Origin of the sequence: Amycolatopsis sp. CA-126428, assembly GCF_002904335.1 — a bacterium.
Classification (GTDB): Bacteria; Actinomycetota; Actinomycetes; order Mycobacteriales; family Pseudonocardiaceae; genus Amycolatopsis.
On record NZ_PPHF01000074.1, the window covers coordinates 1 to 56,831 of the forward strand.

The following is a 56,831-nucleotide window of genomic DNA, read 5'->3' on the forward strand; positions in this document are numbered from 1 at the left end:
GCTCAACAGCGACTCAATCAGCAGGTCGCGGCCTGATTCTGCTCTCGAGGTTGACACAAGGGGTGTCATGACGCGTCCTTTCGCGGCCGGGCTTCTTCGCCGGCCATGCGGCCCAGCAGGACGTCGAGGCGCCGGTAGCGCTCCTCGGCCTGCCGCCGGTACCGCTCGATCCACTTGGTCATCAGGTCGAACACCTCGGCATCCAGGTGGACGGGACGGCGCTGGGCGTCCTTGCTGCGCGTGACCAGCCCGGCTTCCTCCAGCACCTTCACGTGCTTGGAGACCGCCTGGAGACTCATGTCGTACGGCTCGGCCAGCTCGCCCACGGTCGCGTCCGCGCCGGCCAGCCGCGCCACCAGATCGCGCCGCGTCGGGTCGGCCAGTGCCGCGAACACCCGGTTGAGCCGTTCGCTGTCTTCGTCCACCGGTTCGTCCTCAACTCTTCGGTTGAGCAAGACGGTAGGTGCTCTCCGGGAGGTTGTCAACCTGATGGTTGAGAAAGGGTGGGGGCTCCGCGTGCGGAGCCCCCACCCGGTGGATCAGAAGTGGTCGGGCGTGTCGATGCGGCTCCGGACCAGGGCGCCGGACGCGGTCAACCGGCCGGTGCCGTAGTCGCTGCCCGCGCAGGTGCCCGGTTGCAGCGCGGCACTGCTTTCGTCCGCGTCGGAGTAGGTCCAGTTCGCGTAGCTGATCTGCAGCTGGTCGAGCAGATCCAGCCAGGCCGTGGTGCTTTGCTGGTCCAGGGAGCCGCCGCCGGTCGCGGTCACCGTGCCGAACTCGGTGACGAACAGCGGCAGCTTCGCCGCCGCCCGGCTCACCGTGGCGCGGTAGTTGTCCTTGTGGCTGGCGGCGTAGAAGTGGAACGTGTACATGATGTTCGCGGCGTTGACCGGGTTGTTGACGATCTCGGTTTCGCTGGAGCCGTCGGAGACGCCGAGCGACGACCACCCGCGGGTGCCGACGATCACGACGGCGTCCGGGTCGGTGGCGCGGATCACCGGGATGACCTGTTCGGCGTAGCTCTTGATGGCGCCCCAGCTGACGCCGTTGGGTTCGTTGGCGATCTCGTAGATCACGTTCTTCTTGGCCGCGTTGCGCGCGGCCACCGCCGCGAAGAACGTCTTGGCGCGGTCGAGGTTGTAGTTCGGATCGCCCGGGGTGAGGGTGTGGAAGTCGACGATCGCGTACATCCCGCGTTCCTCGGCTTCGCCGACGAGGCTGTTGACCCGGTCGGTGAACCAGGCCGGGTTGGTCTCGTAGCCCTTTTCCTGCACGTACATGGCGATGCGGAGCAGGTCGGCGTGCCAGTCGTTCGCGAGCGCGTTCAGGGACGCGTCGTTGTAGCAGGAATCGAACCACTGGAGGCCGTGCGTGCTCATGCCGCGCAGCTGGATCGCGCGGTTCGCCTCGTTGCACAGGTGGACGCCGCAGACGTGCAGCTGCCCGTTGGCGGCGAGCGGCGTGCCACCGGGGGAGGGCGTGGTGGTGGTCGTCGGAGTGGTGGTCGTGGGCGTGGCGGGCGTGGTGGTGGTCGTGGTCGACCCGGTGCAGGTGACGCCGTTCAGGGTGAAGGACGTCGGAACCGGGTTGGCGCCGGTCGTGGTGCCGGTGAAGCCGAGATCGGTGGTGGCCCCCGTGGCGAGGGTCCGGTTCCAGTCGGGGTTGGCCGCGGTGGCGATCGCGCCGGACTGCGCCCAGGTGGCGTTCCAGCCCTGGGCGACCTTCTGGCCGCCGTCGGGGAAGGTGAACCGGAGCAGCCAGCCGGTGATCGCGTCACCCAGGTTGGTGACCTTGACGCCGGCCTGGAAGCCGCCTTGCCACTGGTTGGTGATGGTGTAGTCGACGCGGCAGCCTTGCGCGGCGGCCGAGGCCTGGGGCATGGCCAGGACGGCCGTGCCGCCGAGAACCGTCGCGCCGGCGGCCGCCAGTGCGGTGATGGAGCGCTTCATTGAACTCCCTTGGGTCCGGTGTTCGAAGATTTCACCAGGCTGGGAGCGCTCCCAGGAATGAGAACATTCGGCGCCGGTCCGCGTCAAGACTTCGCGCTTCGATGTCCTGCGGGTATCACCGGCGGGTCCGGCTACATCGGCCGGGCCACGATCGCGGAACCGGTGCGGACGGGGCACGCCGTCGAGGCACTCGCCCGCAGCGACCACGCCGAGGCGGGGGCGATCCTTACATCGGCGAAGGGGACGACCACTGGGCACTGGTCCACGTCGGCGACCTCGCCCGGTTGTACGTGGCGGCGTTGCCGGCCGGACCGGGGTCGGTCCACGTCGGGGTGGGCGGGGTGAACCGGGTGCGAAGGAGGTCGCCGAGGCGTGTGCGCACGCGGCCGGCCTGGCCGGGAAGACCACGTCGATCACGCTGGAGCAGGCGCGGGCCGAGATGGGCCCGGCCGCCGACGCCTTCGCCCTCGACCAGGAGTTCACCCCGGCCAAGGGCGCGGCGGGGGGTGGGCTGGGAGCCGCGGTACCCGGATCCCGTGCGGGTGCTCGCCGGCGGCTGAGCGACCGCCGGGACTAGCACCGGCGGGCCGCCGCGGCGTGGCCGGCCCCGGATGTCTGACCCGGTCACCAGGGATTTCGGCCGCGAGTCGCGGACCGGCCGTCCGCTCCGTATGGTGTGCCCAGCCGTGTGGCGGGTCGACGTTCGTGGGAAAGCCGGGGAGCATGCAGCCGGAGGAGTGGCGGGATCTCGTCGACGGCCTGCCCGTCGTCGTGTGGGAAGCCGACGCCCGCAGCGGCGCCTTCTCCTTCGTCTCCGACGCCTCGCGCACCCTCCTGGGCCACCCGCCCGAGTCGTGGGCGGCCGATCCCGGGTTCGCCCTCTCGGTGGTGCACCCGCAGGACCGCGACCACTGCGCGCGGGCCCGGGAGGCGGGCCGGGCCCAGGGCGGCTACGAAGTCACCTACCGCGCCCTGACCGCCGACGGCCGGGTGGTGTGGCTGCACGAAATCGGGCGGGTGCGGCCCGGCGGCGAGACGATCGGCGGCGTGCTGCTGGACGCCTCCGGACGGCGGTCCGAAGCGGAGCGGCAGCGGTTCCTCGCCGAGTTCGAACGGGGCCTGCAGGAACTGGACGACGCCGAGGACGTCATGGCCTACGCGGCCCGCAGCCTCGGTGAACACCTCGGCGCGGACCGCTGCGCCTACGCCGAAGCGGAAGACGACGAAGACCACTTCCTGATGAGCGGGGACCACGCCACCGGCCTGCCGCCGCTGCCCGGCCGCTTCGCCATGTCGGCGTTCGGGGACGGCTGCATGCGCGCGATGCGGGCCGGGCGGTCGTGGGTGGTCGCCGACAGCCGCCACGACGACCGCCTCGAGCCCGCGGACCTGGACGCCTACCGCGTGACCGGCATCCGCGCCGTCATCTGCGTACCGCTGCTGCGCGGCGGCCGGTTCGTCGCGGCGATGGCCGTGCACCAGGCCACGGTCCGGGAGTGGACGGACGCGGAGGTCGAGCTGGTCGAGCTCATCGTGAGCCGGTGCTGGGAGTCCATCCAGCGCACGCACGCCGGCCGCGCCCTGCGGGACAGCGAACAACGGCACCGGCTGCTGGTGGAACGCGCCACCGACGCGATCTGGGTGCTCGACCGCGACCTGCGGTTCGCCGAGATCAACCCCGCGGCTTGCGAACTGCTCGGGTACGCGCGCGAGGACCTGATCGGCACGCCGATCACCGCCCTGCTCGACGAGGCCGGGAGCGAACGGTGGCGGCAGCTGATCGCCCGGCCGGGTGATGTCCGGGAGACCAGCGAAGTCGACCACGTGCGCCGGGCCGACGGCACGGAAATGGCGCTGGAGCTGAGCATCCAGGCCACCCCCTCGGGCGTGCAGGCGATCGGCCGCGACGTCACCGAGCGCCGGCGGCGCGAAGCCGAGCGCGAGCTCCTGCTGCAGCGTGAGCACGAGATCGCCGAGACGCTGCAGCGCAGCCTCCTGCCGCGTGAACTGCCCGCCCTGCCCCGGATCGCCGCCGCGGCCCGCTACCAGCCGGCCGCCGTGCACGCCCAGACCGGCGGGGACTGGTACGAGCTGGTGGCGGTGGGGCCGACCCGCGTCGCGCTGTCCGTCGGCGACGTCGTGGGCAAGGGACCGCAGGCGGCGGCGGTGATGGGCCAGCTGCGCAGCGCGCTGGCCGGCAGCCTGCTCGACGGCCACGGCCCGGCCGCCGCCCTCGACCGCCTCGACGCCTTCGCGGCGCGCACGGCGGGGGCGGCCGGCACGACCTGCGCGTGCCTCACGCTCGACTGGGAGACCGGCGAACTGCGCTGGGCCGTGGCCGGGCACCCGCCGCCGGTGCTCGTCGAGGAGGGCGGCGCCCGGCTGCTGTCCGGCGGCGGCGCCGTGCTCGGCGGCCCGGACCGGGCGCACCACCGCGAGCACGCCGTGACGCTGGCGCCCGGCGCCTCGGTGCTCCTGTACACCGACGGCCTCGTCGAGCGGCGCGACGAGCCGATCGACGAAGGACTCCGGCGGCTGTGCGAAGCCGCCACCCGCGCCCACGCGGCCGCGCCGGAGCGGCTGGTCACCGCGATCGGTGCGGCCCTGCTCGACAGCGGCCAGGAGGACGACGTCGCCCTGCTGGCGATCCGCTTGGTGCCCCCGCCCCTGCGGCGCTCCGCGGCCGCCCGGCCCGACGTGCTGCGGCGCCTGCGCGAGGACCTCGCGCGCTGGTCGGCGCTCGCCGGGCTGCCCGCGGAGCTCCACCAGGACCTGAGCCTCGCGCTGGGGGAGGCCGTGGCGAACTCCGTCGAGCACGCCTTCCCGGAGACGCCGGGCGAGGTGGCGTACTCGGTGACCCGCACGGCGGACGGCCGCCTCGAGGCCCTCGTCCGCGACGACGGCCGCTGGCGCCGCGAACCGGCGGACAACAGCCACCGCGGCCGCGGCATCGCAATCATCAAGGCCCTGTCCGAGGAATTCGGCATCGACCACGGCGGTGAGGGCACCGCCGTCCGGTTCCGCATCGCGCCGGAGCCGGGCGCCGCACCGGAAAGCCCGCCGGTGGCACCGGAAATCGTGGTCCCGGCCACGGTGTCGGTCGACGAAGGCGGGCCGGGCCCCCTGGCGTTGAAGCTGACCGGCGACCTCGACTTGGCGACCATCGACGAGGTCCGGGCGGCCGTCCTGGCCAGCGTCGAAGCCACGGCCGTCGAGTCGGTGGTCGTCGACCTGACCGGACTGCGTTACTTGAGCAGCTGCGGCATCGCCCTGCTGCTCGACGTCGCGGCCGTGGCCCGGCGCCGTGGCCTGGCTGTCACCACCCGGGCAAGCGCTGCTTCCGCGCCGCTGCGCATCCTCGAGCTCGCGGGCCTTGTGGGGGTGCCGTCCGGAGCGTTCGTGGTGGAAAGTGTTGCGCCGTAAGGGTGGTGTACCTGATCAGCGGCCCCGGTTGACCGCGCTGATGTCGTCCTGAAGCCGTTCCCGCACGTTCGAACTGGCGTCCCGCGGTGCGGGTGCCGCCTGGCGGGAGGGCTCGCCCGCCGGGCCCGGGACCGGGAACACCTGGTGCTCTCCGGGCAGCGGGACACCCGGGCAGATGGTCGCCGCGGGGCGGCCGGTGCCGAGGTAGAAGCCGTTCACCAGGTCGTCCACACAGGAATTGCCGCTGACCGCGTACTGGCCGTGGAAGGGTGACTCCGCCACCGAGATCATCGGGATCCCGGCCGCGCGCGCCGCCGCCTCCGCCTGCTCGTAGCCGGTTTGCGGGTCGAACTCGCCCTGGACGACCAGGATGTTCTTCGCGGCCCGCGGCGAGAGGGTCGGCAGCTGGTGCTGGGGCGCGTCGGACCAGAAGCCGCACGCCTCGCTGAGGCCGTACGCCCAGCCGAACAGCGGGTAGGCCGGCCCCTGCAGGTCGCTGAGCAGCTTGTACCAGCTCGCGGTCCGCGTCGGCTGGTCGCCGCACGCCACGGCCAGCCGGGTACCCGGGACGTCGGCGTAGTCGGGCTCCGGCGGGTCCGCCGCCACGTCGGCCGCGGTCAGCCGGTCGGCCGGCCGGCCGAAGACGGCCCGGGAGGCCCGGTCCAGGTCGCTGCGCAGCGCGGCGGGCGCGGGGGCGGCGGCCGCGCCGTCGAGCGCGGCCGCGCCCTTGGTGAGGACCAGGGCGCCGGTCAGCCACTGCCGGGGGCTGCCGTTGCCGACGAAGACCGAGTCGAAGACGTCGGGTGGCACGCCCTTTTCCTTGAAGAAGGTCCGCAGCCGTTCCCACTTGACGCGGACTTCCGCGGCGGTCTTGCCGAGCTGCTCCGGGAACCGCCGGGCCAGCCACGGCGCGTAGACGCGGTCGAACTGGCGCTGGTCGATCTTCGGGAACGCCTCGAACGCGGCTTGGAGACGGCCTTCGAAGTTCACGCTGGAGTCGAGGACCATCTTGCCGGCCTGCTCCGGGAACAGCGACGCGTACTTCGCGCCGAGCCAGGTGCCGTAGGAGAAGCCGAGGTAGTTCAGCTTCTCGTCGTCCAGCAGCGCGCGGATCAGGTCCATGTCGTGCGTGGTCTGCCAGGTGGTGATGTACGGCGCGAGCGCGTCGCTCTGGCACGCTTCGGCCAGCACGCGCGGCGTCCGCTGGTGCAGCGCGATGCTGCTCGCCGAGCGGTCGCGGGCGTCGAGGTCGTCATCCTGCGGCAGCCGCCCCAGCGGCACCCGGCACACGTACCCCTCGTCCGTGCCGCCTTCCTGGCCGGTGCCCCGGGGGTCCATCCCGACGATGTCGTAGTGCTCGTTCAGCTTCGGTTCCAGGCCGGCCAGCGCACCCGCGAGCGAAGTGCCCCGGCCGCCGGGGCCGCCCGGGTTCACCAGGATCGCGCCCTGCCGGCTGCCGGTCGCGGGCACGCGGCTGATCGCCACCTGCAGGTCGGTGCCGGCCGACGGGGCCGCCCAGTCCCGCGGGACGGTGATCCGCGCGCACTGTGCGGCCGGGCCTGTCCGCTGCTTGAACGGGCACGCGCCCCAGGAGACCTCCTGCCCCCGGTACGGCGCGAGCGGGTCGGGCGTGGTCGCGGCGGCGGGCGCCGTGGCCGCCACCAGGACCGAGACGGCCACCGCCAGCCCTGCTCGGGACGTTCGCACCGCAGTTTCCTTCCTCACTCACCAGCCGTGAAGATCCAAGCACGCCCGGTGGGGGAGAAGCAGCACGAAGACCGCGGGGCGCGCCAGGGAACGCCCGATCCGGTGAATGCGGCCGGTCGGTCAGGTGCGGTAAGGGCCGTGGTTCCCGAGATCGGGGCTGATCCGCGGGTGCGGGCCGTCCTGGCCGGGCACCGGGGTGACGGCGGGGCGCCACGCGGGGTCCGTCGAGGCCGGCTCGACGACCACCTCGGTGGCCGGCCGGACGTAGGTTTCGGTGCCGCGCGGCTCGCCGTCGCGGTCCTGGAAGTGGTTCTCGACGATCCGGTCCTGCCGGCGCTGGGCGAGCACGGCCAGCGTGAGCACGTGGGCCACGGCCATCAGCAGCAGGAAGATGCCGAGCCGGCCGACCAGGGCGGCCGTCGAACCCGACCACTGCGGGCCGACGACGGAGAGCAGGGCGAGCACGCCGAAGGAGACGAGGTGGAAGACGGTCACCACCATCCACGCCAGCGAGCCGGTCCCCTCACCGCCGTCCGGCCCGCTCAAGTAGCGCCGGCCACCGCGGTAGAGCACCTGGCCGTCGGCCACCACGAAGACCAGGCCGATGATCAGGAATCCGGTGAGGTCGTTGTCGGGCATGCGTCTCCTCCTCGTTTCCGTCGGAGTACCCGGCCGGGCCGCCCGCGGGCGGCGATTCACCGGAACGAGCGACCGGTCGGCCGCCTCACACCGGGAATCAAACCCGCTCGCCGAACGCTTGAGGGGACGTGAAGAAGATTGGCTTCCTCTCGTTCGGCCACTGGTCGGCGAGCGCGCACTCCGAGACCCGGTCGGCCGCCGACTTCCTGCACCAGTCGATCGACCTGGCGGTGGCCGCCGAGGAGCTGGGTGTGGACGGCGCGTACTTCCGCGTGCACCACTTCGCGCAGCAGGCGGCGAGCCCGTTCCCCCTGCTCGCGGCGATCGGCGCGCGGACGTCGAGGATCGAAATCGGCACCGGTGTGATCGACATGCGCTACGAGAACCCGCTGTACATGATCGAGGACGCGGGCGCGGCCGACCTCATCTCCGGCGGCCGGCTCCAGCTCGGCCTCAGCCGGGGATCCCCCGAGCAGGTGATCGACGGCTGGCGCTACTTCGGCTACGCCCCGGGTGAGGGCGAAACGGACGCCGACATGGCCCGGCAGCACAGCGAGGTGTTCCTCAAGCTGCTCGAGGGCGAGGGGTTCGCCCAGCCGAACCCGCGCCCGATGTTCGCCAACCCGCCGGGCCTGCTGCGGCTCGAACCGCACTCCGAGGGCCTGCGGGACCGCATCTGGTGGGGCTCCGGCTCGAACGCGACGAGCGTCTGGGCCGCGAAGCTGGGGATGAACCTGCAGAGCTCGACGCTCAAGGACGACGAGACGGGCGAGCCGCTGCACGTCCAGCAGCGCAAGCAGATCGAGGCCTACCGCGAGGCGTGGGCCGAAGCCGGGCACGAGCGCGAGCCGCGGGTCTCGGTCAGCCGCAGCATCTTCGCCCTGACCAACGACCAGGACCGCGCCTACTTCGGCCGCGACCGCCATTCGCGCGACCAGGTCGGCATGATCGACGAGAACACCCGGGCGATCTTCGGCCGGTCCTACGCGGGGGAGCCCGACGAGCTCGTGGGGCAGCTCAAGGAGGACGAAGCGATCCAGGCCGCGGACACCTTGCTGCTCACCGTCCCGAGCCAGCTCGGCGTCGACTACAACGCGCACGTGCTGGAGAGCATTCTCACCCACGTGGCCCCGGAGCTGGGCTGGCGCTGAGGGGGACGGCCCGGTGGCGGCCGGGCCGGTCTCCGATCAGCCGTGGGAGACGTTGAGGCCGTAGAACGCGACCCGCGCGCCCTTCGTCGTGCTGCTCGAAGAGGACTGGTTGTACGAGCCGGCCTTGAAGTACTGCCTGTAAGCCTTGAACGACGACGGGATGCCGTAGTGCGTGGTGCTCCCGTTGACCGTCAGGTCGATCGTGTTGCCGCCGGAAATCCCGATCGTGTAGGTCCACGTCTTGCCGGCCGGGACGTGGCCGACGGTGTGGGACGTCTGCCCGCCGTCGGGGGAGTTCTCGGTGCCCAGCACGATGTCCCCGCTCGCCCGGTAGTACAGCTCCAGCAGCGGTTTCGTCGACGAGCCGCCGGTGCCGAGGTGCACCTGGCCGACGCACACGTTCGACGTCACCGAAACCACCCGCAGCGTCGCGCTCAGCTTGTGCGACCCGCTCAGCGACCAGTTCGCGGCGGAGCCGTCGCGGTTCATCTCGCGCAGCTCCGAGCGCGCGTAGTTCGAATTCGGCGTCGTGACGCCCTTTTCCGGGGCCCAGAAGGTCATCGCGCCGTCGCGGGTGTCGGTGTAGAAGTAGCTGTCCTGGAAGCCGTTCGGGCCCTGCAGCCGGGACGACGAGATGGTCGTCGGGCTGCCCGGCGAGCCGACCGGCTCCTGCAGCTGCCAGACCGACAGGTCGAAGTTGCCGCCCGGGGCCACGGACGGATCCGCCGCCAGCGCGGGGGACGCGGTGGCCACGGCCAGCGCCGGGATCGCCAGGAGGGCGAGGAAAGCACGCACACGCATCGTTGGGTGTCCTTTCGCGGTGGAACGCACCATTCGTTCACGGACGTGAAATAAATGGTCTGGACAACCCGGCGGCGTGGACTCACGGTAGGTCGGCGATCGCCCCGGTGTCAAGATCGCCGCGCACACGGACGGGCCCGGCCGATCGCGGGGATCGGCCGGGCCCGTGCGGGGGTGGATCAGGCGAGGTCGAAGCGGTCGAGCTCCATGACCTTCGTCCACGCGGCGATGAAGTCGGCCACGAACTTTTCGCGAGCGTCGTCGCTGGCGTAGACCTCGGCCAGCGCCCGCAGCTGCGAGTTCGAACCGAAGACGAGGTCGACCGCGGTGGCGGTCCACTTCACCTGGTCGGTCGTCACGTCGCGGATCTCGTAGACGTTCTCCGTCGACTCCGACGCCTTCCACCGGGTGCCCGGCGCGAGCAGGTTGGCGAAGAAATCGTTGGTGAGCACGCCCGGCTGGTCGGTGAGGACACCGTGCGCGGCACCGCCGTGGTTCGTCCCGAGGGAGCGCAGGCCGCCGACGAGGGCGGTCATCTCGGGCGCGGACAGGCCGAGCATGTAGGCGCGCTCGACGAGCAGCACCTCCGGCTGCAGCTTCTCGCCGGCCCGCAGGTAGTTGCGGAACCCGTCGGCGCGCGGCTCCATCACCTTGAAGGAGTCGACGTCGGTCTGCTCCTGCGAGGCGTCGGTGCGGCCCGGGTGGAACGGCACGGTCGTCTCGACGCCGGCGTCGAGCGCCGCCTTCTCGACGGCCGCCGAGCCGGCCAGCACGATGAGGTCGGCGAGCGAGATCTTCGCGCCGCCCGCCTCGTTGAACTCGCGCTGGATGCCCTCGAGGGTCGCCAGGACCTTGCCGAGCTGCTCGGGCTGGTTGACCTCCCAGTTGCGCTGCGGCTCCAGGCGGATCCGGGCGCCGTTCGCACCACCGCGCTTGTCGGTGGAGCGGAAGCTCGCGGCCGACGCCCACGCGGTCGAAACCAGCTCGGAAACCGAAAGGCCGGAGTCCAGCACCTTCGCCTTGAGCGCGGTGATGTCGGCGTCGCCCACGAGGTCGCCCTCGGCGGCGGGCACCGGGTCCTGCCACAGCTGCGGCTCGGCGACCCACGGGCCCAGGAAGCGGCTGACCGGGCCCATGTCGCGGTGCAGCAGCTTGTACCAGGCCTTGGCGAAGGCCAGCGCGAACTCGTCCGGGTTCTCCAGGAAGCGGCGCGAGATCGGGCCGTAGACCGGGTCGAAGCGCAGCGACAGGTCCGTCGTGAGCATCGTCGGCTTGTGCTTCTTGTTCGGGTCGTACGGGTCCGGGATGATCTCCGGGGCGTCCTTGGCGACGTACTGCTTGCCGCCGCCGGGGCTCGTGGTGAGCTCCCACTCGAAGCCGAAGAGGATCTCGAAGAAGCGGTTGCTCCACTCGGTCGGCTTGTCGGTCCAGGTCACCTCGAGCCCGCTGGTGATCGCGTCCGGGCCCTTGCCGCTGCCGTGCGTGCTCAGCCAGCCGAGGCCCTGCGTCTCCAGCGGGGCACCCTCGGGCTCCGGGCCGACGTGGTCGTCGGCGATCGCGGCACCGTGGGTCTTGCCGAAGGTGTGGCCGCCGGCGATGAGGGCGACGGTCTCCTCGTCGTTCATCGCCATCCGGGCGAAGGTCTCGCGGATGAAGTGCGCCGCCGCCTCGAAGTCCGCGCTGCCGCGGGGACCCTCGGGGTTGACGTAGATGAGCCCCATCTCGGTCGCGCCGACCTCGGGCGCCATTTCCGAGTCGCTGACGTAGCGCTCGTCGCCCAGCCAGTCGTCCTCCGGGCCCCAGATGATCTCCTCGGGCTCCCAGACGTCCACCCGGCCGAAGCCGAAGCCGAAGGTCTTGAAGCCCATCGACTCCAGGGCGACGTTGCCGGCGAGCACGAGCAGGTCGGCCCACGAGATCTTCTGGCCGTACTTCTGCTTGACCGGCCACAGCAGGCGGCGCGCCTTGTCGAGGTTGGCGTTGTCGGGCCAGCTGTTGAGCGGGGCGAAGCGCTGGTTGCCGTCACCGGCGCCGCCGCGGCCGTCGTGGATGCGGTAGGTGCCCGCGGCGTGCCAGCTCAGGCGGATCATCAGGCCGCCGTAGTGCCCGAAGTCGGCCGGCCACCAGTCCTGGGAGGTGGTGAGCACCTCGGTGATGTCACGCTTGAGGGCGTCGACGTCGAGCTTCGCGAACTCCTTGGCGTAGCTGAAGTTCTCGCCGAGCGGGTTGCCCTTCGCGGAGTGGGCGTGCAGCACCGACAGGTCGAGCTGGTTGGGCCACCAGTCCTTGTTCGTGCGCGGACGGCCGCCCGTCTTCGGCGTCGGGGAGTCGATCGCCGGGTTTTCGCTCTCGCTGCCGTGCGCGGTCACCGAGTCGTGCGCGACCGGGCAACCGGCCGCCGCCTTCTTGTCCACGCCCTGCGCGCTGGACGGGTTGTCCTGGGTGGAGCTCATTTACTTCCTTCCGGGAGCGGCGAATCATTTCGGGGGCGTCCGGCCGCGCACTCGGGGCAGGTGCCCCAGTAGACGACCTCCGCCTGGTCGATCACGTAACCGTGGTCGTCCGAAGCGGTGAGACAGGGGGTGTGGCCGACGGCGCACTCGACGTCGGCTATCGCCCCGCACGAACGGCACACGACGTGGTGGTGGTTGTCACCCACCCGGGTCTCGTAGCGGGCGTTCGCCCCGGCCGGCTGGATGCGCCGGATGAGCCCGGTGTCGGTGAGCGCCCGCAGCACGTCGTAGATCGTCTGGTGCGACACCGCCGGGTACCCGGCCCGCACCAGATCGATCACCGTTTCGGTGTCGACGTGGGGATGGTCGCGCAACGCGGCCAGCACGGCCAGGCGGGGCCGGGTGACCCGCAGCGAGACCGCCCGCAGCTGCGCTTCGAAGTCTGACATCGCCGCCGACCCTAGGGCGCTTTCTGGAATGAGTCAAGTTATGGCGGTGGCGGATTGAGCCATCCGGGGTTCACGCTGAGTCAGCGGCATGGCTAGGCTCCGGGCATGCCGGACACGCAGTACGAAGACCTCCTCCGCCACGTCCTCGACACGGGCACCCGCAAGGGCGACCGTACCGGCACGGGCACGCGGTCGATCTTCGGGCATCAGCTGCGCTACCGCCTGTCCGAGGGCTTTCCGCTGATCACCACGAAGAAGGTCCACTTCCGCTCGATCGCCTACGAGCTGCTGTGGTTCCTGCGCGGCGACGCGAACGTCTCGTGGCTGCGCGAGCACGGCGTCACGATCTGGGACGAGTGGGCGGCCGAAGACGGGGACCTGGGCCCGGTCTACGGCGTGCAGTGGCGCTCGTGGCCGACCCCGGACGGCGGACACATCGACCAGATCGCCGAGGTCCTGCGCACGCTGCGTGAGAACCCGGACTCGCGGCGGATCATCGTCTCCGCGTGGAACGTCGCCGACATCCCGCGCATGGCGCTGCCGCCGTGCCACGCGTTCTTCCAGTTCCACGTCGCCGACGGCAGGCTGTCCTGCCAGCTGTACCAGCGCAGCGCGGACCTGTTCCTCGGCGTGCCGTTCAACATCGCGAGCTACGCGCTGCTGACGCACATGATCGCCGCGCAGGTCGGCCTCGGCGTCGGCGACTTCATCTGGACCGGCGGCGACTGCCACGTCTACGACAACCACGTCGAGCAGGTGCGCACCCAGCTGGCGCGGGACGCGCGGCCCTTCCCGGCACTGGAGCTGAAGCCGGCGGACAGCCTGTTCGAGTACACCTACGAGCACTTCTCGATCGAGGGCTACGACCCGCACCCGGGCATCAAGGCGCCGGTGGCGGTGTGATCGGGCTGGTCTGGGCGCAGGCGGCGAACGGGGTCATCGGGCGGGACGGCGAGCTGCCGTGGCACCTGCCGGAGGACCTGCGGCACTTCAAGGAGCTGACCGCGGGGGCGGCCGTGCTGATGGGCCGCCGCACCTGGGCGTCGCTGCCGCCGCGGTTCCGGCCGCTGCCGGGGCGGCGCAACCTGGTGCTGTCCGCGACCCCGCAGGAGGGCGTCGAGACGTTCCCGGATCTGCCGTCCGCGCTCGCCGCGGTTTCCGGTGACCTCTGGGTGATCGGCGGCGCGGCGGTCTACCGGGCAACGTTGCCGATCGCGGACCGGGTCGTGGTCACGGAGCTCCGGGAGTCCTTCGAGGGGGACACGTACGCGCCGGAGGTGGGGCGGCCGGCGGACTCCGCGGGGGACTGGCTGGCGTCCTCGACCGGGCTGCACTACCGCTTCCTGACCTGGGGCTGAGGCCCGCTCCGCCGCCCGGGCCGTTGCGCTCCCCGGGGTCGGCGCTATACGGTTGCCTGAACTAGAACACGTTACAGTTCTAGGGGCCGGTCGTAGCGAGGAGCGGACATGGCGAAAAGGGCGGCGCGCGGCGACGAGGCCGACTACGTCGTCGTCGGGTCGGGGAGCTCGGGCGCGACGATCGCGGGACGGCTCGCTCGGGCCGGGGCCAGCGTGATCGTCCTCGAAGCCGGGAAGAGCGACGAGCAGCTGCTCATCAAGAAACCCGGGCTCGTCGGGCCGATGCACGCCGTGCCGCAGCTCAAGAAGCCGCTCGACTGGGGCTACTACGGCGTTCCGCAGAAACACGTTCTCGATCGCCGGATGCCGGTGCCGCGCGGCCGGGTCGTCGGCGGCTCCAGCTCCATCAACGGCATGGTCTACGTCCGCGGCAACCGCGCCAACTTCGACTCCTGGGCCGCCGAGGGCAACACCGGCTGGGACGCCGACAGCGTCAACGCCGCCTACAAGCGCATGGAGGACTTCGAAGACGGCGAGAACGCCTTCCGCGGCGCGGGCGGGCCGATCCGGGTCACCCGCGCGAAGAACCCCCAGGAGGGCTCGCTGCAGTTCGTCGACGCCACCGCCGACGCGCTCGGCTGCAAGATCCTCGACGACTACAACGCCGAGTCCCAAGAAGGCGTCAGCCGGATGCAGCAGAACGCCGCCGACGGCCTGCGCTACAGCGCCTCGCGCGGCTACCTCCACAACGCGCCCTCGACGTTGCAGCTGCAGTCCCGGGTGCTGGTCGAGAAGGTGCTCATCGAGAACGGCCGCGCCGTCGGCGTCGAGGTCCTCGACCGCGGCCGGCGGCGCACCATCCGGGCCGCCAAGGAGGTCATCCTCTCCGCCGGCGTCATCGGCTCCGCGCAGCTGCTCATGCTGTCCGGCATCGGCCACGCCGAGCACCTGAAGGAACACGGCATCGGCGTCGTCGCCGACCTGCCCGTCGGCGACAACATGCACGACCACATGTTCCACGCCCTGACGTTCCACGTGACCACCAGCAAGAACAAGGGCACGGCGCCGTACTTCGCCCGCGGCCTGGCCCGCGAGCTGCTGCGCCCCGGCACGACGTTCCTGGCGAACTCGGTCTTCGAGGCGGTCGCGTTCCTGCGGACCTCGCAGGCCGGGGCGATCCCCGACCTGCAGCTGCACCTCCTGCCGTGGGCGTACGTCTCGCCCAACCAGGACGCGCCGATCCGGCACGACGTCGACAAGCGCCCCGCGCTCACCGTGCTCACGACGCTCATCTACCCGAAGAGCCGCGGCACGCTGCGCCTCACCTCGGCCGATCCTGCCGCGGCCCCGGACATCGACTTCCAGTACCTGTCCGACCCGGCCGACCTCGAACTGCTCGGCGAAGGCTCGGAGATGGTGCGCGAGATCTTCGCGTCCCAGGCGTTCAAGGGCGCGGTCAAGGAAGAGATCCACCCGGGCAAGGACCTCAGGGGCCAAGCCCTGCGCGACGCGATCCTCAACCGCGCGACCTCGGTCTACCACGGCGTCGGCACCTGCCGGATGGGCGTCGACGAACTCGCCGTCGTCGGGCCCGACCTGCGCGTGCGCGGGGTCGAGGGGCTGCGGGTCTGCGACGCTTCGATCATGCCGTCGATCACCGGCGGCAACACCAACGCGCCCTGCATCATGATCGGGGAAATGGGCGCCCAGCTCGTCCTCGGGAGCAAGTCATGACCGTCACGCCGCTCGAACTCGCCCGTCCGGCGTCGGTCACCGACGCTTTCCTGCGGCAGCTCGTGGCCCGGGTGCCCGGCTCGTCCGGCGCGACCTGGAAGCTCACCGAGGTCTACACCGGCGACGTGCTCGTCGAGCTGCCGCAATCCACACCGGAGGACATCGAGCGGGCGTTCGCCGTCGCGCGCGAGGCCCAGCGGAAGTGGGCCGCCACGCCGGTGAAGGAGCGGCTGGCGGTGTTCCGGCGGGCGCACGCGCTGTTCGTCGAGCACGCGCGGACCGTCGCCGACCTCATCCAGGTCGAGAGCGGCAAGAACCGGCGGATGGCGATCGAGGAGACCTGCGACCCGCCGATGGTGATGAGCCACTACCTGAAGCGGGCCGCGAAGCTGCTGGCGCCGACGAAGCGCGGCGGCCCGGTCCCGATGCTCACGACGTCGACCGAAGTCCGGCTGCCCAAGGGGGTCGTCGGGATCATCGCGCCCTGGAACTTCCCGTTCGCCACCGGGGTTTCCGACGCGATCCCGGCGCTCATGGCCGGCAACGCGGTGGTGCTGAAGCCCGACAACAAGACCGCGCTGTCGCCGCTCTACGGCGTCCGGCTGCTCGAGGAAGCCGGCTTGCCCGAGGGGCTGTTCCAGGTGGTGTGCGGCGAGGGCCCGGACGTCGGCCCCACGCTGATCGACCGCGCCGACTACGTGATGTTCACCGGTTCGACGGCGACCGGCCGGGTGATCGGCGAGCGGGCGGGCCGCAACCTCATCGGCTGCTGCCTCGAGCTCGGCGGCAAGAACCCGATGATCGTCCTGGCGGACGCCGATCTTTCCGAGGCCGTTCCGGGCGCGATCTTCGGCGCGTTCGGCAACACGGGCCAGATCTGCATGCACATCGAGCGGATCTACCTGCCGGAATCCCGGTACGAGGAGTTCAAGACGGCGTTCGTGGCGGCGGCCTCGGCCCTCGACGTCCGCGCGGCGTACGACTTCGGTCCCGACATGGGCTCGCTGGTCTCGGTCGACCACATGAGCCGCGTCAAGTCCCATGTGGACGACGCGGTCGCCAAGGGCGCCACCGTGTTGTGCGGCGGCAAGCCCCGCCCGGACCTCGGCCCGGCGTTCTTCGAGCCGACGATCCTCGAGGGCGTCACGTCCGAGATGCTCTGTGGTGTCACGGAAACGTTCGGCCCGGTGGTGGCGCTGCACAAGTACCGGACCGTCGACGAAGCCGTGGCGCTGGCCAACGACACGGAATACGGCCTGAACGCGTCGGTCTGGAGCACCGACGTCACCGCGGCGCGCGCGGTGGCGGCCCGGATCGAGTCCGGCAACGTGAACGTGAACGACGTCCTCGCGACCGCGTACGCGGCCAAGGGAACGCCGTCGGGCGGGGTGAAGAACTCCGGCGTCGGCGCCCGGCACGGCGATCAGGGGCTGCTGAAGTACACCGACGTGCAGAACCTGGCCGTGCTGAAGAAGCAGGTGATGGGGCCCCGGCCGGGGCAGGGGTACGAGAAGTACGTCGAGAGCATGCTTTCCGGGCTGAAGCTGATGCGGAAGCTGCGGATCCGGTAGGGCTCAGCCGTCCACGAGCAGTCCCCGCAGCGGTCCCTGCAGCCGGGCCGCGCGGCGAGAGGCCCCCGGCAGCAGCACCAGCCGGTGGGTCCGCTGCTCACCCCGGCGTTCCCGCTCGGCCTGCTCTTCGGCCAGCGGCCGCCACAGGTTGTCCACGATGTCCGCCGGCTCCCGGTCGGCCAGCTCCGCCACCGGACGCCCGAGGTGCTCGGCCCACAACCGCAGCCGGGTGTCCCGGACCACCTCGGGGTCGTCGGTCGCGATGTTCACCTCGGTGTCGTTGAACAGCGAATGCTCGTTCAGGTTCGCCGAGCCCACGGTGAGCCACGAGTCGTCCACGAGGCCGAGCTTCGCGTGGACGTACACCGGGGCCGCGGAGTCACCGTCGTGGGCGCTGATCGTCGTGGCCAGCAGGCGGTGGTGGCCGTCGTCGGCGTCGAGCAGCCGGCCCAGCTGGCCGCGGGTGGTGTCCGAGCCGTTGCTCGGCTTGCGCGGCAGCAGCAGGACCACGCGGAACTCCTCGGACGGCGGGTTCCGCAGCTTGTCGAGCAGCACCTCGGCGATCTCCGGCGACCACAGGAACTGGTTCTCCAGGTAGATCAGCCGCTGGGCCGAGCGCAGCGCGCGCAGGTAGCCGTCGAGGACGGTGAACTCGCCCTTCGGCAGGAAGTCGTAGGTGTCGTTCGGCACGGTCCGCAGCAGCTGGACGCGGCTGCCGCCGGCCGGTGCCGGGACCGCCGGCTGCGGCAGGTCCTCGCCCGCCACCTCGGTCCACCGCCGCCGGAAGTGGTCGGCGACATCGGCGACGACCGGTCCGTCGAGCCGCGCCATCAGGTCGTGCCACCCGATCGGCCGCGGCGGGTGGTCCGGGCTGTCGTGCCGGTCGCCTTCCAGCGCGGTGAGGTCCACCCCGCCGACGAACGCGACGGCGTCGTCGACGATCACCAGCTTCTCGTGGTGGCAGTGCATCGTCCGCTCACGGGCATCCAGCACGCACCGCACGTCGGTGCCCTCGGTGAACTTCCGCTGTTCGGACCGCGCCAGCTTCCGCGACGGCTGGAACGCCGGAAAGGGCGGACCGGCCCACAGCAGCACCCGCACCTCGACCCCCCGCCCGGCGGCCTCGGCGAGCAGTGCCCGCAGGGTGGGCGACCCGGGCTCCCGCGTCAGCCGGAAGTCGGCGCTGGCGTGCCAGTTGGCGATGTGGATGTGCGATTTCGCCGACCGGATGGCCTCGGCAACGGCGGGCAGCGACTCCTCGCCGTCGATCAGCACCCGCACGCGGTTGCCGTCCCGGACCGGAGCCCGGCCGCCGAGCGGGTCTTGCGCCCCGCCGGATTCGAGGACAGCACCCCAGCCGAGCCGGTGCAGCCGCCGCCGGTGGTGGGCGCACAGGACACCCTCGAGCCCGTCGCCCAGCCGTCCGTCCACCTTGTCCAGAAACGTCTTCACCCGTCCCATATCACTACAGATCGGCCCGGCCCGCCGTGCAGTAACAGCGAGTGATCCGGTGGCGACTCGAATTCCATGGAGCCTTTGGTGTTCAAGGTGGGTTCAACCGTCGTGAGCTCCGCCGTCAAGTCGTGGCTCACCAGCCGCAAGAGCGGGCTCGAGCGCGAGAGCTCGCTGTCGGAGCTGGTGCAGGCGCGGGTGGGAGGCGGCTTCTCCCGCCGGCGCTTCGACCGGGAAGTCGAAGCGCTGGTCGACGTCGTGTCCGAGCGACTGCTGCTGTTGTGCCGGCAGGAAGTCCCGAACCTCGACGACGGCGAGCGGTCGGCGGCTTTGGCGGAGGTCGCGTCCGCCTTCGAACGGGCCGATCTGGCCGACGCCGACTTGTTCGAGGCCGACGTCGACCCGGCCCAGCTCGCGCACCGCCTCCGCGCCACCTTGCCGGACGCGGCGGAACGCGCGGGTTTGAGTGAGGCCGCGACGTGGTTCTACCGCCGGGTCCTCGAGGAGTGCTGCGGCTACTACGTCCGCCTGGTCGTGCACCTGACGCCGTTCGCGGCCAGGGCCGGTGCGGAACTGCTCGGCCGGGTCTCGGGCCTGGCCGACCAGCTCGAACGGGTCCTCAACCGGCTACCGGCGCCTTCCCTGATGGCGCCCGACGGCACCGCGTCGGACACGGCGTTCCGCGCCCGGTACCTGCGCCAGATCAGCGAGACCCTGGACGACCTGGAGCTCTTCGGCGTCGACACCCGCAGCTACCGGCTCCGCACGACGCTGAGCGTCGCCTACGTGAGCCTGACCGTCCGCGGCACCGGTGCGGACTCCCGCGGACCCGCCCACGAGATGCTGTCGTGGCGGGCCGATGCGGTCCGCGGCCAGGACGGCTCCGTCCGTGCCGAGCGAGCGCTGGCGACGGCCGGCCGGCTCCTGATCCGTGGCGAAGCCGGCTCCGGCAAGTCGACCCTGCTGCGATGGCTCGCGGTCAACGCCGCGCGCGGCACGTTCCGCGACGAGCTGGCCGGGCTGAACGGGTACGTCCCGTTCCTGATCAAGTTGCGTAGCTACTCCGGCCGGCGGCTGCCTTCGCCGGAGGAGTTCCTCGACGGGACGGCGCAGGTGTTGACCGCCCTCATGCCGTCGGCCTGGGTCCACCGCCGGCTCGCGTCGGGGCGCGCGCTCGTCCTCGTCGACGGTGTCGACGAACTCACCGCCGACGAGCGAGGGGCGGTCCGTGCTTGGCTCAAAGACCTGTGCCGGGCTTTCCCCGAAGCCAGGCTGGTCCTCACGTCCCGGCCGTCCGCGGCCGCTGAGACGTGGTTGAGCGCGGAGGGGTTCGGTTCGGCCTGGATCGAGCACATGAGCCAGGCCGACGTGCGCGCGCTTGTCCGGCACTGGCACCAGGCGGTACGCGACGCCGGGAGCATGCCGTGCACCGAAGAGGAGCTTCCGCGGTACGAAGGAGCACTGCTCAGCCGTCTGGACGGCAACGCCCACCTGAGGGCTCTCTCGACCACACCGCTGTTGTGCGCGATGTTGTGCGCCCTGAACCTGGACCGTGCCTCTTTCCTGCCGCGCAACCGGCTCGAGCTCTACGTCACCGCCCTGTCGATGTTGCTGGAGCGGCGCGACGCGGAGCGGCGCATCCCCACCTCGCTGAAGATCGGTGACAAGGAAAGCCGCCAGCTGCTTCGGCACCTGGCTTGGCGCCTCTCGGTGAACGGCCGGTCCGAGCTGAGCAGGGAGGAAGCGCTCAGGCGCGTCACCGAACGGCTCGCCACCATGCCGCGGGTCGACCACGACGCCGACGACCTGCTCGAACACCTCGTGCAGCGCAGTGGGATCGTCCGCGAGCCGACACCGGGCCGGATCGACTTCGTGCACCGCACGTTCCAGGAGTTCCTGACCGCGGAGGAGGCCGCGGACCAGGGGGACGTCGGCCTGCTGGTGCAGAACGCGCACCTGGACCAGTGGCGGGACATCGTCGTGATGGCCGCGGGCCTGGCCAACGCGCCGCTGCGCGAGCAACTGTTCACGGGTCTGTTCGACCGGGCCGACGCGGAACCGAGAACGCGACGCAAGCTCCGGCTCCTCGCCGCGGCGGCGACTGAGTCCGCGCCTGTTCTCACGACCGAGCTCGCCGAACGCATGGAGAGTTCCCTGGCCGCGCTGATCCCGCCGCGGGGAAAAGCCGAAGCCCGGTCCCTGGCCGCCGGCGGAGAAGTCCTGCTGCCGCGGCTGCTCGATACACCGGCCGACCTTTCGGAGGCCGCGGCAGCGGCCACCGTCCGGACCGCGGCGTTGATCAACGGCCCGGAAGCGTGGCCGGTACTGGAGAGGTTCAGCCGCGACCCGAGGCCGGGAGTGCAGAAGGAGTTGATCGCGGCCTGGCGTTACTTCGATCCGGACGAGTACGCCGCACGCGTCCTCGCCGACGCGCCATTGCTGGACGGGCACGTGTGGATCGAGGATCAGGCGCTCTTGCCCGCAGTCCACCGACTTCGCCACCTGGGCAACCTGACAATCGATCTTCGCGATCTCACGGACTTGGAAGTGCTGACGCGGCTACCGTGCCTGCGTGGTGCCCAACTTGCCGGCGCCTTCGAAGACCTCGCTCCGCTGACACGGTGCACCGACTTGGAATCGGTGTTGCTGGCGCCTCACGGCGCGGTCGATGCCCATGTCCTCATCGGTGTGCCGAAACTGCGCCACCTGTACTTCTACCCCGGGGTCGGGCCGCCGACAGACCTCGAGATTTTCCGGCCTATGACGGGCCTGGTTTCCTTGGCATTACAGTGGCTCGAAGAGGTGAGCGACTTCTCCGCGCTCGGCGACCTGGAGGCACTGACCTCGCTGAGCCTCTATCATTATCCTGAAGGCGCGGACTTCGGGTTCCTCCGCAATTTGGCGGCTCTTCGATCGCTGGATATCGGGGAAGCCCCCGAAGGGGTGGGACTGGGCATCCGGGGTGGTTTGCGTCAACTGGCCAAGGATGCCCCCGGAATCGACAAGCTGGGATTCCTGGATGTTCGCCCCCTCGGCGAACTCGGCGAGCTCTCGCGCTTTCCCGCCTTGGAGAGGCTGTCCCTCCGCCGCTGCCAGGTCGAGGACCTCACTCCGCTTTCCACCGTGAGAGGACTTCGAACTCTCGAGGTATTGACGCCGGTCGACCCGAACTGGTGGGCGCAGATCGCGCGGATGAACCAGCTCACCACCTTGGACATCATGTCGATTCGCGGGGATCGAGGGGATATCGATCTTTCCGAGCTGGGTGACGCCAAGCTGACCGTGCGAACCTACGCCGACCGACATCGAATCGTCGGCGCAGGCCCGGGAATCAAGGTGAAATCACGCTGAGCCTTCGTCAGAGGTCGAGCACCAGCCGCGGCGAGCGGGCGCGGGACACGCACAGCATCATCACCTCGTTCTCCAGCCGTTCATCCGCGGTCAGCACCGAGTCCCGGTGGTCCGGGGTCCCGCCGAGCACGCCCGTCTCGCAGGTGCCGCACGTGCCCTCCCGGCACGACGACAGCACCGTCACCCCGGCTTCCTCGACCACCTCGAGGATCGACCGGTCCGCGGGCACCGGCAGCACCCGCCCCGACCCGGCCAGCTCCACCTCGAACGCCGTGCGCGCCCCCTCGTCCAGCCGAGCGGTGAAGCGCTCGACGTGCAGATCCGCCGGCCCGAGTGCCTCGACCGCGGCCAGCAGCGGTTCCGGCCCGCAGCAGTACACCGCCGTGCCGGGCTGGGCCGCGGCCAGCAGGGTCGGCAGGTCCAGCAGGCCGTGTTCGTCCTGGGGCCGGAACAACACCCGGTCGCCGTGGCGCGAAAGCTCTTCGGTGAACGCCATCGACCCGCGAGTCCGGCCGCCGTAGACCAGTTGCCAGTCGCGGCCGGCCGCGGTGACCCGGTCGAGCATCGGCAGGATCGGCGTGATGCCGATGCCGCCCGCGATGAACAGGTAGCGCTCGGCGTCGACCAGCGCGAAGTGGTTGCGGGGCCCGTCCACCTGAAGAAGATCCCCGGCGAGCAGCGAGTCGTGCACGTACGCCGAGCCGCCGCGGCCGTCGGGCTCCCGCAGCACCGCCACCTGGTATGCCGACGTGTCCGACGGGTCGCCGCACAGGGAGTACTGCCGCACGAAGCCGGGCAGGTGGAGGTCGAGGTGGGCCCCTGGCTCCCAGGCCGGGAGCACGCCACCGCCGGGGGCGCGGAGGGTCAGGCGGACGACGCCGTCGGCCGGCTTTTCCTTGCGGTCCACCAGGAGTTCGAGGGTCATGAGTGTCCTTCGGGGTGGGCGAGCAGCCAGTCCCACAGCTGCACGGGGTCTTCGAACTCGCGCTCGGCGCCGCAGTGGCAGACCGCGCGCAGCCGGTCGGTGCCGAGCACCCAGTGGATCCGGTGGACGCGGTCCCCGGCGAGCATCGGCCGGTTCACGACGTCACCGGCGCAACCATCCGCTGCAGCATCCGGCGGGCCGCCAGGCCGCCGGTGTCGATGTTGATCGACAGCTCCTGGTACCCCTCCGGTTCGGTGGCGATCACCCGCTCCAGGACGTCGAGGGCTTCGACGTCCTGCAGCACCACCGTGCGGTTGTTCTCCGCCAGGAACGCCGACACGCCTTCGTCGTCGAGCGCGAAGTCCCGGGCCACCGCCCAGAAGTCGTGCGTGGAGTGCTCGGTCTCGGGCGTGATCGCGTAGACGACCTCGACGTGGAAGGCGTCCGGGTCGCTGCCGTCCGGGTTCGGCACGGACCCGACCGGCGCGATGCGGCTGTGCAGCTTGTACAGGCACGGCGGGGTGTACTCGATGTCCTGCCAGCGCGTGATGCGGCCCTCCAGGCCGGTCGACTTGGCGTAGAAGGGCGGACACGCCGCGTCGGCCATGTGCCGCGAGACGTAGACGACGCCGGCCTCCTCGTCGACCTCGGTCGTGATCGGCGTTTCGGCGACCTCCGGCGTGCCGATGTAGCCGCCGTGCAGGTAGGTTTCGTGGGACAGGTCCAGCAGGTTGTCCACCAGCAGCGAGTACCGCGCCTTCAGCGGCTCCAGCCCGCAGACCGTGGTGTAGTCCGGCGAGGCGAGCCAGGGCGCCCGCGGAATCGCGGCCGCGTCGGCCTTCGCCGGGTCGCCGATGAACACCCAGACGAAGGAGTCCTGTTCCACCAGCGGGTAGTGCGTCAGCCGCGCGGTCCGCGGCACCCGGGTCTGCCCGGGCACGGCCACGCACTTGCCGTCCACGCCGTAGGTGAAGCCGTGGTAGCCGCAGATGACCTGGTCGTCGACCAGCCGCGAAGGCGCCTGCGACAACGGGAACCGCCGGTGCACGCACCGGTCGGCCATCGCGGTGACGCTCCCGTCGCGGGTCCGCCAGAACAGGATCGGTTCGCCGCAGATGGTGCGGCCGAACAACTCGGCGCCGATCTCCGAGCCGTAGGCGGCGACGTACCACTGGTCGCGGGGAATGGCGCTCATCGGGGACGTCCTTTCGTGGTGGGCCGGGTCACAGCCTGGGGGAACGGCCCCGGCACCACGAAGGGCTATTTCATAAGATGGAAAGCGCTCGGGAAATCGCGCGGGCGCTGGTCATGACCAGCGGAGCGAGCGCGTGCGGCGACACGCTCCCGTGCCGCACGACGAGCGACACCGCCGCGACGACCTGGCCCCGCGCGTCGTGGATCGGCGCGCCGACCGACAGCGCGTCGAGGGTCACTTGGCGCTCGCTGATGGAGAATCCGTGCGTCCGCACGTCGGCCAGCATGTGCCGCACCCGGTCCGGGTCGGTCACGGTCTCGCTGGTGTACCGGTCGATCGGGCGGCCGAGCACGTCCTCCTGCACCTCGGCGGGGGCGTGCGCGAGCAGGACGAGCCCGACCCCGGTCGCGGTCAGCGCGAACCGGCCGCCGACGCGGGTCAGCACCGGGACCGCCCCGGTCCCGGCGATCCGCTCGATGTACACCACCTCGGCGCCTTCGCGGACGGCGAGCTGGACGTTCTCGCGCGTGATCTGCGAGAGGTCCTCCAGGAATGGCAGGGCGAGCTCCCGCAGGCCGAGGCCCCGCGGCGCGAGCGAGCCCAGCTCCCACAGCCGCAGCCCGACCCGGTAGACGCCGGTGTCGTCGCGCTCCAGCGCGCCCCACTCGCAGAATTCCCGCAGCAACCGGTGGGCGGTCGCGGCCGGCAGCCCGGTCCGGCGCGCGACCTCGCTCAGCCGCAGCGCCGGCCGGTCGGGCGAGAAGGCTTCGAGCACCCGCAGCGCGCGCCCCAGCACCGGCCCCGTGGCCCCGGGAACGCGACCTCGACGCGGCACGGCGACCTCCGGCAGGTGTTCGCCTCAGACTCAGAGGTCCACAATGCCCCGTGCCGCCCGGCGGGCGGCGGTGGCGTCGCGACGTTCCTCGAACCGGGACGCCTGGCTGTCGAGTCCCTTGATGAAGGTGGCGAGTTCCTCCCGCGCGGCCTCGCCGACCGCGCCGAGGCCGGTCAGGTCGAAGACCTTCCAATACCGCAGCAGCGGCTGGACGACGTCGTCGTGGTGGATGCGGAGGTCGTAGATGCCGGCCTTGGCCATCAGCGCCGCCTTGCGCTGGAAGCTCGGGATCACCGCGCCCGGCATCGCGAAGTTCAGCACCTCGTCGGTGATCGCGCGCATCATCGCGTCGGGCGAGATCTCCAGCGCCGCCTTGACGAGGTTGCGGTAGAAGACCATGTGGAGGTTCTCGTCGGTGGACACCCGGGCCAGCAGCCGCTCGGCCAGCGGGTCCTGGGTGTAGCGGCCGGTGTTGCGGTGCGAGAGCCGCGTCGCCAGCTCCTGGAACGAGACGTACGCGCAGACGTTCAGCAGCGGCTTGTCGCCGGTGTCGTACCCCGCCTGCATGGTCTCCATCCGCATCCGCTCCAGCTCGACGGGGTCGACGGCGCGGGTGACCAGCAGGTAGTCGCGGATGCAGATGCCGTGGCGGCCCTCTTCGGCCGTCCACCGGTGCACCCAGGTGCCCCACGCGCCGTCGCGGCCGAACGCGCGCTCGATCTCGCGGTGGTAGCTGGGCAGGTTGTCCTCGGTGAGCAGGTTGACCTCGAGGGCCGTGCGGGCGATCGGGGTCACCCGGGACTGCTCCGGGTCCCACGCCTCCCCGCCTAGTTCGGCGAAGTCGCGCCCCTGGCTCCAGGGGACGTACTCGTGCGGCATCCACTCCTGGGCGGCGGCGAGGTGCCGGTTGAGGTTCTCTTCGACCGTGCCTTCCAGTTCGTGCAGCAAGCGGGTCGTTTCGGGGACCGGCATAGGGAACGTCCTTCCGTACCTACGCAACCGTAACTTACGGTGTCGTAGGATACGACAACGGACGCGGGCGCCGGGTGGTTCCCGGGGCTCAACGCGGGGCGGCCACCAGCTCGAAGACGTAGTCCTTGAGGAGGGGCCCGAAGAAACTGTTCCCGGTGATTCGCACCACAGATCGCCCGGGGACGCCCTGAGCCTGCTCGAGGATCTCGCACTTCGCGGCGGGATCGGCCGGCATCACCTTCGTGATTTTCGGGGACGCACCGGCCGCCACCGGGATGGTGTACGACGCCGCGCCGGCGTCGAAGCCGCCGATCGTCCGGCCGCCGAGCACGATCCCGATCGAGAGGGGCCCGGCCGTCGGGACCGGCAGGCCGTTGAACTCCTGCCAGTAGCGCACGCAGGTGTCGCGCCAGGTGCCCGCGTCGGCCTCGTGCGCGGCGAGCTTGGCCTTCACCTCGGCGAAGCGCCGGGCGTCGACGTGGGGTTCGAGCGAGTCCCACGCCCGGCGCATCCACGACACGTAGTGGACGCCCGTCTGGTAGCGGTACACCAGTTCGTCCCAGAAGATCCGGCCGGTGCGCAGCCGCCGGTCCCACGGCACGTGGTGGAACCACATCAGCAGGTTTTCGGGCACGGTCTCGATGTCGCCGTACCGGGCCGCGAGCACCGGGAAGTACTGCGCGGTGAAGCCGCTGCCGGTGGGGGAGCGGTCGTAGCCCAGCCCGGTGTGGTCCGCCCGGTTGTAGTACACCGGGCTCCAGTCGTCCCGCGCCAGCCGTTCGGCGGGGTTGGGGCCGTAGTGGTCGCTGGAGCGGAACTGGTGCGCGACGCCGAGCGGGGTCTGGTAGCTCACCAGCGCTTCCCGGGAGCCCATCATCATCGTCACGATGGTCCGGACGGCGAAGTCGCGGTTGCTCCAGGTCAGCCGGACCCAGTCTTCGGCGATGCCGCGGGCGTCCAGGGTCCAGTCCCACGCCAGCCGGCCGAAGGCGTACAGGTTCGCCTGCGCGAAGTGGTGCCCGGTCAGGTCGTCGGCGTTGCCGAAGTTGGCCACGCCGACGATGGCGCTGTCCGGGTGGCCCTGGGCCGTGCCGTCCACCACGTGGCCGACCAGGCGCTTCGCCAGCAGCCGGCCGCGCTCGTCGGTGGCGAACGTGTCGGACTTGAGGACCTCTTCCCACAGTGGGCCGAGGTAGCAGAGCATCGTGTTCTGGCCGGTGTACTCCTGGGTGACCTGCAGTTCGATGGCCTGGTTGGTGTGTTCCATCCGGCCGAAGAGGGGGTTGGCCGGCTCCCGGGCCTGGTAGTCGAGCGGCCCGTTCTTGGTCTGCAGGAACACGTTCGCGGCGAACCGGCCCTTCGTGCCGTCGGGCTGGACCTCCTCGTCGATGGGGCCGAACTCCAGGTAGGCGCGCTTCAGCCGGTCCGCGTCCACGTCGGCGTTGTAGACGAAGGTCCGCCAGAAGATCCGCATCCCGAGCGGCGCCACCGCCGCCGCCATCCCGTTGGCCCCGTCACCGTGGTCGTAGCCCAGGTCTTGGGGCCCCGGCTGGCCTTCGGAGTTCGCCTTGACGGTGAACCCCATGAAGTCGGGGATCGCCGCCTGCAGCTGCCGGGCCCGGCGGGTCCACCAGCCCTGGAACTCCGCGCTGTAGGGATCCAGCTGTTCCCGCGTGAGGGTGTCCGGCGCGAACCGGGCGTCGGTCGGCGCCGCGTAGTTGATGGAGACGGCCAGCTTGATCCCGTACGGGCGCAGCGCGTCCGCCAGCGCGGCTTCCTGCTCGATGGCGGCCGCGGTGAGGTAGAAGCTGTTGGCGTTGACGTTGTTGATCGTGAGGCCGTTGATGCCGACGGACGCCATCGCCCGCGCCGCCACGAGGTACCGGTCGAGGATCACCGGCAGGTTCAGCCCGGCGGAGGCGCCGGTGGCGGTGAAGTCGAAGATCGCCCCGTTCTCGCCGTTCAGCCCGCCGGTGCCGGCCGGGTTGTTCCCGGCGTAGAGGCGCTCGGTCTCCCAGTAGTTCAGGTGCCGGTGGTTGATCCGGGGGACCGAGGAGAGGTCCAGGTGGGCGATCGGTTGCTGCGCCTGGAGACGCCGGAGGAAGGCGAATGTCCCGTACAGCGCGGCGACCTCGGTGTTGCCGGCGATGACGACGGCCCGGTGCCCGCCCCGCGACAGCGAGCGGACGAGGTACCCGTCGGTGCCGAGCGGCGCCAGGTCGCGCGGCGGAACGAGCCGGCGCACGAGCGGCGAGCTGTCCGGAGTGCCCACGACCACGGCACGGTCGGGAAACCCGCCCCGCACCGGCACCGGCCGCCCCAGCAGGCCGCCGAGGCCGCGGGCGAGCTCGTCCCGTGCCGCGGCCAAGGTGCTCCGCACCAGGTGCTCGGTGGAGCCGGGGGCCATGCTCAGGTTCGCCGTGTGGCGGTGGACCAAGGCCTGCTCGGCGTTCTCCACGACGATCGTGCCGAGCGCGGCCCGGTACCGGGCGAGGAGGCCGGGGTCGGCGACCCGCTCGTACCGCAGCCACAGGTCCGAGCCGTCGTAATCGCCCGGGAAGGCGCCCGGCGGAGCCGCTCGTGCCGGAGCGGCACCGAACATCGAGGTGGCCACGGCAGCTCCGCTGCCGATCAGGAAGGAACGCCGGCGCAGCCGGCTCTGCTCGTTCTCGTCGCTGAGAGACACCGTGCCCCCATCGTGTGCACGAGTATTCAGTTCGGTTCTCGCACTATCGCGGGCGGGGTTCCACGCTGTCAAGAATTGGCGATATACCAGGGAATCTCGAAAGTTTCGGCGTGTCGGGGGCAGCGTGCTCCGGCCCCGATGATCGGCCGTGTCAGACTTCGCGGCGATGCTCACCCCAGCCGATCTCGCCGACCTGCTCGATTGTGAACACCGCAGCATCCTCCTCCAGGCGCTGGCCGCGGACCTGCCGGGAGCGCCGCGGCCCGCGCCCGCCGAGCCGGACCCGCGGCGCGGGCACGCGACGGCGATGCTCGCCGGATTCCGCGCCGGCGGGCGCGAGGTCGCCGAGATCGACGTCCAGGACACCGCGCTCGCCGCGAAGGCGACGGAGGAGGCGTTGCGGTCCGGGGTCCCGGTGCTCCACCGGGCCGTCTTCCTCGACGGCGAGTTCTCGGCGCAGGCGGACTTCCTCGTCCAGGACGGCGAAGGCCGCTACGAGGTCTACGACGCGACGCCGGTCCGGCAGGCGACGCCGGCCGCGGTGGTCCGGCTGACGGCGTGCGCCGACGCGCTCACCCGCGCCGGCTGGCCGGCCGGGCCGCACCTGCACCTCCGGCTGACCGACGGCGGCACCCGGACGCTGCGCGTCGAGGACTTCCGGCCGCTGGTGGACCGGCTGCGGACCCGGCTGGCCGCCCGTCCGCCGCGGCTGCCGGTGCCGCTGTGGGCCGACGAACGCCCGGCCTGCGCCGGCTGCGGCTTCGCCCGGCACTGCGCGTCGGCCAGGGAAGCCGACCGGGACCTCTCGCTCGTCGCCGGGATGCGCGGCGACCAGCGCCGCAAGCTGGTCGCCGCCGGGCTCGGCTCGATCGACGCACTGGCCGCGGCCGGCCCGGCCGACCGGCCGCGGGACCTGTCCGTGACGGCGTTCGCGACCCTGCGCGCCCAGGCCGCGCTGCAGGTCCGGCAGGACACCACCGGCGAGGTCGCCTACGAGGTCGTCGACCCCGGCGAGCTGGCCGCCCTGCCGGCCCCCGCCCCGGGCGACGTGTTCGTCGACCTGGCCGGCGACCCGCACGCCCTCGCCGGCGAGGGCCTCGAGTACCTGTTCGGCGCGGTCGGTGACCGGGAGTTCACGCCGTTCTGGGCGCACAGCCGCGCCCAGGAGCGGCGGGCGTTCGAGGAGTTCGTCGACTTCGCCGCGGCGCGGGTCGCCGAGCACCCGGGCTCGCACGTCTACCACTACGCGCCGTACGAAGTCACCGCGATCAAGCGGCTGGCGGCGGTGCACGGCACCCGCGAGGAGACCGTCGACCACCTGCTGCGCAGCGGCGCGGTCGTCGACCTGCACGCGGTCGTGCGCAAGGCGCTGCGGGTGTCGCAGCGGTCGTACTCGATCCGGCACCTCGAGCCGCTCTACCAGCCCGGCGCCCGCGGGAAGACCGCCGTGTCCGACGTCGAGGCGTACGAGGAGTACCTGGCGCTGGCGCAGTCCGGCGAGCCGCAACGCGCCGACGAGGTCCTGCGCCGCATCGGCGAGAACACCGAGGACGACTGCGTCTCCGCGCAACGGCTGTTCGAATTCCTGCACCGGGTCCGCGCCGAGGCGGGCATCGACGTCCCGGAGCCGGCCGAGGAATCCGCCGAGGACGCGCTGCTGCGCGCGGCCGAGGAGGACGTCGCCGCCGAGCGGCGCGCCGAACGGGCCGCCCTGCTGGCCGCGCTGGTCGACCCCCTGCTCGACGGGCTGCCGGACGATCCGGGCCGGTTCACCGCCGACGAGCGCGCCCGTGCGCTGCTGGCGGCGTCCGTCGGCTACCACCGCCGTGAGACGAACCCGGCGTGGTGGGAGTACTTCCGCCAGCTCGCCGCGCCGCTCGGTGACCTCGAGGTGGACACCGCCTGCGCCGTGCCGGTCTCGTTGGAAGCGGGGGAGTGGGTGCCCCCGGCCGGGCGGGCGCGCACCGCGAAGCGGACGCTGCTGCTCGCGTGCGACCCCGACCGGCCGCACCCGTTCGCCCCCGGCGACGACGTGCGGCTGCGCTACGGCGACACCGCCCGCGACGCGAAGGTCGTCGCCGCGTCCGCCGTCGAGCTGACGCTGGAGGAGAGCAGCCCGCCGGACGCGACCACGAACGACCGGCCGAGCGCGGTGCTGCCGGGCAGCCCGGTGCGGCCGTCACCCAAGGACGAGGCGGTCGCCGACCTCGCGCGCCTGGTCGTCGACACGCTCCCGGAGCTGCCGCGGCACCCCGGCGTCGACCTGCTCCGGCGCACCCCGCCGCGGCTGCGCGGCTGCGCGGCGCTGCCCGAGCCGGGGGAGGACCTGGTGGCCACGGTGATCGAGGCGGTCGACGCGCTCGACGGCTCGGCGCTCGCCGTCCAGGGGCCGCCAGGGGCGGGCAAGACCTACCTCGCCGGCCGGCTCATCGCCCGGCTCGTGCGCGCGGGGCGGACCGTCGCGGTCACCTCGACCAGCCACAAGGCCGTGGAGAACGTGCTGAGCGCGGCCAAGAAGAGCGCGCCGGAGCTGCCGTGCGCCAAGCGCGCGAAGCGGACGCCGGACCCGGCGGCGCCCTGGGACCAGCCGAAGAGCAACCCGGCGCTGGTGAAGTGGCGCGAAGAGCACGACACCGGGCACCTGGTCGGCGGGACGGCGTGGACGTTCGCCAACGCCGCGGTCCGCGAGGAGCCCTTCGACCTGCTGATCATCGACGAGGCCGGCCAGTTCGCCCTCGCCGACGCGCTCGCGGTGTCGATGTGCGCGAAGAACGTCCTGCTGCTCGGTGATCCGCAGCAGCTGCCCCAGGTGGTGCAGGGCACGCACCCCGCGGGCGCCGAGGCCTCGGCCCTGGGTCACCTGATCGGGGACGCCGACATCATGCCGGCGTCGCTCGGGTACTTCCTCGACGAGACACGGCGCATGCACCCGGCCGTCTGCGAACCGGTGTCGAACCTGTCCTACGCCGGCCGGCTGCACGCCCATCCCTCGGCCGCGGACCGCGCCTTGGCCGGGGTCGCGGCGGGGCTGTACCTGGCCGAGGTGGAGCACCAGGGCAACACCACCCGTTCGGTGGCGGAAGCCGCCGAGGTGGTGCGGCTCGTGTCCGAAGTGCACGGTCGCTTGTGGACCGACCACGGGCCGGCCCGGCCACTGGGCGATCACGACATCCTCGTTGTGGCGCCCTACAACCTCCAGGCCCGGACCGTGACCCGGGCACTGGAGGAGGCCGGGTTCCCGGGGGTCAGGGTGGGCACGGTCGACCGCTTCCAGGGCCAGGAGGCACCCGTGGTGATCGCGACGATGACGTCGTCGTCGGCGGTCGACCTGCCGCGCGGCCTCGACTTCCTGTTGTCGCGCAACCGGTTGAACGTGGCGTTGTCGCGGGCGCAGGCGCTGGCCGTCCTGGTGTGCTCACCCCGGCTCGTCGAGGCGGACATCCGGACGGTGGACCAGCTGCGCCTGGTCGCGGGCATGATCGGCTTGATGACGGCGGCGCGGCCGTGGCCGGCCGGTCAGCTGGGTGGTTCGATTTCGCCGGCGTCTTCGTCGACGTCCTGAGAGCCGGGCTGCTTCCGCCGCCGGTCGGCTTCGGGGATTTCCACGTCGAGGTCGAGCTCCGGGGTGCCGGGCGGGGCCGGCGCGTCGGGCGTCAGGGGGCGGTTCTCGGATTCGCTCATGGCAGGCGGTTACCCCGGCGGGTGGTGATCGAAGCCCGGGGCCCTCGGGCGGTGGGCAGCTCGATGCGCGGGCTGGCGGGGAAGCCCGCCTGAACTTCGCCTCGGCGGTGCCGAGCCGCTGTCCGGGGACCCGGAAGCACCCGGATCCCGCCGCCGGCGGGCGCGCGAACGCGGGATAGCCGGCGCCGGCCCGGGGTACCCGGTTCGGGTGCCCCTGCCCGCCGGAATCGCCGCCTTCCTCCCCGGAACGGGAGTCGCCGCGGCCGCCGCCGTCATGTTCGCCGTCGGCTCGGTGCTGCAGCACGAGGCCGCTTCGAGCAGCGCGCACGCCCATGGCCTCGACCTCCGCCTGCTGGTGACGCGTCCGAAGTGGGTGGCCGGGCAGAGCGCCACCGTGCTGGGCACCCTGCTGCAGGTGGTCGCGCTGGCCCTGGCTCCGGTCTCCATCGTGCAACCGGTGCTGGCCGGGGGACTGGTCATCGCGCTGGCGATCCGTTCGGTGCGCGACCGGTGCCTGCCGTCCCGCCTCGAGGGGATCGGCGCCGTCTGCACCTGCGGTGGCCTGGCCGTCTTCCTGGTCGCGGCCCGCCCGGCCGCCGGCACCGGCGACCACCTGCCACCGTGGTTCGCCGTCGCCGCCGCGGTGCTCGTGGCGGCGGGCGTGGTCGCCGGGGCCGGCCGGACCGGGCGCGGGCCGCGAGGCGCGCTGGCGTGCGGGGCGGCGGCCGGGATGGCGGCGGGGATCGCGGCGGTGCTGATCTCCGCGGCGGTGAAGACGTTCGAGGAACGCGGGCTGAGGGCCACCCTGACCGGCACCGCGCTGTGGGCCGCCCTCGCCGTCGCGGTCATCGCGCAGTTCGGCAGCCAGCAGGCCTACGCCCGCGGTGCGCTGTCGTGGTCGATGCCGGCCTTGGTGCTGCTCGACCCCCTCGCGGCCGTGCCCGCCGCCCGGCTCCTGACGGGGGAGCGCCTCGAACCGGGGCACGCTGTCGTGTGGGTCCCGGCCGCGGCGGTGGCGGTCGTGGGTGTGGTCCTCCTGGCCCGGACCGGGGAAGGCTGCCGCCGGCCGGTGTTTCGCCGTCGCGTCAGCGGGAAGCCCGGGGAACATGACCGGACCCGACCAGAGCTACGACCCGCCGCACGACACCGGCCCGCCCGACGCCGTCGAGACGGACCCGGCCGCGCTGAACAGCGCCGAGGACCTCGACGAGGACCGGATCCGCGCCGACCCGCTCGAGGAGGGCATGGATCCCCCGGAACACTGGTCGGGCGTGACGAAGTACGGGATGACCCCGTGGGAGCAGGCCCACCCGCGCGGACTGGGCGACCGCATCCGCGAAGAGATCCCGGAGCCGGCGGCCGAGATTCCTGACCCGGCGGCCGAGATCCGTTCCGGCATCGACCCCGACGCGGGCGTGCCGGAGGACCCGGACACGGGCGTGAAGCCGGAGCAGCCGATCCAGCTCGAACCGGTCGAGGGCGACGGCCCGCCGCTCGACCGGGAGGCGGACGAGGTGGCCGTGGACGCGGGTCCGGCCGTGGCCGCCGGACCGGAGCAGGCCGCCCTGCACGTCGAAGAAGAACGCTGAGCCTGGTCGGCATCGCCGCCGCGCGTGCCGCTCGCCGTCGTGGACCGGCAGGTCCGGACTGACCGCCGAACGGGGGTGCCCCGCGCCGCCCGATGCTGATAACACTCTGCGCGTGACCATGGACACGATCGACCTGCACAGCATCAACCCGTGGGAGGTCTCCTTCCTGCGCGAGGAGGTCGGCGCCTACTTCACCCACGGCGTCGAACTCGCCCCCGGGGCGACCGTCCTCGACGTCGGCGCGAACGTCGGCGTCTTCTCCGCGGCGGTGTACGAGCGGCTGGACGGCGACGTGCGGATCTACGCGTTCGAGCCGCTCCCGCCGCTGCACGCGACGCTGGAGCGCAACGGCCGCGACTTCTTCGGCGGCCGGCTGACCGCGTTGCCCTACGGGCTGGCGGCCGGCGAAGACGAGCTCGACTTCAGCTACTTCCCGGCGGCGACCATCTTCTCGTCGTCGTGGCGCGACGCCGCGAACGTCGAGGACGAGCGGCGGCGGGTCACGGCCAGCGTCGTCGAGATGATCCGCCGGGGCGGGCTGGGCGCGGGGCTCCGCCGGGTGCCCGCGCCGATCCTGCGGGGGGTCGTCGGGCGCAAGCTGAAGGTGATGCGGGAGCTCGAAACGCACCGGGTCCGGGTCCGGCCGTTGTCGGCGGTGCTCGACGAGCAGGGCATCGAGCGCGTCGACCTGCTGAAGGTCGACGTCGAAGGCGCCGAGCTCGACGTGCTGCGCGGGCTCGAAGACCGGCACTGGCCGCTGGTCCGGCAGGCCGTCGTCGAGGTCGAAGGGTGGCGGCGCCACCGCGACACCGTGCGCGAGGTCTTCGCCGCGCGCGGCTTCACGGTCGAGGCCGTGCAGGACCCGGTCCAGGAGGCCGCCGACATCGGGATGGTGTTCGCGGTTCGTCAACGGCGGTATTCGAGCCAGTCGAGGTTGATCGCGCCGGTGTCGCCCGGCGCGTAGGAGAGGGTCACCACCGGGTCCCGGCCGGTGAGCGGGACGTCGGCGAAGGTCGTGGCGCCCCAGTCGTCCCAGCTGTCGGAGACCTTCGGGAAGCCGACCTGGCGCACCGGCTGCCCGTCCACCGACAGGGTCATCGTCCGGGTGTCGTTGTTGGCGTTGGCGTACCGCACGGTGAACGCGGCGCGTTCCGGCGCCGTCGTGGTGCGGTGCACGGTGAAGGACGACGACGCACCCGGCGCCCAGAGGCCGTCGAGGAACGCGCGGCCCGAATAGCCCGTGTGGTTCACGTTCGTCTTCACCCCGCCGGTGTTGCGGGCGTCCTCGGCCTCGAGGTGCGCCGGGTCGGGGCAGCCGCTCAGCGCGGCGGTGCCCGCGGTATCCGCGCAGCGGTCCTGGGCGTCGGCCACGCCGTCGCCGTCCCGGTCGCCGGCGGGCGCCCCGGTGAGGGTGATGTCGATCGTGTGGTCGCCGGTGAGCGTGTCCGGGATCGTGGCCGGGGCGGCCCGGCCGTCGACCTGGAACGACCGGATCGCGGCGCCCGCGCCGTGCAGGGCGATGGTGAGGTTCGCGCCGCGGTAGCGCAGGTGCCGGAGCGTGACGTCACCCCAGCCCGCCGGGAGGTGGGGCGCGAAGGACAGTCCGCGGTCGGTGAACGTCAGCCCGAACAGGCCGGTGTGGACCATGTCGAGGAACGCGGTGGCCGACCACGTCTGATCGGGTTCGGAACCCCAGTGGAACTTCACGGTGTCGCCCAGCCGCTGCCAGCCGCCGTCGACGACCCCGGTGGTCCCGTTGTGGATCTCCCAGAAACCGCTGTTGTTGCCGGCCAGCTTGGCCAGGCGCGCGGTTTCCGCGGCGAACGCGTTCTGCTCACCCTGCCCGGCCAGCGCTTTCGCCCACAGCCCCAGGACGAGCGGCCAGACGATGGCGTTGTGGCGGCCGGGCTGCGCGTCGCTGTAGCGCGCCCAGTTCGGGAAGGTGTCGGGCATGCCCCAGGGCAGCTCCCGGGCGTGCTCGACGATCGACCGCGCCTGCGCCGGGTTCGCGACGCCGAAGATCAGCGCGAACGCCAGCCCGGTGCCTTCCTGGAAGGCGCCGCGGGAGCCGTCGGCGAGGAGCTGGTAGTCGTACCGGCCGGTGGCGGGGTTCCAGAAGCGCTGGTTGATCGCGGCCCGCAGCGCGGCGGCCTTGTCCCGGTACCCGGCGATCTCCGCGGCCGGGCGGCCCAGCTTCCCGGCCATGTTCGCGGCGTTGACGTAGGCGGCGTAGTAGAGCTCGTTCGTGCTGAGGTACATCCCGCTCGCCACCCCGGGCCACGGCATGCTCCCGGTGCTGACCGACTCGGTCGCGTCGGCCGGTGGCGCGGGGTAGCCGGCGATGCCGTCGTTGAAGAAGGAGGCGCCGGTGAACAGGCCGTAGGTCGCGTTGAAGCCGGCCGTGGTGGCGTGTTCGCGGATCGTCAGCGTGGTCGTCGCCGTGCGGTAGGCGTTCTGGAGGAACTCCCGGTCGCCGGTGACGAGGTAGTGGTGCCAGGCGGACGTGACCCAGACCACCTGGTCCCACTGCTGGTCGTCCTGCTGCACGCGCAGGGCGCCGCCGGCGTCCTTGTCGACCACCGCCCACAGCGTGTTCTCCGCCAGGGCCGGGTCGAGCAGGCTGGTGGCGTTCCAGCTGTTGATCGACGCGTCGCGCGTCCACGGCTGGGCGTAGCCGCCGCCCGCCCGGACGATGCCGGTCGCCGGATCCAGCAGGCCGCTCCGGTCGTAGCGCGCGTCGTAACCGATCGTGTTGGTGTGCAACAGGTTCTGCAGCGCGGCGGCGTAGGCGCTGCCGAACAGGGCTTGACTGTCCGGGTTGGCGAATTCGAGGGACGGCGGTGCCGCGCTCGCCGTCGCCGGGGCGGCACCGGCGAGGCTGCCGCACACGGTGACCAGGGCGAGAACCGCGTAACCGATCCGCTGCGGGAAGCCGTTCCTCATGCGCGTACCCCTTTCGGCGCCGGCCATTGCACCACGGGAACGGCGGCCTTTCTCCGGATGCGCCCGGATCCTGTCCGTTTCTGTCCACCACGGGGTGTCCGGCGTCGTGACCGCCGGTGACCGGCGAAATCCGGTCTTGCGCCATCCAGGTGGCAGGGCCTGACCCCGCCGTTGCATACTGCTGGCATGGCGCGCAGGAACCCGGAGACCGCACGGTGAGTCCCCGTGACGAGGCCCGACGCCCGAAATTCGGCCGGATCGACCCGTTTTGCCTGTTGGCGGTGTTGCCGGTGCTGCTCGTCGCCGGGATCCTCGGCGCGCTCGTCCACATCGCGCTCGGCATCGGCTTCGCCGTGTTCGCGGGCTTGATCCTCTTGTTCGACTCCTGGGTCAACCGGCCCCGGCCGGTTCCCCAGTCGGACCGGCCGGTTCGCCCGGCCCGCCCGGCGGCTCCGCCGCCGCCCCGCGGACCCGCACGAGCACCGGCCCGGGCGCCGGCTCGCGCCCCCCGCCCCCAGGACGGCCGCGGCCCGGCTCGCGCCCCGGTCCGGCGGGCGGGTCCGCCGCCCGCGGGGCGCTGAAGGTCCTGTTGCTCGCCGGGCGCTGAAGACCCGGTTGCCCGCGGATCGATGAAGGCCTGGTTGCCCGCCGGGCGGTGAAGGTCTTGCTGGCCGCGGAGCGGTGAAGCCCTGGTCGCCCGCGTGCGGTGAAGGGCTCGGTTGTCCGCGGAACAGTCAAGGCCCTGTTGTCCGCCGTGCGGTGAGCCTCACACCGGCCGCTCAGGGCGCAAGAATCCGTGCTCCGGCGGGCGAACCAGGTGCGCCGCAGCCCGCCGCGGCCCGGTGCACCCGCCGCCTGCCTCGCGGCCTTCCCGGAGTTCGCCGGGTCGCTCCGCACCGAGGCAGCCGTCCTCCGGGCACATCCGCCTGCGCGAAGTCCGGCCGATCCCTCAGCCGCCGACGTGGATGCCCGGGCGGCGGTCCGGGTCCTTCTCGCTGCTGCGGATGATCTCCCGGACGACCGGTGCCGTGTCGCCGCGGCCCAGCAGCAGGTAGCGGAACAGGTGCCCGAGCGGGTTGCCTTCGGACCATTCGAAGTAGCAGTGGGGCCGGACGCCCGTCACATCGCGCAGGGTGAGCAGGATCGCGGCGATCGCGTTGGGCGCCGCGGGGCTGTTCGCGCGGAGGATCCGGTAGCCGGCGATCTCCACGCCGCGCACCTCGAGCACGTTGCTGAACTCCGACGGGTCCACGACGTCGATCTCGAGGAACAGGATGTCGGCGGAACCGGGCACCGGGTTCATCCCGCGCTGTTCCGCTTCCTTCGCGGAGTACTCGGCCTCGTCGCCGCCCTGCCGCTTGTTGGCGACGATGTTCAGGGCGCCGTCGTGGGCCAGGGAATCGGCGATGAACCGGCGGGCCTCGTCGTCGAACTCGATGCGGTCGGCGCGCAGCTCCGTCGTCCGGGAAACCCGGGACACCAGCGAGACGACGATGATCCCGAGGATGAACAGGGCCGAAATGGCGATCCCGTCGGGCTTTTCGATGACGTTCTCGACGAGCGCGTACAGCAGGACGAGCGTGAGGACGACGAAGCCCGCGGCCGCGCCGCGCTGACGCCGCCGGATCGCCGAGATGCTGACCGCGACCGCGCCGGACACCATCATCGCCAGGATGCCGGTCGCGTAGGCGCCGGCCTGGGCGTTGACGTCCGCGCCGAACGCGATCGTGATGAGGATGCTGATCACCGTGTAGACGATGACGACCGGCCGGACCGCGCGGCCCCACTCCGGCGCCATGCCGTAGGACGGCAGGTACCGCGGGACGATGTTGATCAGCCCGGCCATCGCCGAGGCACCGGCGAACCACAGGATCAGCACGCTGCTGATGTCGTAGGCGGTCCCGAAGATCTCCCCGAGTTCACGGTGGGCGAGGTAGGCCATGGCGCGGCCGTTGGCCTCGCCGCCTTCCTTGAACGCGTCGGCGGGGATCAGCACCGTGGTGACGAAGCTGGTCGCGATCAGGAACACCGACATGATGAGCGCGGCCGCGGTGAGCAGCTTCCGCGTGTTGCGGATCCGGGATTCCAGCTTCTCCTCGGCGGTCTTCCCCTCGGCGGCGACCAGCGGCATCATGCTGACGCCCGTCTCGAACCCGGAAAGGCCCAGCACCAGCAGCGGGAACGCGAGCACGGCCGGGCCGATCACGCCGGTGAACCCGCCACCGCCCGCGGTCAGCGCGTCGGTCCAGCGGGAGAGGGCGGCGGAATCGCCGAGCAGGTCGATCACGCCGGCGACCGTCACCACGGCGTTGAGCACCAGGAAGACGGCGACGAGCGGGATGGCGACCCCGACGGCCTCGCTGAAGCCGAGCAGGAACACCCCGCCGAGGATCAGCAGCAGCACGACGGTGATCAGCACCGCGTGGCCGTGCAGGAAGCCCGGCAGGTACGGGTTCTCCAGCATGTGCACGGTGGCGTCCGCCGAGGACAGCGTGATCGTGATGATCCACGACGTGGCGACGAACCCGAGCAGGGTGAGGACGAACAGCTTGCCGCGCCAGAACGGCAGCAGGTTCTCCAGCATCGCGACCGAGCCCTGGCCGTGCGGGCTTTCCCGGGCCACCCGGCGGTACATGGGCAGCATCCCGAGCAGCGTCAGCGCGACGATCAGCAGGGTCGCCAGCGGCGAGAGCGCCCCGGCGGCGAGCGCGGCGATGCCGGGCAGGTAGGAGAGGGTGGAGAAGTAGTCGACGCCGGTCAGGCACATGACCTTCCACCAGGCCTGCGGCGTGCCGTGGTCTTCGCCGCCGGCGCGCCCGACGGGCGCGACCCGGTGCTCCAGCAGCCACCGCGCCACACGCGAGGCGGGCACCTGTGGCGGCGCCGGGCTGTCGACGCTCGCCGGAATGGTCAAATCGGGTGAAGCACCCATATTGCCTCTCGTCCCCTCTGCCCCGGAAACACCGGTCAACAGCATGCCCGACCCCGGAGTGCGGCCGCACAGGAGGTTCCACCCACCCGCTCCAGTCCTCTTCGGACCCGGCCGACGCCCTGCCCCCACCCCGCCCTCCGGCCGACCCTCCGGATACGCCATCCGACCCTCCAGGTACGCGAGCCGACCCTCCGGGCACGCAAGCCGACCCTCTGGGTACGCGAGTCGACCCTTCAATCACGCGAGTCGACTCCCCAATCACGCGAGTCGACCCTCCAATCACGCGAGTCGTCCGTCCAGGTGCGCGGCCCGACCCTCTGGGTACGCGAGTCGACCCTCCAGGTACGCGAGTCGACTCTCCAGTCACGCGAGTCGACCCTCCAAGCACGCGAGCCGACCGTCCAGGTGCGCGAGTCGTCGCCCGTTTCACCACTCGCAGCACGGGGTAGCCGAGGCGACATGCCCGGACGCGAAGACTTGCCCAGCACCCTGCTGCGGTCGCCGCGCAAGGCCCAGGACACGTGGGTCGCCGCGCACGACTCCGCGTTGAACACCTATGGCCCCGGCCGGCGGGCGCAGCAGACCGCCTACTCGGCCCTGAAGCACACCTTCGAGAAGGTCGGCGACCACTGGGAACCCAAGCCCGAACCGGGCCCGTCGGACGAGCAGGCCGCCGGGGGAGCCGGGCAGCCCGAAAAGCCGACCCGCGGCGGCGTCAACGCCACCGCGAGCCGGCAGCACCTCTACGAGCGCGCCAAGCAGCTCGGCATCCCCGGGCGGTCGCGAATGTCCAAAGAGGAGCTCGTCACCGCGCTGGAGAAGGAGAACCGGCGCCGGACCGACCGGGCCCGGCGGTCCGGTTGACCCGTCCGGTGTGGACGGTCGACGGCCGGAATGGTCCGGCCGGTCAGAACTCGTCGGCGTCGGTGAGTTCGTGCTCGAAGGCGTCCGCGCGGGCGACGACCGCCTTGAGCGGACGCTCGAACTCCTCCTGGATGCTCAGGTCCTCCAGAGGCACCGTGTGCTTGAGCAGCGCGACGCCGTCCACCACCGCCGCGCCGCCGACGGCCGAGCCGCCGGCCAGCTCGAGCAGCCGCCGGAGGTCGATCTTGTCGGCCCAGCCCACCGGGGAGGAGATCTCGATCCACGAGCCGCCGTCGAGCTCGGCGAGGTGGTGCACCGTCACCTGCTGGGACCGCTCCCGCGGGCCCTCCAGCCGGAACCGCAGCCAGCCCTCCGACTCCTCGAGGACCTCGTACCGCGTCCGGACAAAGTTGATCACGTCGATCCAGGTGGTCACCCGTTGCGCCTCCCGCCTTAGGCCGGCCTGCGCGGTCGAGCATCTCACGTCCGCCCCGGGGCCGGCACCGAGGACGCTCCACCCGGCTGGTGACCCGGCCGGATCGGCGACAGGATGCCGGTCATGCGCGCCCGCCGAGAAGTGCGCGACCGGCGGCGGGGAGCCGGTGACGCCGGATTTCCCGCTGCGGTTCCCGGTCGTCGCCCTGGTCACCTCGGCCGGCGGCCTCGAAGCGCTCACCCGGGTGCTCGCCCCGCTGTTGCCGGTCAGGACGACCGCCAGCGGCCGGGGCCCGCAGGTGACGGCGAGCGTGGCCGGCAGCAGATCCGCCGACGGCCTCGCCGGCGGCAGATCACCGGTGTCCAGCAGCCCGATCCGGGCGTCCGAAGTGATCAGCAGGTGCCGCGCCGCCGGGACGACCAGCGCGGACCCAGCGCACCGACGCCCAGACCGGGTCCGGGCGATCGTGCACTGCGGAGGCACGGTGTTCGCCCAGGACGAGGGGACGTCCGCGCACTTCGGCATGCCGGGCGCCGCGATCGGCACCGGGCTCGTCCACGCCGTGCTTCCGTTGTCCGGGATCGGCGCGGCCATCCTGGACCACGTCGGCCCGGTACGCCTGAGACCCTCCGGCGGGCGGGCGCAGTTTAACACCGTGCAACGGGGCTACTCGCCGTGGCGGACGGCCTCGGCTACCGTTGAGCCGAAGGTGAGGAGGTGGACACCGTGCCGCCTTTCCGGCTTTCCGGCGTGACCTCGTGGTCGTCGGTGCCTCGGCCGGTGGGGTCGAAGCCCTGCGGGCGATGGTCTCCGGGTTGCCCGCCGACTTCCCGGCCGCGGTCGTGATCACCATGCAGCTGGGCGCCGGGACCCACAACGCGGTGGCCCGGATCCTCGACCGCGTGGGCCCGTTGCCGGCCACGACCGCCTGCCACGGAGCGGCCATCGAGCCGGGGACGGCGCTGGCCGTCGTGGAGATCGACAACGTCGTGCGGGCCGTCGAGATCGGCGCCGTGCTCGACAAGCTGGTCCGGCTGCCGGTGGAGCCCGTCGAAGTGCCGTCGCCGTCGGCCGCCCTGCTGCTGGAGGACCGGATCGCCCGTGAGGCGGTGCGGCTCGGCGCGCTCACGGCCGCCGAACGGAGCGCCGGGTCGGGCTGCACCTGCCCGGACTGCCAGGGTTCGCTCACCGAAGTCGACCCGGCGGGCCGCTACCGGTGCCGGATCGGGCGCGCCTGGTCGGCTCCGGCCCTGCTCGAGGCCCACAGCGGGGAGTTCCAGCTCGCGCTGATGAAGGCGTGGCGCGCGCTGGACGAAAAGGCCACCGAGGCCGCCGAGACACTCCGGCGGTTCCTGCTCGACGCGAACCGCGGGGCCGAGGCCGACCCGGCGTCGGGATGACCACCGCCCAGGTTCACCTCGCCATTGCCAGCCTCGAACAGGCGACCGTCGTCACGGTCACCGGCGACCTGAACCTGGTTTCGTACCCCTCCTTGCGTGACGGCTTGCTCAAGATCGCGACGGACGCCCCGGACGGCCTGGTGGCCGACATCAGCGGGCTGGTGATCGACGACTCGTCCCTGGTGAGCGTCTTCTCCCTGGTCGCCATGCGGATCGGCGACTGGCCGGGGATCCCGTTCACGATCGTGGCCGCCGCGCCCGTGCACCAGGTGCTGCTGGGCCGTCACGTGGTCGACCGCTACGTCCCGGTCCGCGCCGACCTGGCGGCGGCCACCGCGGCGCTGGACCGGCCGGTGCGCCGGCGGGCCGAACGCACCTTCGCGCGCTTCGACGGAGCTTCGGCTCGCGCCCGGGACTTCGTCACCGGCAAGCTGGCCGAGTGGGAGGTGCCCGAGCTCTCCGAAGATGCCCGCTACATCGCTACCGAGCTGGTCGAGAACGTGCTGAAGCACACCACTTCGGAGCCACGGCTGCGGCTGGGACCTGCGTCGTGGGGTGTGCACGGTGGCCGTGGCCGACCAGGACGCGCGCCCGGCCATGCTGCTCGAACGGCTGTCCCCGTTCGCGCCCGGCCTGGGGCTGAAGCTGGTCGCGCAGATCGCCCGGGTGTGGGGCTGCAGCCGGTCGTGGGCGGGCGGGAAGGTCGTCTGGGCCGTTCTCGTCCACCGTCCCGGCACGGTCGGTCACCGTTCCGCCGAGTAGCGTGTCGGACCAGCTGCAGGTCAACGCCGACGAGTTCGTCGCGCTGTTCCACACCGTCCTGATCAACGTGACGGGCTTCTTCCGCGATCCGGACGCGTGGGAGATGTACTTCAACGCCGAGACGCAGACCAAGATCCTCGAGCGGTTCCACTTCGCCCTCGCGCCGCGCGGGTCCTGTTCCTCGGCAAGGCCGAGATGCTGCTGTCGCACGCCCGCATCTTCGAGCCGCTGGACCTCAAGCGCCGGGTCTTCCGCAAAGGCGGTGAACGGGCCCGTCAGTTTCGCCCACTTCGTTTCCCGCGGCTTCCCGCAGCGGCGCACGCAGGACATCTCCGGGCTGGAAGGAACTCCAGTCCACCGACGACGAGCTGCAGACGATCAACGACGCGCTGCGTGAGCGCAGCCTCGACCTCGACGAGGTGAACGAGTTCCTCGAGTCGGTGCTCACCTCGATCCACGCCGGGATCATCGTGATCGACTCCGAGATGCGGATCAAGGCGTGGAACCGTCAACCGGCGCGGCCGGACCACGGTCGTCCGGCTGCTCTGCGGTGCCCTGCGCAGCTCGAACGGCGAAAGCCACGGCGCGCTGCTGATGATGGAAGAGACGAAGGCCGGGCAAGCCGACTGAACCCGCCGGGGGATTGCGGCATCGGCGCGCGGCTGTTATCCGTTGATCCATGGGGTTGACCAACGTGTGGATCGCGACACTCAGTGACGGCCTGCTGCGCGCCGACCAGGTCGTCGGCCTGACGGCCCACGCGACACCGGCGCTGACCGGGAAACCGCCGCGCTGGCTGCTCGACGTGACCCTCCGGGTGCCGGCGGGCAGCGGCCGCGCGGACGGCTGGGACGTGGGGATCCTCCACCGCACGCTGATCCAGACGCCGGCGGAACCGGTCGGGGCGCCGGAAGCGCTGGCGCGCCTCCTGGCCCGGCTCGACCGCGAGGACGCGGCCGGCCTGATCGCCGCCGTGCCCGCCAGCGGAGCCAAGGCCGGGCCGGCCAGCGCGGTGCGCTTCGCCTTCCGCCCCTTCGAGGACGACGAACGCGCCTGACGCGGCCGCCGGAGCCCCGCGGCGCTACTTGGTCAGCGCGGCGATGCGGGCGAGGACCTCGTCCTGACCCAGCGCCTGCGTGATCGCGTGCAGGTCAGGGCTGCGCGTCGACCCGGTGAGGGCGATGCGGATGATCTGCGAGGCCTCGCGGATGGAACCGGGGAAGCCCTCGGGGTTCTTCTTGAACTCCTTGGCGTTGCGGGCGAAGCCGTGCTTGGCCGCGACCGCGCGGATCTGGTCGAACCACTCCTGGCCGTCGTCGAGCTGGCGGTAGTCCGCCGCGAAGTCGCGGGCCACGGCCTGCACGACCGCGCGATCCACACCCAGTGCCGCGATGCGCTCGTCGTCGGGCCCGGTGACGGCCGCGTGCAGCTGCGGGAAGAAGAAGCCGTAGACCGCGCGGAACTCGCTCCACTTCTTCAGGTCCTTGCGCGGGTTCTCGGCGCCATCGCGCTCCACGGCCAGCGCACGCAGGGCGAGGTCGGACTCCTCGTCGAGGACCCGGCGCAGCTCGGGGTCGAACCGCTCGGCCCAGGCGCGGACGGCGTCGAGGATCTCGGCGCCGGACAGGGTGGCGATGTGGTCCGCGGCGATGTCGTCGAGCTTGACCAGGTCCACCAGCGGGCCGGCGACCCCGCACTCGTCGAGGTTGATCGGCTCGGTGAGGGCCTGCTCCAGCGGCATCTCCGCGAGCCGGCCGTTGGCGAGGCCGCGCAGGTAGTACAGGACGGCCTCGGCGGGGTAGCCGGCCTCGATGAAGAAGTCGACGGACGCTTCCGGGTCCTTGCGCTTGGACAGCTTGCGCTTGCTGCCGCCCTCCTGCTTCATCAGCGGCGCGATGTGCGCGTAGGTGATCGGCTCGAAGCCGAGCGCGTCGAACAGCTGCTGGTGCACCGGGACCGACGAGATCCACTCGTCGCCGCGGATCACCAGGTTCACCCGCATGAGGTGGTCGTCGACGGCGTGCGCGAAGTGGTAGGTCGGCAGCCGGGGGCTCTGGTCGGAGCTCTTGAGGATGACGACGTCGTTGCGGTTGGCCTCGGCTTCCAGCGGCCCGCGGATCGCGTCGGTGAAGCGGGCGCGGGCGCCCGTGTCGTCCGGGGCGCGGAACCGCACGACGTACGGGGCGCCGGCGTCGAACTTGGCCTGGACGTCGGCCGGGTCGGCGTCGCGCCAGATCGCCCAGCTGCCGTAGTAGCCGGTCGGCAGCTTGGTGGCCTGCTGCCGCTGGGTGATGGCGGCCAGCTCTTCCTTGGTGGCGAAGTCGAGGTACGCCTTGCCCTGGCGGAGCAGGTCGCGGACGTAGGTGAGGTAGATGCGCTCCCGGGCCGACTGCTGGTAGGGGCCGTAGTCCCCGCCGCGGTCGATGTCTTCGTCGGCGGCGAGGTGGAAGTAGGAGAAGCCGCGTTCGAACTGCTCGAGGGCGCCTTCGACCTCGCGGGACTGGTCCGTGTCCTCGACGCGGACGAGGTAGCGGCCGCCGGAGCGGCGGGCGACGTCCTGGTCGATGAGACCGATGTAGATGCCGCCGAGGTGCACGAACCCGGTCGGCGACGGGCCCAGGCGCGTGACCAGCGCGCCCTCGGGGAGGTCGCGGGCGGGGTACTGCTGCTCCCAGTGCTCGGGTTCGGGCAGGTCGGCAGGGAAGAGTGCATCGATGACCGCTCGGTCCAGCATGGGTTGTTCTCCCGCGTCGTGGTGCGCTTGCCTCGGCGAAAATGGTCGTTTTCGCCGACGACGAGCCTAGCCGTGCGGCCCGCCGGCCCGCCCGGGCAGGTGGTGCTCGGCGGCCCGCGGTGCTAGCTTGCCGGGAATGCGCGCTCGGTTTCCTTTCGCCAGAACGCTTTCGGCCTTGACGGCCCTGCTGGTGCTCCCGCTGATCGCTCCGGCCGCGGCCTCCGCATCGCCGGGCCGCGAGTGCGCGACACCGTCGATCGACCGGCTGCAGCAGTGGCTGGCCAGCGGCGAAGGGACGACGGTCCCGGCCACCGGGAGCCTGCTCGTGCCCGCAGGGCGCCGGTACGCGGCCGAGGTGACGTTCCTGAACGCGGAATGGCACGTGGCCGTGGTGTGGCTGGGCAACCGGTTCGAAGCGCAGGCCGACTTGTCCCGGTCAGCGGGATTCCTGTTGACCTACCGCGCGACCGACGACCTGTACGTCCAGCTGCGCCCGGCGTCCCACTGGAGCGGCGGCGCCCAGTGGCTCACGCGGGTCCCGTCGACCGGCGGCCGGCTGGTGACGAAGTTCTTCGGCTTCTCGCCGCGCAAGTGGACGTCGCTGCCGGAGCTGGGGACGCCCTCGTACTCGTTCGCATCAGCACTGCGGGAGGCGCGGGGGCTGGTGTTCGTCGGGAAGACGCCGAACGAGCTGGAGTTCCGCGGCCTGCGCATCGACGGCTACCGGCCGCCCTGCCTCTGACGGGAACCCGCCGGAAACTGTCGGTGCCCTGTGTGACACTGCGGGCGTGATCATCGTCTTCGAGGCCGAGCTGTGGGAATGGGATGCCCGGCGCGCCGACAGCTGGGTCTTCGTCAGCCTGCCCGCCGACGCGTCGGAGGACATCCGCGAGCTCTCCGCCGAGCCGAGGCGCGCCTTCGGTTCGGTGCGCGTCCGGGTGACGATTGGCGCCACGAGCTGGCAGACCTCGATCTTCCCGGACGGTTCGCGCGAGGCCTACGTCCTGCCCCTGAAACGGGCGGTCCGGGACGCCGAAGGCCTCGGCGTGGGGGACACCAGCACCGTGACCGTGGAGCTCGTCGACTTCTGAGGCGCGCGATCCGGCGAAACGTGATCGGCCGCGGAACGGATCTGTCATGATGCGGACACAGGCCCCGAACCGCGCAAGGGAGACACGATGTCCGCCCAGATGGACGAGCTGATCGCCCAATTCCAGCACTTCCAGAGCAAGGTGCAGCAGGCCGAGGCCCGCTTCGCCGGCGTCGGCGACATGCAGGAGCGGATCGCCCGGCTGGAGACCACCGTCACTTCGCCCGACGGGACCGTGACCGTCACGGCGGGCGCCGGCGGCACCATCACCGACCTGCGGCTCACCGCCGGGGCCACCCGGGTCGAGGCCGGCCAGCTCGCCGCGACGATCATGCACACCATCCGCCGGGCGGCGGCCGGGGCCGCGCAGCAGCAGGCCGGCATCGTGGACGAGACCTTCGGCGACGCGTTCGGCGTGGACGTCTCGGCGCAGGTGCGCGAAGCCCAGGCGGCGGCGTTCGGAACCGCGGCGGCCGAGCCCGCGTCGGAGCAGGAGCCGCGGCAGCCGTCGCGGCCCGTCCGCCGGCGCGCCGCCGGGGACGACGACGACTTCGACCAGGGCCCCATCCTCCGCCGATCCTAGGGAAATCCGCGATGACACAAGGAATCCAGACGAACGTCGGCGCGATCTCCGCCTACGCCAAGCAGCTGCCGTTCTACGAGCAGGAGGCGGACAAGTTCGGCGCGAAGATCGACGCCGCCGACGTCACGAACGAAGCGTGGGGGCTCGTCGGCCTCTTCGCCAAGCAGGGCTACACCGACCGCCTCGCCGAGCTGCGCTCGCTGCTGACCGACCTCAAGGACGGCGTGGACGGGTTCACCACCAAGCTCACCAAGGCCGCGGAGATGTACCAGGGCACCGAAGACGCCGGCAAGGTCGCCTTCGGGCGGTACGAAGCGGAAATCGACGCGATCGGGCAGGGCGAATGACCGAGCCGAAGAAGAGCATCGCCGACGCGCTGAACGTCGAGGCCTACGACGAGAGCACGGGCGCCAACCTCGACCGCGCCGCCGGGTACGTGCCGGTGGCCGGCACCGCCTACAAGGCCGGCAAGAAGATCGGCGAGCACGCCCGGCAGGCCGCGGAGGCCGACGGCCCGGGCGAGCTGGCGTCCGCGGGGGCCGCGCTGGTCGGCGACGGCGCGGCGTTCGTCGGTGCCGCCGCCGGCGACATGGTCACCTTCGCCATGGACCCGATCGGCTGGCTGGTCAGCCACGGCCTGAACATGCTGCTCGAGCTGGTCCAGCCGCTGCAGGACGCGCTGCACCAGGTCACCGGCGACGGCCCGGCGATCGGCCACGCGTCGGAGAACTTCGTCACGATCGCCCAGGGTTTCGTCGCGCTCGCCGACGACTTCGAGCGCACCGGCGACACCGCGCTGGCCGAGTGGGTGGACGAGGCGGGCAACGCGGCGAAGGAAGCCCTCGGCGACTTCTCCTCCGGCATCCGCGGCATCGGCTCGGCCGCCGGTTCGGTGGCCGAGGTGCTGCAGATGTGGTCGATGGTCATGGTGGTCATCGAAGAGGTGATCAAGGGGATCATCACCGAGCTGGTGTCCTGGCTGATCACGTTGTGGCTGCCCGCGCTGGCCGCGTCGGTGATCAGCTTCGGCGGCTCGGTCGCGGCCGCGATGACCGCGTCCATCGCCAAGGCGGCCAGCGTGCTGCAGAAGGTGACGCGTTACCTCGGCAAGTTCGGCAAGCTGCTCGACAAGTTCATGGAGTTCCTGGTCAAGTACTCCGGGAAGCTCGAGGTGTTCACCCGCAAGCTGCGCATCGGCGTGATGCCCGGCGAGACGAAGTTCGGCTTCGGCGCGGTCGCCGAGGGCTGGCAGCCGAGCAACCGAGCGCTCACGACGATGTTCGGCACTTCGGCCGGCGTCAAGCCGTTCCTCGCCGGCGCGGGCGTGAAGGCCGGCATCGGAGCGGGCAAGGGTGCGTTCGCCGAAGGCAAGGACGCCGTCACACCGGAGGGGGACGAACCGTGGTTCGACAAGAGCGAGATCGGCGGGGACCGGAGCCCGGAGGAGACGCGCAGGGATCTCGACATCTAGACGTCCGCGCGGCCGAATTCCACGACCGCGTCGAAAGCTGGTCGCAGGAGGCCCGGGTCCGGCCCGGGTTCCGGGAGCGGGTCGAGGCGCTCACCCGCGACCGGTGGCGCGAGCCGGTCATCGTGTTGCACTTCGGCGACACCGACGTGGGCTACGACGTCCCCGGCCGCCGCCGGGACGGCACCGTCGTGGGGAAGCGGCTCGTCCGGCGGTTCTTCTGGAACATCCTGCGCGGGCTCGGCGCCGCGGTGTTCGGCGTCTTCGCCCTGGCCCACGGCGAACGGCCGGGACTGCCGTTCCAGCGGGCGATCGGCGTGACGGGCCCGGAGAACGCGATGGCGCTCGACCTCGCCGACCGGCTCCGGTCCGTGGGGGGCGCGTGGCTGGCGTGCTCGCCGTCGTGCCTGGCGGTGGTGGACACCGGACCGACCACCACCGACCCGGCCGACGCACCGCCGCCGCGGATCGTCTGGGAAGCACGCAAACCGCAGGCGCCGGAGCTCAGCTTCCGCAAGAGCACGCTGACCTGGCCGGACGGCTCGATCTTCCGGCTGCCCGTGCAGGACCGCACCGAGCAGCAGCACCTGCGGAAGTTCCTGGAGTTCCCGGACGTCATCCACTGGAACGGCCGCTAGGGCCTGGGCGCCGGGAGGAACGGGTGGCTCGGTCCTAGTCCGCGCAGGCGAGGCGGGCCCAGACGACCTTGCCGTCGTCGTGGTGGCTCACGCCCCAGTCGAGGGCGAGTTCGTCGACGAGCAGCAGGCCCCGGCCGCCGGAGCGGCTCGGCACCCGCAGCCGGGGTTCGCCGGTACCGGTGTCGGCGACGGCCACGGTCACCTGGCACGGGTCGTTCGTGAGGTGCAGCCGCAGCTGCTGGGGGCCGGTCGCGTGGACGTAGGCGTTTTCCAGCAGTTCGCCGACCACGATCACGGCATCGACCCGGTCGGCGTCGGCGAGCGAAGCCAGCTTGGCCTGGGCCCACCGGCGCGCGACGGCCAGCCCCGAGGGGCCCGCTCCGGCCACGTCCAGCACCTGCCATCCCGGCTCGTGTGCCGCGCCCCAGTTCACTTGCACCGTTGTGACTCCTCCTTGTCCGGAGGGCCTACCCGGGAAACCGGCCGATACTCCTCCGGCCACCAGAAAAAGCGCTACGGGCGCCCGATCCGCCAGAGGAACGCCGCGCGCAGAGCCTCGATGAGGGCTTCGTCGTCGACTTCGGTGGGACGCTCGCCCATCGGCAGCCAGACGCGCTCGTCCGGGATGCCCGCGATGACGCGCGTGAGCGTGACGCCCGGATAGGTGAGCGTTTCACGACCGCCGTCGACGTCGGAGACGACGACGTGCCGGGACTCCGCCCGGACGAGCACCTGCCGCTGGTCGTTCATGTCGCGCGTCTTCCCGAACCGAAAGCGTGGCCGCCGTCCAGCATAGCCACGCGAAGCGGCGAGCACGTTCGGTCGAACAGCGGATTCTCGTTCACGTCAGCTCAAAAACCACTGCGCCCCAACACCTCCGCTGGCGGGCACGGCGCGCTCCGAGGGGGAGGAGAGCACGCCGTGTCCGTGCTCCGAACGGTACGCCGTGGCCCGGCCGGCGGCGGTCGAACCACTCGTACGCCGGAACGGCTTGCGGTGACGGCGTGGTAGACAGGGAAGTTCGGGATCCGGCGGGAGTTCTCGGATGACATCTCGGAACGAGACCACCTCACCACCCGGAGTCCACAATTCCGTCGGCGGCGACGCGGCCGGGGCGGTGCTGCAGGCCGGGACGATCACCGGTGACGTGTGGATCGCCGGCCCACGCCGACCGGAGGAGTCCCCGGTACCCCGGCAGCTGCCGGCGGTGCCGTCGCACTTCACGAGCCGGGCGGACGAACTCGCGGCCTTGGACGACGTCGCCGGGGAAGACACCGGTGGCCGGCCGGCGCTGGCCGTGCTGACCGGGCCGGGCGGCGTCGGCAAGACCGCCCTCGCCGTCACCTGGGGTGCCCGGCACGCGGGCAGCTTCCCGGACGGTCAGCTCTACGCGGACCTGCGGGGGTTTTCGCCGGGGACCGCGGTCGTCCCGGAGGAGGCGCTCGGGGCGTTCCTGCGCGCGCTGGGGGTGGCGCCCGAGCGCGTCCCGCCCGGTGTTGCCGAACAGGCGGCCCTGTTCCGGACGAGGACGGCGGGCCGACGGTTGCTGGTCGTGCTGGACAACGCGTTTTCGGCGGCCCAGGTCCGCCCGCTGGTCCCCGCGTCGGCCGGCTGCCTGGTGCTCGTGACCAGCCGCCTGAGGCTGGACGGGCTCGTGGCCGAAGGCGCGCGCTTCCTGGATGTGGCGCCCCTTTCCCAGCCGAAGGCCGTCGAGCTGGTGGTGCGGGCCGTGGGCCGGTCGCGAGTCGCCGGTGAGCTGGCCGCGGTCGCGGAGCTGGCGGTGCTCTGCGGCCGGCTGCCGATCGCGCTGCGCGTCGCGTCGGCCCGGCTGGCGTCCCGGCCGCGGTGGCCGGTCGCGCGGGTGGTGGCCGAACTCGGCGACGAACGATCCCGGCTGAGCCGGCTTTCGGCGGAGGGAGACGCCTCGGTGGCGGCGATGTTCGACTGGTCCTACCGGGCGTTGCCGCCGACGGCCGCGACGCTGTACCGGCTGCTGAGCGAGTTCCCGGGTGCGTCGTTCGACGTCGGCACGGCGGTGGCGGTGACCGGCCTGACCGAACCGGCGGCGGCCGACGGGCTGCAGCTCCTCGTGGACGCGAGCCTTCTCGAGGAGGTCGACGAGCTCCGCTTCCGGTTCCACGACCTGGTCCGCCTGCACGCCCGCGCCCAGCGCGACGCCGGGCGGCCCGAGGTGGTTCCCCGGGTGGCGACCTGGTTCCTGCACGAGATGACGCGGGCGAACCTGGTCGTCATCCCGTTGCGCTGGCGGGTCAGCCCGGTGTGCGAGCAGTACCGCACCGCGCCGCCCGCGTTCGGCTCGGGCAGGGAAGCGCTCGACTGGCTCGACGGACAGCTGCCCAACGTGCTGGCGGTGCTGGAAGCAGCCGGCGAACGGGAGCACGACCGGCTGGCGTGGCAGCTGTGCGAGGCTCTGTGGGAGCTGTTCCTGCACCGGAAGCACTTCGCCCGCTGGTTGCGTTCGCACGAGATCGGCATCGCGGCGGCGCGGCGCTGCCGGGACGCGGTCGCGGAGTCGCGGCTGCGCTGCCAGCTCGGTCGCGCGTACCTGGACCTGGGCCGGTTCGAGGACGCGGAACGCGAATGCGCTCGCGCGCTGGACCTGGCGCGAGCGGCGGGGAGCCGGCACAACGAATCGGTGGCGCTGGACCAGCTGGGAACGGCGGCGCAGGGCCGCGGCGACGTTCCGGCGTCGATCTCCTTCTATTCCGCCAGCCTGGAGATCGAACGGGAGCTGGGCATCGACCGCGGCGTCGCCCAGCGGCACCGCCGCATCGGCGAGGTGCTGGCGAAGGCGAACCGCCCGGCCGAAGCGGCGGAACACCTCCGACGCGCCCGCCGGATGTTCGCCGACCTGGGGGACGAAAAGGACGAGGCGAAGGTCCTGGTGGGGCTGGCTCGCCTGGACGCCCGTGGTGGCGACGTCGCCTCGGCGAAGCGTCGCCTGGAGCGGGCGCGGCGGGTCCTGGCGGAGGCGGGCTCGGCGTTCTACCAGGCGGACGTCCTGGTCGGGTTCGCCGACGTGGCGGAGTGCGATGACGACCCGAGGGCGGCCCGCGGCCACCTCGCCGAGGCGTTGGCGCTGTACGAGCAGGTGGGCGGGCCGCAGGTGGAGCGGGTTCGCGCCCGGCTGCGGCGGTACGACGCCGAGAACGCGGAGCCACCGGTCGAGGGGCCGCCCCGGCAGGTCGGCGAATGACGGCGCGGATGCCGGCAGAGGACATCCGTCAGGGCCGGGCGCTCTCCACGCCCGGCGGTGACGAAGCTGCCCGCCGCGCCGGAGTGACGGTCACCCGTCCGGCCGGCTTCGCGGCCGCGGAATGACCGGCCGGGGCACGAGCCGGGGAAGTGGCGCGGGGGAGAGCGGGACCGCTCGCGCCGGTTCGGGGAGCCCGAGCAGGTCGTACATCTCCTTCCGGAGGATCTTCCCGGCTTCCCCGGGCCGCGAGGTCAGCAAGCCGGCGATCCGGGCGCCGAGCCCCCGGCCTTGCGCGTCGGCGGCGGCGCGGAGCTGGGGGAGCAGCGGCCGCGTGGGATCCCACCGCGGGGTGTGCTCGGCCAGGACGGCCGCCGGGCTGCCTTCGAGCAGCGGCTGGGGGCCGTGCGGCAGCCGCAGGACGGGGGTGCCGAGGCCGGCCGCGAAAGTGCCGAGCGAGGTGTAGTCGGCCAGCACGTGGTCGGCGGCGGCGACGGCACCGCGCCAGTCGGTGTACGGCTTCAGCACGCGGAGCCCCGCGTCGATGGCGTCGGAGAGCCAGCCGAGCACCTGGCCGGTGCCGTGCTGCGACCAGATCTGCGGGTGGAGGGACGCCACGACGCGGAACCGATCGCGCGGCAAAGCTTCGGCGATCTCGCGGAAGAGCTCCGGATTGCGGCCGAAGCCCGAAAGCGGTGACCAGGTGGAGGTGACCAGCAGGACTTCCCGGTCGTCCGTGACGCCGAGGGCGCGCCGGTGCTGGTCACGGTATTCGGCGGTGGCGACGAGCCGGTCGAAGGCGATGTCACCGCCGACGAAGGCGTGCGGCAGGGCCTCCGGGCAGATCCGGGCGAGGAGATCCCACTCTCGTTCGTGGGTGAGCGCGATCCGGTCGGGGCGGACCCGGCCGTCTCGCATCAGCTGCGCGGGGTGGAGGCCGGTGACGAGGGCGCCGTCGGTGTCGGTGCGGTGGGGGCGGTACTGCCCGAGCCCGCCACCGTGGGGGACGAGGAGCACGGGGCCCAGCACGTCGTCGACACCGCGAGTGCTCCCGGCGAGCACCAGCCCGTGAGTGACCCGCCGCACCTGCGGCATGGTCAGCAGAACCCCGCCATCGGCCCGGACGAGTTCGGCGGCGTCCGGCCGGTCTTCACCGTTGTCCGGCACGGCGTAGACCCGCATCACCTGGTGGTCGGCGTCGATGAGGGGGACGAGGTCGTTGAGCCTGAGCAGCGCGACCACGTGCGGGGCGAAGATGAGGACGGGCACGCCGAGCCGGGTCGCCCAGTGCTCCGGTGCCAGTACTCCGTCATCGTCGTTCATCGCGGCCACCCCTCCCGGCGTGAGGCGTAGCGCAGCGCCCCGGCCCGGCTGGCCAGCGCCGGGAGCGGGCGGGGGAACGGTCTGCGGTCGGCGGGGACGGCGACTTTCACGGTGCCTCCTGGAACGGGATCGGCGACATCGCCGATACGTCGGACATGGGTCGGGCGGTCGCGGGGCGCAGGCCGGCGCTGGGGCCGGCGGTGTCGCGGACAACCCTGTCCTGGGGAGAGGCACTGACAGACCGGCCGGCGGATTTGTGGCCCGTTGCCGGTCTGGGTGGCTCTGAGTCACCCGATATAGGTGAATTCATGTTCCCGGAGAGATGATTCGGGGTCTCCAACCGGACGGCGGCACCAACCCCCGGTCGGGGAGTCGTATGCTGGCGCCTCGGCAGTAAGTCCGCGCTCGTGTCACGTGGAGCGGAGGTTATTGCCTTGCGGAAGCGGTCCCTGGTGGCAGCCGGGGGCCGCTTTTTTATCCTTGGTTCATCAGTCGTCCAGCCTTTCGAGCGTCCGTTCGATCAGCGCCGGTGTTTCTTCAGGAGAAAGCGCTGCGTCCTCCAATTTGTAGAAGATCTGGATGAACTCGACAGCCTTCACGGCTCCGGTGACATCGTCGAAGAACTGGTCTCCATTGGGTTGTTCCAGGTTGAGGAACAGGTCGTTGGACTGCTCGGACAGCTGAAGGAGCTCGAACGAGCTCTGCATGCCGCTGACCCAGCCCGCCTGGTAAGGCAGGACCTGCACGGACACGTTGGGCCGCTGAGCGACCTCCAGCAGATGGCGCAACTGGATCCGCCAGCCGGCGACATCGGTGATGCGTCGGTGCAGCACCGACTCGTCGAGGATGAAGAAGTGCTCGAGTTCGGGATCTTCCAGCCGCTTCTGCCGTTCGGCCCGCAGCTTCACCTTCCGTTCCGCGATCGAGGGATCGCTGGACCCCTTCACCAGGGAACGGGTGTACTCGGGGACTTGGAGCAGCCCCGGTACCAGGTGCAACTGGTACTGGCGCAGGATCACGGCGGCTGCTTCGAGGCCGAGGAACTTGACGAACTCCGGGCTGTTGGTGCGTTTGTACTCGTCCCACCAAGCCGGCTGCCGACCGTCCTTCGCCATCTGGACGTATTTTTCCACGCGGTCGCGGTCGGTGATGCCGTAGTGCAGCAGGAGCGCTTTCAGGTCGGTGATCGACAAGCCCACCTGCCCGCTCTCGATACGGTTGAGCTTGGAGAGCGACCAGTCCAGCGCGTCCGCGACGTTCTGCTGGGTCAGCTGCAGGGCCTCCCGTGCCTCCCTTATTTCCGCCAGCACTCGCCGTTGGCTAGCCACTGGCGAATGCGCCCTAGTCATGATCGTTCTACTCCCGTCCGTTCGGTATGCCACGCGGCGAGGTGCCACATAGCAGAACGATAGCAGTCGGTATGAGCTACGTCACTTCGACGCGGGGCCAAGAGCGAGGCGGAGATGTGCCAGGTGGCAGGCAGGTGTGAGGCGTCGCGATCCGAGGAAGCAAAAAACCCTGGTGAACCCGGTCGTCCGGGGCCCCAGGGTGCGAACGGGTGTGGGCTAGGAGTGATCCTGCAGGAACGCCTTCCAGGCTTCTCGGCTGAAGATCAGCTGAGGGCTGACGAACTTCGAATCGCGGAGATGTACGCGCTCGGCCGCGGTGGCGACCTCGACGCAGTCATCAGCGTTGCCACTGCCGCTGGCCGAACTCTTCACCCATACCAACGTGAGGGCTTCGGTCTCGGTTGAAGGCTGCCCGACCTGCTCGGTCACGTGCGTCCCCCGGTTCTCGAAAGGCGCGTACCGGCCAGCCGGGCGGCGGTGGGCCGGAGCATCGCGTGAAAGTGTTCGGATCTTAACTGCGGAACGTGACGGCTCAACACCGCCGAGAGAAGGATAGCCCATGGTCCACAGGTTTGTTGTGGAGCGTTTCCGGGTCAGAAACCTGACATTTCGAGGACATCGTCGATCGCCTGCACATGCACAATTCCGTGCAGATGAACGGTCATCGCAGGCCGCCTGGAGTGCTCAGGGATGACTTGCTGTGCTTGGGAATCCGAAGCCGGCGCGAGCGGTGACCACGAATTCCGGGAACGTCGCCGAAATGAGGTCTAGAACTCCAGCTGTTCGGTCTTCCGCGGCATCAGCAACAACGCCCCCACCGACAAGACGGCCACCGCCAACAACCCCAAAAACACATAGTGCGTCGCATCCGCCAACGCCCCGCGCACGAACACCGCGGCCGGCGAATCGGGCGCGTGTCCGCCCAGCACCAGGCTCGTCGCGTCGACCGACGGGGGCAGCGGACCCACCTCCGCCGGCGGGTTCGCGAACCGGGACGCCAGCGTCGCGTTGGCGATCGCCCCGAACACCGCCGCCCCCACCGCGCTTCCCAGTGAGCGGCTGAACAGGTTCGTCGCGGTCACCACGCCACGGCGGTCCCAGCCCACCACCGACTGGATCGCCACCAGCGTCGGGCTCGCCGCCAGGCCCAGGCCCACCCCGAGGACGAACGCCG

At 71.6% G+C, this 56,831-nt stretch carries 50 protein-coding genes and 1 pseudogene (1 of these 51 running past the window's edge); 26 read left to right on the forward strand and 25 right to left on the reverse strand.

What is annotated here, in order from left to right:
• Positions 1-65: 65 nt before the first annotated feature.
• Complete coding sequence (locus C2L58_RS18340) at positions 66-425, reverse strand: ArsR/SmtB family transcription factor (protein WP_103338811.1); 360 nt, start codon at positions 423-425, stop codon at positions 66-68.
• Positions 426-539: 114 nt separating this feature from the next.
• Positions 540-1,949, reverse strand: coding sequence for a cellulase family glycosylhydrolase (locus C2L58_RS18345; protein WP_103338812.1), 1,410 nt, complete (start codon positions 1,947-1,949; stop codon positions 540-542).
• 705 nt (positions 1,950-2,654) lie between these two features.
• Here C2L58_RS18345 and C2L58_RS18355 point away from each other — a divergent pair.
• Positions 2,655-5,372, forward strand: coding sequence for a SpoIIE family protein phosphatase (locus C2L58_RS18355; RefSeq protein ID WP_233225788.1), 2,718 nt, complete (start codon positions 2,655-2,657; stop codon positions 5,370-5,372).
• A gap of 15 nt (positions 5,373-5,387) precedes the next feature.
• Here the strand turns inward: C2L58_RS18355 and C2L58_RS18360 are convergent, their stop codons facing one another.
• Together C2L58_RS18360 and C2L58_RS18365 are read right to left on the reverse strand one after the other, a co-directional pair.
• On the reverse strand, positions 5,388-7,079 hold the full coding sequence (locus tag C2L58_RS18360) for an alpha/beta fold hydrolase (protein WP_233225789.1): 1,692 nt from the start codon (positions 7,077-7,079) through the stop codon (positions 5,388-5,390).
• A gap of 120 nt (positions 7,080-7,199) precedes the next feature.
• Positions 7,200-7,718: a hypothetical protein gene (locus C2L58_RS18365; RefSeq protein ID WP_103338815.1), complete on the reverse strand. Its 519-nt coding sequence runs from the start codon at positions 7,716-7,718 to the stop codon at positions 7,200-7,202.
• A gap of 128 nt (positions 7,719-7,846) precedes the next feature.
• Here C2L58_RS18365 and C2L58_RS18370 point away from each other — a divergent pair, with 128 nt between their 5' ends.
• Entirely contained in the window at positions 7,847-8,869 is a 1,023-nt protein-coding gene (locus tag C2L58_RS18370; protein WP_103338816.1) for an LLM class flavin-dependent oxidoreductase, read from the forward strand.
• Positions 8,870-8,905: 36 nt separating this feature from the next.
• On the opposite strand, the gene C2L58_RS18375 is transcribed toward C2L58_RS18370, so the two are convergent.
• The 3 genes from C2L58_RS18375 to C2L58_RS18385 all read right to left on the reverse strand — a co-directional run bounded on the left by C2L58_RS18375 (position 8,906) and on the right by C2L58_RS18385 (position 12,572).
• A complete protein-coding gene (locus C2L58_RS18375; protein WP_103338817.1) occupies positions 8,906-9,670 on the reverse strand; it encodes a polysaccharide lyase family 7 protein in 765 nt (254 codons plus the stop codon).
• A 179-nt stretch (positions 9,671-9,849) separates the two neighbouring features.
• The gene (katG, locus tag C2L58_RS18380) at positions 9,850-12,123 is read right to left on the reverse strand and encodes a catalase/peroxidase HPI (protein ID WP_103338818.1); all 2,274 of its coding nucleotides are present in this window, start codon (positions 12,121-12,123) and stop codon (positions 9,850-9,852) included.
• The gene (locus C2L58_RS18385) at positions 12,120-12,572 is read right to left on the reverse strand and encodes a Fur family transcriptional regulator (RefSeq protein ID WP_103338819.1); all 453 of its coding nucleotides are present in this window, start codon (positions 12,570-12,572) and stop codon (positions 12,120-12,122) included. Before C2L58_RS18385 ends, katG begins: the two co-directional genes overlap by 4 nt.
• A gap of 105 nt (positions 12,573-12,677) precedes the next feature.
• Between C2L58_RS18385 and C2L58_RS18390 the strand changes: the two genes are divergently transcribed.
• From C2L58_RS18390 to C2L58_RS18405, 4 genes are all read left to right on the forward strand, one after another.
• Complete coding sequence (locus tag C2L58_RS18390; RefSeq protein WP_103338820.1) at positions 12,678-13,475, forward strand: thymidylate synthase; 798 nt, start codon at positions 12,678-12,680, stop codon at positions 13,473-13,475.
• Positions 13,472-13,930 carry a dihydrofolate reductase gene (locus tag C2L58_RS18395; protein ID WP_103338821.1) on the forward strand — a complete coding sequence of 153 codons (459 nt, stop codon included), beginning with the start codon at positions 13,472-13,474 and terminating at the stop codon, positions 13,928-13,930. Before C2L58_RS18390 ends, C2L58_RS18395 begins: the two co-directional genes overlap by 4 nt.
• 108 nt (positions 13,931-14,038) lie before the next feature.
• Positions 14,039-15,664 carry a GMC family oxidoreductase gene (locus C2L58_RS18400; protein WP_103338822.1) on the forward strand — a complete coding sequence of 542 codons (1,626 nt, stop codon included), beginning with the start codon at positions 14,039-14,041 and terminating at the stop codon, positions 15,662-15,664.
• Positions 15,661-17,235 (forward strand): succinic semialdehyde dehydrogenase, encoded by a 1,575-nt coding sequence (locus C2L58_RS18405; RefSeq protein WP_103338823.1) that lies wholly within the window; start codon positions 15,661-15,663, stop codon positions 17,233-17,235. The genes C2L58_RS18400 and C2L58_RS18405 overlap by 4 nt, the downstream gene beginning before the upstream one ends.
• 3 nt (positions 17,236-17,238) lie before the next feature.
• On the opposite strand, the gene C2L58_RS18410 is transcribed toward C2L58_RS18405, so the two are convergent.
• Positions 17,239-18,687, reverse strand: a complete 1,449-nt coding sequence (locus C2L58_RS18410; protein WP_369904215.1) for a phospholipase D-like domain-containing protein — start codon at positions 18,685-18,687, stop codon at positions 17,239-17,241.
• Positions 18,688-18,774: 87 nt separating this feature from the next.
• On the opposite strand from C2L58_RS18410, the gene C2L58_RS18415 reads away from it, so the two are divergent.
• Complete coding sequence (locus C2L58_RS18415; RefSeq protein WP_103338825.1) at positions 18,775-22,038, forward strand: NACHT domain-containing protein; 3,264 nt, start codon at positions 18,775-18,777, stop codon at positions 22,036-22,038.
• A 7-nt stretch (positions 22,039-22,045) separates the two neighbouring features.
• Here C2L58_RS18415 and C2L58_RS18420 read toward each other — a convergent pair whose 3' ends face one another.
• The 6 genes from C2L58_RS18420 to C2L58_RS18445 form a co-directional block, all read right to left on the reverse strand.
• Positions 22,046-22,963, reverse strand: coding sequence for a PDR/VanB family oxidoreductase (locus tag C2L58_RS18420; RefSeq protein ID WP_103338826.1), 918 nt, complete (start codon positions 22,961-22,963; stop codon positions 22,046-22,048).
• The gene (locus C2L58_RS18425; RefSeq protein ID WP_103338827.1) at positions 22,960-23,121 is read right to left on the reverse strand and encodes a hypothetical protein; all 162 of its coding nucleotides are present in this window, start codon (positions 23,119-23,121) and stop codon (positions 22,960-22,962) included. Before C2L58_RS18425 ends, C2L58_RS18420 begins: the two co-directional genes overlap by 4 nt.
• Entirely contained in the window at positions 23,118-24,158 is a 1,041-nt protein-coding gene (locus tag C2L58_RS18430) for an aromatic ring-hydroxylating dioxygenase subunit alpha (protein ID WP_103338828.1), read from the reverse strand. Before C2L58_RS18430 ends, C2L58_RS18425 begins: the two co-directional genes overlap by 4 nt.
• 70 nt (positions 24,159-24,228) lie before the next feature.
• On the reverse strand, positions 24,229-24,993 hold the full coding sequence (locus tag C2L58_RS18435; RefSeq protein ID WP_199191324.1) for an IclR family transcriptional regulator: 765 nt from the start codon (positions 24,991-24,993) through the stop codon (positions 24,229-24,231).
• 30 nt (positions 24,994-25,023) lie between these two features.
• Positions 25,024-25,965, reverse strand: a complete 942-nt coding sequence (locus tag C2L58_RS18440; protein ID WP_103338830.1) for an acyl-ACP desaturase — start codon at positions 25,963-25,965, stop codon at positions 25,024-25,026.
• 88 nt (positions 25,966-26,053) lie between these two features.
• A complete protein-coding gene (locus tag C2L58_RS18445; RefSeq protein WP_103338831.1) occupies positions 26,054-28,651 on the reverse strand; it encodes an alpha-glucuronidase family glycosyl hydrolase in 2,598 nt (865 codons plus the stop codon).
• A 166-nt stretch (positions 28,652-28,817) separates the two neighbouring features.
• Here C2L58_RS18445 and C2L58_RS18450 point away from each other — a divergent pair, with 166 nt between their 5' ends.
• Positions 28,818-32,213 carry a TM0106 family RecB-like putative nuclease gene (locus C2L58_RS18450; protein ID WP_103339407.1) on the forward strand — a complete coding sequence of 1,132 codons (3,396 nt, stop codon included), beginning with the start codon at positions 28,818-28,820 and terminating at the stop codon, positions 32,211-32,213.
• On the opposite strand, the gene C2L58_RS49260 is transcribed toward C2L58_RS18450, so the two are convergent.
• On the reverse strand, positions 32,168-32,332 hold the full coding sequence (locus tag C2L58_RS49260) for a hypothetical protein (protein ID WP_158264138.1): 165 nt from the start codon (positions 32,330-32,332) through the stop codon (positions 32,168-32,170). The two genes, C2L58_RS18450 and C2L58_RS49260, sit on opposite strands and share 46 nt — an antisense overlap.
• A gap of 208 nt (positions 32,333-32,540) precedes the next feature.
• Here C2L58_RS49260 and C2L58_RS18455 point away from each other — a divergent pair, with 208 nt between their 5' ends.
• From C2L58_RS18455 to C2L58_RS18465, 3 genes are all read left to right on the forward strand, one after another.
• Positions 32,541-33,704 carry a DMT family transporter gene (locus C2L58_RS18455; protein ID WP_369904216.1) on the forward strand — a complete coding sequence of 388 codons (1,164 nt, stop codon included), beginning with the start codon at positions 32,541-32,543 and terminating at the stop codon, positions 33,702-33,704.
• A complete protein-coding gene (locus C2L58_RS51505) occupies positions 33,619-33,921 on the forward strand; it encodes a hypothetical protein (RefSeq protein ID WP_369904217.1) in 303 nt (100 codons plus the stop codon). The genes C2L58_RS18455 and C2L58_RS51505 overlap by 86 nt, the downstream gene beginning before the upstream one ends.
• 118 nt (positions 33,922-34,039) lie before the next feature.
• Positions 34,040-34,885 carry an FkbM family methyltransferase gene (locus tag C2L58_RS18465; protein ID WP_233225837.1) on the forward strand — a complete coding sequence of 282 codons (846 nt, stop codon included), beginning with the start codon at positions 34,040-34,042 and terminating at the stop codon, positions 34,883-34,885.
• On the opposite strand, the gene C2L58_RS18470 is transcribed toward C2L58_RS18465, so the two are convergent.
• Entirely contained in the window at positions 34,828-36,864 is a 2,037-nt protein-coding gene (locus C2L58_RS18470; RefSeq protein ID WP_103338834.1) for a glycosyl hydrolase family 65 protein, read from the reverse strand. The genes C2L58_RS18465 and C2L58_RS18470 overlap by 58 nt on opposite strands.
• A gap of 275 nt (positions 36,865-37,139) precedes the next feature.
• Here C2L58_RS18470 and C2L58_RS18475 point away from each other — a divergent pair, with 275 nt between their 5' ends.
• Positions 37,140-37,445 (forward strand): hypothetical protein, encoded by a 306-nt coding sequence (locus C2L58_RS18475; RefSeq protein WP_199191325.1) that lies wholly within the window; start codon positions 37,140-37,142, stop codon positions 37,443-37,445.
• Between the two features lie 368 nt (positions 37,446-37,813).
• Here C2L58_RS18475 and C2L58_RS18480 read toward each other — a convergent pair whose 3' ends face one another.
• Positions 37,814-39,796, reverse strand: a complete 1,983-nt coding sequence (locus C2L58_RS18480) for an amino acid transporter (protein ID WP_103338835.1) — start codon at positions 39,794-39,796, stop codon at positions 37,814-37,816.
• Positions 39,797-40,255: 459 nt separating this feature from the next.
• Between C2L58_RS18480 and C2L58_RS18490 the strand changes: the two genes are divergently transcribed.
• On the forward strand, positions 40,256-40,660 hold the full coding sequence (locus tag C2L58_RS18490) for a ChaB family protein (RefSeq protein WP_013225977.1): 405 nt from the start codon (positions 40,256-40,258) through the stop codon (positions 40,658-40,660).
• Positions 40,661-40,703: 43 nt separating this feature from the next.
• Here C2L58_RS18490 and C2L58_RS18495 read toward each other — a convergent pair whose 3' ends face one another.
• Entirely contained in the window at positions 40,704-41,096 is a 393-nt protein-coding gene (locus C2L58_RS18495; RefSeq protein WP_103339408.1) for a hypothetical protein, read from the reverse strand.
• Positions 41,097-41,580: 484 nt separating this feature from the next.
• Between C2L58_RS18495 and C2L58_RS50470 the strand changes: the two genes are divergently transcribed.
• The 6 genes and pseudogenes from C2L58_RS50470 (at position 41,581) to C2L58_RS18535 (ending at position 44,315) form a co-directional block, all read left to right on the forward strand.
• Entirely contained in the window at positions 41,581-41,850 is a 270-nt protein-coding gene (locus C2L58_RS50470) for a chemotaxis protein CheB (RefSeq protein ID WP_233225838.1), read from the forward strand.
• A 4-nt stretch (positions 41,851-41,854) separates the two neighbouring features.
• Entirely contained in the window at positions 41,855-42,496 is a 642-nt protein-coding gene (locus C2L58_RS18515) for a chemotaxis protein CheB (protein ID WP_103338836.1), read from the forward strand.
• Positions 42,493-43,258 (forward strand): annotated as a pseudogene (locus C2L58_RS18520) (ATP-binding protein). The gene C2L58_RS18515 and the pseudogene C2L58_RS18520 overlap by 4 nt, the downstream one beginning before the upstream one ends.
• Position 43,259: 1 nt before the next feature.
• Positions 43,260-43,655: a hypothetical protein gene (locus tag C2L58_RS18525; protein WP_233225790.1), complete on the forward strand. Its 396-nt coding sequence runs from the start codon at positions 43,260-43,262 to the stop codon at positions 43,653-43,655.
• Positions 43,656-43,677: 22 nt separating this feature from the next.
• On the forward strand, positions 43,678-43,947 hold the full coding sequence (locus tag C2L58_RS18530; protein ID WP_233225791.1) for a hypothetical protein: 270 nt from the start codon (positions 43,678-43,680) through the stop codon (positions 43,945-43,947).
• Positions 43,938-44,315 carry a hypothetical protein gene (locus C2L58_RS18535; RefSeq protein ID WP_199191326.1) on the forward strand — a complete coding sequence of 126 codons (378 nt, stop codon included), beginning with the start codon at positions 43,938-43,940 and terminating at the stop codon, positions 44,313-44,315. Before C2L58_RS18530 ends, C2L58_RS18535 begins: the two co-directional genes overlap by 10 nt.
• Before the next feature lie 24 nt (positions 44,316-44,339).
• On the opposite strand, the gene C2L58_RS18540 is transcribed toward C2L58_RS18535, so the two are convergent.
• A complete protein-coding gene (locus C2L58_RS18540; protein ID WP_103338837.1) occupies positions 44,340-45,992 on the reverse strand; it encodes a glutamate--tRNA ligase in 1,653 nt (550 codons plus the stop codon).
• A gap of 136 nt (positions 45,993-46,128) precedes the next feature.
• Between C2L58_RS18540 and C2L58_RS18545 the strand changes: the two genes are divergently transcribed.
• From C2L58_RS18545 to C2L58_RS18570, 6 genes are all read left to right on the forward strand, one after another.
• Positions 46,129-46,734, forward strand: coding sequence for a hypothetical protein (locus tag C2L58_RS18545; protein WP_199191327.1), 606 nt, complete (start codon positions 46,129-46,131; stop codon positions 46,732-46,734).
• A 46-nt stretch (positions 46,735-46,780) separates the two neighbouring features.
• Positions 46,781-47,083, forward strand: a complete 303-nt coding sequence (locus C2L58_RS18550) for a DUF1905 domain-containing protein (RefSeq protein WP_103338839.1) — start codon at positions 46,781-46,783, stop codon at positions 47,081-47,083.
• An 87-nt stretch (positions 47,084-47,170) separates the two neighbouring features.
• Positions 47,171-47,665, forward strand: a complete 495-nt coding sequence (locus tag C2L58_RS18555; RefSeq protein WP_103338840.1) for a YbaB/EbfC family nucleoid-associated protein — start codon at positions 47,171-47,173, stop codon at positions 47,663-47,665.
• 11 nt (positions 47,666-47,676) lie between these two features.
• Positions 47,677-48,012 carry a hypothetical protein gene (locus C2L58_RS18560; RefSeq protein WP_103338841.1) on the forward strand — a complete coding sequence of 112 codons (336 nt, stop codon included), beginning with the start codon at positions 47,677-47,679 and terminating at the stop codon, positions 48,010-48,012.
• Entirely contained in the window at positions 48,009-49,136 is a 1,128-nt protein-coding gene (locus tag C2L58_RS18565; RefSeq protein ID WP_103338842.1) for a hypothetical protein, read from the forward strand. The genes C2L58_RS18560 and C2L58_RS18565 overlap by 4 nt, the downstream gene beginning before the upstream one ends.
• A 119-nt stretch (positions 49,137-49,255) precedes the next feature.
• Complete coding sequence (locus tag C2L58_RS18570; protein WP_103339410.1) at positions 49,256-49,771, forward strand: hypothetical protein; 516 nt, start codon at positions 49,256-49,258, stop codon at positions 49,769-49,771.
• Between the two features lie 34 nt (positions 49,772-49,805).
• Here the strand turns inward: C2L58_RS18570 and C2L58_RS18575 are convergent, their stop codons facing one another.
• Positions 49,806-50,210, reverse strand: a complete 405-nt coding sequence (locus C2L58_RS18575; protein WP_103338843.1) for an ATP-binding protein — start codon at positions 50,208-50,210, stop codon at positions 49,806-49,808.
• 74 nt (positions 50,211-50,284) lie between these two features.
• The gene (locus C2L58_RS18580) at positions 50,285-50,521 is read right to left on the reverse strand and encodes a hypothetical protein (protein WP_103338844.1); all 237 of its coding nucleotides are present in this window, start codon (positions 50,519-50,521) and stop codon (positions 50,285-50,287) included.
• 295 nt (positions 50,522-50,816) lie between these two features.
• Here C2L58_RS18580 and C2L58_RS18585 point away from each other — a divergent pair, with 295 nt between their 5' ends.
• A complete protein-coding gene (locus C2L58_RS18585) occupies positions 50,817-52,988 on the forward strand; it encodes an ATP-binding protein (RefSeq protein ID WP_103338845.1) in 2,172 nt (723 codons plus the stop codon).
• A 90-nt stretch (positions 52,989-53,078) separates the two neighbouring features.
• On the opposite strand, the gene C2L58_RS18590 is transcribed toward C2L58_RS18585, so the two are convergent.
• The 4 genes from C2L58_RS18590 to C2L58_RS18605 all read right to left on the reverse strand — a co-directional run.
• The gene (locus C2L58_RS18590; RefSeq protein WP_146073633.1) at positions 53,079-54,308 is read right to left on the reverse strand and encodes a hypothetical protein; all 1,230 of its coding nucleotides are present in this window, start codon (positions 54,306-54,308) and stop codon (positions 53,079-53,081) included.
• A 488-nt stretch (positions 54,309-54,796) separates the two neighbouring features.
• Positions 54,797-55,618, reverse strand: a complete 822-nt coding sequence (locus C2L58_RS18595; RefSeq protein ID WP_233225792.1) for a helix-turn-helix domain-containing protein — start codon at positions 55,616-55,618, stop codon at positions 54,797-54,799.
• Between the two features lie 255 nt (positions 55,619-55,873).
• Entirely contained in the window at positions 55,874-56,086 is a 213-nt protein-coding gene (locus C2L58_RS50475; protein WP_233225793.1) for a DUF397 domain-containing protein, read from the reverse strand.
• A 338-nt stretch (positions 56,087-56,424) separates the two neighbouring features.
• Positions 56,425-56,831: the final stretch of an MDR family MFS transporter gene (locus tag C2L58_RS18605; RefSeq protein WP_103338849.1), read on the reverse strand. The gene runs 1,102 nt beyond the window's last position; the window shows 407 of its 1,509 coding nt (coding positions 1,103-1,509); its start codon lies off the right edge, out of view; the stop codon is at positions 56,425-56,427.

Excerpts from the sequence above, each read along its gene's own strand:
- C2L58_RS18480 (WP_103338835.1), bottom strand. The coding sequence starts at position 39,796 with ATGGGTGCTTCACCCGATTTGACCATTCCGGCGAGCGTCGACAGCCCG.
- C2L58_RS18450 (WP_103339407.1), top strand. The coding sequence starts at position 28,818 with ATGCTCACCCCAGCCGATCTCGCCGACCTGCTCGATTGTGAACACCGC.
- C2L58_RS18375 (WP_103338817.1), bottom strand. The coding sequence starts at position 9,670 with ATGCGTGTGCGTGCTTTCCTCGCCCTCCTGGCGATCCCGGCGCTGGCC.
- C2L58_RS18470 (WP_103338834.1), bottom strand. The coding sequence starts at position 36,864 with ATGAGGAACGGCTTCCCGCAGCGGATCGGTTACGCGGTTCTCGCCCTG.
- C2L58_RS18465 (WP_233225837.1), top strand. The coding sequence starts at position 34,040 with ATGGACACGATCGACCTGCACAGCATCAACCCGTGGGAGGTCTCCTTC.
- C2L58_RS18555 (WP_103338840.1), top strand. The coding sequence starts at position 47,171 with ATGTCCGCCCAGATGGACGAGCTGATCGCCCAATTCCAGCACTTCCAG.
- C2L58_RS18345 (WP_103338812.1), bottom strand. The coding sequence starts at position 1,949 with ATGAAGCGCTCCATCACCGCACTGGCGGCCGCCGGCGCGACGGTTCTC.
- C2L58_RS18385 (WP_103338819.1), bottom strand. The coding sequence starts at position 12,572 with ATGTCAGACTTCGAAGCGCAGCTGCGGGCGGTCTCGCTGCGGGTCACC.
- C2L58_RS18590 (WP_146073633.1), bottom strand. The coding sequence starts at position 54,308 with ATGAACGACGATGACGGAGTACTGGCACCGGAGCACTGGGCGACCCGG.
- C2L58_RS18565 (WP_103338842.1), top strand. The coding sequence starts at position 48,009 with ATGACCGAGCCGAAGAAGAGCATCGCCGACGCGCTGAACGTCGAGGCC.
- C2L58_RS18430 (WP_103338828.1), bottom strand. The coding sequence starts at position 24,158 with ATGAGCGCCATTCCCCGCGACCAGTGGTACGTCGCCGCCTACGGCTCG.
- C2L58_RS18585 (WP_103338845.1), top strand. The coding sequence starts at position 50,817 with ATGACATCTCGGAACGAGACCACCTCACCACCCGGAGTCCACAATTCC.
- C2L58_RS18545 (WP_199191327.1), top strand. The coding sequence starts at position 46,129 with ATGCGCGCTCGGTTTCCTTTCGCCAGAACGCTTTCGGCCTTGACGGCC.
- C2L58_RS18420 (WP_103338826.1), bottom strand. The coding sequence starts at position 22,963 with ATGACCCTCGAACTCCTGGTGGACCGCAAGGAAAAGCCGGCCGACGGC.
- C2L58_RS18560 (WP_103338841.1), top strand. The coding sequence starts at position 47,677 with ATGACACAAGGAATCCAGACGAACGTCGGCGCGATCTCCGCCTACGCC.
- C2L58_RS18580 (WP_103338844.1), bottom strand. The coding sequence starts at position 50,521 with ATGAACGACCAGCGGCAGGTGCTCGTCCGGGCGGAGTCCCGGCACGTC.
- C2L58_RS18540 (WP_103338837.1), bottom strand. The coding sequence starts at position 45,992 with ATGCTGGACCGAGCGGTCATCGATGCACTCTTCCCTGCCGACCTGCCC.
- C2L58_RS18390 (WP_103338820.1), top strand. The coding sequence starts at position 12,678 with ATGCCGGACACGCAGTACGAAGACCTCCTCCGCCACGTCCTCGACACG.
- C2L58_RS18535 (WP_199191326.1), top strand. The coding sequence starts at position 43,938 with ATGGGGTTGACCAACGTGTGGATCGCGACACTCAGTGACGGCCTGCTG.
- C2L58_RS18405 (WP_103338823.1), top strand. The coding sequence starts at position 15,661 with ATGACCGTCACGCCGCTCGAACTCGCCCGTCCGGCGTCGGTCACCGAC.
- C2L58_RS51505 (WP_369904217.1), top strand. The coding sequence starts at position 33,619 with ATGACCCCGTGGGAGCAGGCCCACCCGCGCGGACTGGGCGACCGCATC.
- C2L58_RS49260 (WP_158264138.1), bottom strand. The coding sequence starts at position 32,332 with ATGAGCGAATCCGAGAACCGCCCCCTGACGCCCGACGCGCCGGCCCCG.
- C2L58_RS18400 (WP_103338822.1), top strand. The coding sequence starts at position 14,039 with ATGGCGAAAAGGGCGGCGCGCGGCGACGAGGCCGACTACGTCGTCGTC.
- C2L58_RS18365 (WP_103338815.1), bottom strand. The coding sequence starts at position 7,718 with ATGCCCGACAACGACCTCACCGGATTCCTGATCATCGGCCTGGTCTTC.
- C2L58_RS18440 (WP_103338830.1), bottom strand. The coding sequence starts at position 25,965 with ATGCCGGTCCCCGAAACGACCCGCTTGCTGCACGAACTGGAAGGCACG.
- C2L58_RS18490 (WP_013225977.1), top strand. The coding sequence starts at position 40,256 with ATGCCCGGACGCGAAGACTTGCCCAGCACCCTGCTGCGGTCGCCGCGC.
- katG (WP_103338818.1), bottom strand. The coding sequence starts at position 12,123 with ATGAGCTCCACCCAGGACAACCCGTCCAGCGCGCAGGGCGTGGACAAG.